The following is a 57,671-nucleotide window of genomic DNA, read 5'->3' as shown; positions in this document are numbered from 1 at the left end:
AGGTCCACGCACAAGGCCGCCTCACTGCCCGGGAGCGCTTGGACTACCTCCTCGATGAAGGTTCTTTCGTGGAGACCGACATGCTCGCCGTTCACCGCACTATGGACTTCGGCATGGGAAAGAAGCGCCCGCTGACCGATGGCATCGTCACCGGCTGGGGAACTATCGACGGCCGCGAAGTCTGCATTTTCTCCCAGGATGGAACCGTCTTCGGCGGTGCTCTCGGCGAAGTCTACGGCGAGAAAATGATCAAAATCATGGAGCTCTCCATCACCACCGGCCGCCCCCTCATCGGCCTGTACGAGGGGGCTGGTGCTCGCATTCAAGATGGCGCCGTGTCCCTGGACTGGATTGCCAAGACCTTTTACCAGAACGTCAAGGCCTCCGGCGTCGTCCCCCAAATCTCCGTCATCATGGGCGCCTGTGCCGGTGGCAATGCCTACTCCCCTGCTCTTACTGACTTCGTAGTGATGGTGGACAAAAAATCTAAGATGTTCGTCACTGGCCCGGACGTCATTAAGACCGTCACCGGCGAAGAAGTCAGCCAGGAAGAACTCGGCGGCGCCGGCGTCCACATGCACAAATCCGGCACCTCGCACTACACCGCGGCCACCGATGAAGAAGCCTTGGACTGGGTCCATGATCTGCTGACCTATCTGCCCTCCAACAACCGGCAGCTAACCCCAGCGGAGCCCTATGATGAGCTCGGCGAAGAAACCGTCGATGACCTCAGGCTGGATGACATCATCCCAGATTCCCCGAACCAGCCCTATGACGTCAAGGAGGTCATCGAGGCGCTCACGGATGACGGCGACTACTTGGAAATTCAAACCGAGCGTGCCGATAACGTGGTCACTGCTTTTGGCCGCATCGAGGGCCACACTGTAGGTTTCGTGGCCAATCAGCCGCAGGTCTTCGCCGGTTGTCTGGATATCGATTCTTCAGAGAAGGCTGCCCGTTTCGTGCGCACTTGTGATGCTTTTAATATCCCCATCGTCATGTTGGTTGACGTCCCTGGTTTCCTTCCCGGTGCTGATCAGGAACACGATGGCATCCTGCGTCGCGGCGCTAAGCTGCTCTACGCCTATGCCGAGGCCACTGTCCCTAAAATCACCGTCACCCTGCGCAAAGCTTATGGCGGCGCCTACTGCGTGATGGGTTCCAAGGGATTGGGAGCAGACGTCAACCTGGCCTGGCCCACCGCCCAGATCGCGGTCATGGGCGCGGCAGGTGCCGTCGGCTTTATCTACCGCAAGGAGATCAAGGCCGCCCACGAGAAAGGCCTCGACGTGGCTGAGCTCACCAAGTCCTTCGAGCGCGAGTACGAGGATCACATGCTCAACCCCTATAAGGCTGCAGAGCGTGGGCTTCTCGACGCCGTCATTCTCCCCTCCGAAACCCGCAGCACCATCGCCAAGAATCTGCGCTTCTTCGCGGATAAGACTGTGCCACGCCCGTCTCGCAAGCATGGCAACATTCCACTGTAAACGGCACGCCTTAAAGCGCACGGCTGCGCTGTATTACACTAGTGTCCCATGACTGACTTGAAGACGACCGCTGGCAAGATCGAGGACTTGGACGCGAAGCTTACCGAGTCCCGCGCGCCGCAGGGAGAGGTTCCCGCTGCCCGCAGCGCCATCGAGGCACTCTTTGATGCCGGCTCCTTCGTGGAGACTGACGCGCTGGCACGCCACCGCTCCACCGACTTCGGCCGTGAGCACATCCGCCCTTACACCGATGGTGTCGTCACTGGTTTCGGCACCGTCGATGGGCGCAAGGTCTGCGCCTACGCCCAGGACGCCTCGCTTTTCGACGGCACCATGGGCGAGGTTTACGGCGAAAAGGTCACCAAGCTCTATGACCTGGCAATTAAAACCGGCGTGCCTATCGTCGCGCTCGTCGCTAGCGATAAGCCGCGCGCTCAGGAAGGCATTGTGTCCTCAGCCATGCAGGCGCGAATTCTTGCTCGTGCCACCACGGCATCCGGCCTCATCCCGCAGGTCACTGCGGTCTACGCGGACACGAAGGATGCCTCACTCATCGCAGCGCTCTCCGATATCGTCATTGCTCCCGACGGCGATCTCCAGGCTGAAGGTGAACACGAGGTGAACGTCGTCAAGCGCGTGCTCTCCTACCTGCCTTCGAATAACCGCGCAGCTGCTCCCCGTACTGAGGCCACCATCGTCTCCGGTTCGGTCGAGGCCAACATTAACGAGGCCGACCGCGCACTCGATACCCTTGTGGCCGACGATGGCGCCATTGACCTAGCTGATGTTGTCACTGCCACCTGTGAGGATGTCTATGAACTCACCTCCCAGGTGCGTGGCATCTTCACTGGTTTCGGCCGCATTGAGGGACGTACGGTGGGCATCATTGCTAACCGTGACACGGTCGATGCTGCTGCCGCCGCCAAGGCCGCGCGTTTTATCCGCCTGTGCGATGCTTTCAACACCCCCATCATCGAGTTCGTCGATTCCCCGGCCCTCGAGGTGGAGAAGGCCGCCCTGGCCAAGCTCGTCCATGCGTACTCAGCTGCCGACGTGGGCAAGATCAGCGTCATCGTGCGCCGCGCTCACGGCACGGGTTACATCGCTTTCGGTTCCAAGGACCTTGGCGCAGACCTTTCGTATGCGTGGCCAACAGCAGAGATTGCCGTGGCCGACGGCCCTGCATTGGCCTCTGAGCTGGAGTTCAGCGAGGAAGATGCAGCCGACTACCTGACCCCCTACCAGGCAGCTGAGCGCGGCCTCGTCGACTCCGTTATTACGCCAGCAGCCACGCGTGGTTCCCTCATCGAAGGACTTCGCCTGCTGGACCGCAAGATTGTCCCAACCCTGCCGAAGAAGCACGGCAACATCGTTTTGTAAAGGTATCCATGTCCGATTCCCTTTTTACTGTCCTGCGCGGCAACCCTACTGACGCCGAGGTCGCGGCACTGTCCACGGTGCTCAGCCAGCTCGACTCCGAGGCACGCGCCAAGGCTGCGGATATCCACTCTGAGCGTAACCTGTGGGGCCAGCCGGGAAATGTGTTCAACCCGACGGCCTTCCGCAACGTCCGCTACTACTAGCCGCCATGCGCATCGTCCTAGCATCCCAATCGCCTTCCCGGGCGTCCATCCTTCGCGGCGCTGGCGTCGAACCCATCATCGCCCCGGCCCACGTGGATGAACGCACCATTGAAGATCGCCTCGCTGGAGAAGACCCCGAGGACATCGTGTGTGCCCTTGCCACGGCTAAGGCCGAGGCCATCGCCCCCAGCTACCCCTCTGATGTGGTGGTGGGTGGCGATTCGATGCTGCTACTCGGCGGCTCCCTCCAGGGCAAACCCCATACCCCTGAGGCCACCGTTGAGCGCTGGCATGCGCAGGCCGGCCGCACCGCTGAGCTCATCACCGGCCACTGCGTGCTCTACGGCGACAAACGCTTCGTCGAGGCCTCGCGCACGACGGTACATTTTGCTCAGGCCACGGATGCCGATATCGAGGCCTATGCCCGCACCGGTGAGCCCCTAGAATGCGCCGGCGCTTTTACGTTGGAGGCCCTCGGCGGCTGGTTCATCGACCGCATTGAGGGCGATCCTTCCAGCGTCATCGGGCTTTCGCTCCCGGTGCTGCGCCGAGCGCTGTACTCCTTTGGGCTCAACGTCGCCGATTTCTGGACCAAGCCCTAGTTTTGGGCCAACCCTTCCAGGTTCGCCCCTCTGGTGACCGTAGCGCCACATGGCTAAAGTGGGGCGGCATGGAAATGAAAGACATGCTCGCCCCCAAACCCATCAAACTGCCGGCCGATCCGGGCGCTGAGAGCACCTCCGATCTCACCGCTGGAATCGTCGCTCACCCCGATTCGCCGCTGCTGTGGGCGCTGCTCGCGGAGCAGGAATTGGATCAACACAAGGACGCCGAGCCCACTGCCTTCATCACGGCCTACGCATATGCCCGCACCGGCTACCACCGCAGCCTCGACCGCCTGCGCGGCAACGGCTGGAAAGGCTGGGGCCCGGTCCCCTACTCCCATGAGCCCAACCAAGGCGTGCTGCGCGCCATCGCCGCGCTGGGCCACGCCGCGAAGGCCATCGGCGAGAACGGAGAGTATGACCGCATCCGCCAAATGCTGTCCGACGCCGACCCTGAATCCGTAGCCACGCTCCTGGACTAACCTGCTGCATAGATCAGTACAATCCCGCAACCTCGTCGAGAAGGTTGCGGGATTCTTAGGTGCTGACGGGCTGAGGAACCTTAGTCGTTATTCGTCGCGTCCCTGTTGGCATCGGCCTGCTCGACCAGCGTGCCGGTGTTCTGTGCAGTGCGGATATTAGCCACGAAGAACTCCAGAATCAGTCGGAACTGGATGATGTAGAACAGGAAGGCAATTCCTCCGATGAGCACTGCCCCTAGGAGGGACATGAGTCCTATAAAGAAACTATCGGCAAAGGAAACCAGGGAGAGCAAAATCGCGCCGACCCAGGCGACACCAGACACACCGACCAGTAGCATGTAAATGAAGGACGAAAACTTCAACGTGACGAATTCGCTGAAAGAGAAGTCAAATAGCGCCTTGAAGAATCCAGAGCCCTTGGAGGCAGTGCCCTGGCCTTGGTTGTTCTGCTGCGGGTACTGCTGCATCGCAGGAGCACCGAAGGGCGAGTTCTGATCGCCGAAGCCCTGGTTTTGTGGGGCAAATCCCTGCTCCTGCTGACCGAAGCCCTGCTCCTGCTGACCGAAGCCTTGGTGCTGCTGAGCGAAGCCCTGCTCCTGCTGACCGAAGCCTTGGTCCTGTTGGCCGAAGCCCGCGTTCTGAGCACCAAATCCCTGGTTCTGCTGGGAGTAGCCGCCGAAGCCAGAGTTCTGATAATTCTGCTCAGGCTGGGAGTACTCTGCGGACTGAGAATTCTGGGAAGCCTGCGCACCGAAGCTTTCCGACTGCTGCTGGCCAAAACCATTGCCCTGATCAGCGGAGCTGCTAAAGCTGGTGTTGTCAGCGCCAAAGCCTGAGGCGGAGTCCTGGGAGGAGCCATGGGATGAGGAGCCATAGGATTCAGAGGCCGGTACAGCAGAGCCAGCCTCAGACGAAGCAGAATCCTGGGTGGACGCAGAGTACGAAGACGAAGACTCAGTGGAGGCAGTTGATTCAGCAGATTGCGCCGGTTCAGTGTGCGGCTCGGAGTAATCGCCGTAGCCCGCCTGGCCACCCCAATCAAAGCCCGAGTTGGACGGCGCGCCCGGGTTACCCCAACCGGTGGAAGCGTTATCGCTGCCGTAACCTCCACCAAATCCCTCGCCGAAGCCTTGCTGGGAAGCACCGCTGTTCGTGCCGTTCTCTGGTGTGGAGGAGTCCTCGCCCGCGTTATTCGGGGTCGAGTTGTTCGGGGTGTAATCAGCGCCAAAGCCGCTGCCGAAGCCGCCACCAAAACCCTGGTTAGAGGAATCGTTGTTGTTGTTGTTGCCGTTCTCGCCGAACTGGTTGGGGTTGGTCATCGCTCGGTAGTCCTTTCACAGTGAAGTTCGCAGAGCAGTACACATTCGTGTAATTTTTACTTCTTCGAACGTACCTGAGATCCGGCTCACTGTCAGCGGTTAGGGGGGCTCTTTGGGGATTGCGCCCCACACAACGAGGCCTCAAACGACAAAATCCCCCGCAAAAGCGAGGGATTCATGGAATAACGCTTAGGCGTGCTTGGCCTCAACGCGCTTGATGGCTTCAGCGGCCACCTTCTCCTGGATACCCATGTCCAGCTCCGAGGTGAAGCCCACGCAGGAGCAGTTGATCTCACCCAGGACGTAGGTATCTTCGCCATTCTCGCCATCAGCAAGCATGAAGTCTGCGGTCCAAATCAGCGGGATGTTGTCGCCGCCGAGCTTCTCGGCGATGACCGGACGGACCTCCGCGAACATGTCAACAAGCTCCTGCCATTCCTCCGGCTTCTGGTAGGTGTACTTCGCACCGGAGAACAGGGTGGCAGAGAAGGCGTCGCCGCCCTCAGCCGGCTTCTTGTGAACAACGAAGACCGGGTCCGGGCCAACGAGGAGGATACGGATCTCGCCCTCAACGATGCGCGGCATGAAGCGCATGTCCACGAGCATGCCGTTGTCACCAACGATGTACTGGTCACAGAAGTCCATGAACTCGCCGAGCTCGCGCTCCTCGGTGTGGTTGTCCACAGCTTCGGTGCACTTGAGCTTGGTATCGAGCGGCAGTGCGCTGCCCGGCTCTACAGACTCGGCCAGCTTCTCATCGGCCAAGCGCACACGCCAAATACCGGAGCCGGTGGATCCACGGTTCTGCTTGAGAACGCGCTCACCGTAGGACAGGGAGGTCGGGAAGGTGTTGTGGAAAGACTCAACGTCGTAGTACGCAGCGGTATCGGACGGCACCAGGTCGGTGTCATTGAGCTTCACCAAGGCATCCTTGGCGCCGTAGGCCATCATCTCGTGCGGGGTGGACATGCCAACCAGACCTGCCTCAGCGAGCTTGGTGAGCAGGTCGAAGTAGCCCTTCTCGCCACCCGGGATGTTGCCCGGATTCACACGAGAGATGTAGGCATCAAAGTTCTCGGAGACGTACTCGAAGAGCTTCTCAGACCACTCGGGGCGGTAGAAAACCACTTCTGCGTGCCAGCCAGCATCCTTAATGCTGTCGACGATGGGCATGGTGTCCTTGCGGTGGCCGTTGAACTGCTTGTCAGATCCGCCCTCGACCTCGAAGACGACGATTGCCTTGTGCACAGCGTTTCCCTTTCGTTGGGTATTTGTGGGTCACCCCCTAAAATAACCCAGCTTTGCCAACCGTGCTGAGCAAGCGCCCCCACCCCAAAAAGGCGTGCTCACCCGCTACGGAGCTACCCTGACCTGCACTCTTGTTATAACCAGTGGCTGTGTTTCAAAAAATACCGCCAGATAAATGTATCCAACACCACAAAAGTTTCTCTTGAGTGACCACGTATCAGCGAAGCGCGCTAAAGTTGAGGCGACCGTCCCCCTCTCAACGAGAAAGGCAGGTGGACCGTGGCCGAATTCGACCCGAATCCCCCTTTCCAAGAGTACGCGCACCCCGAGCGTCTCGTTTCCGCCCCGTGGCTGTCCGCGCGTCTGGGCGTCAATGGCCTACGCGTCGTCGAAGTAGATGAGGATTCCCTCCTCTACGACATTGGCCACATCCCGACTGCTATCCGCATTAATTTCCAGAAGGAGCTGCTCGATAGCACCACACGAGACCTCATTGATGAGGAAGCCTTCGCCGAGCTCCTTCGCTCCAAGGGCATTGAACGCGATGACACCGTGATTCTGTACGGCGACAAGTCCAATTGGTGGGCTGCGTTCGCCCTGTGGGTCTTCGAGCTGTACGGCCACCCAGATGTACGCCTTCTCGACGGCGGCCGCGATGCCTGGATGTCCGAGGAACGCGATACCTCCTTCATGGTCCCCGACCCCACCACCTCCTCCTACCCGGAGGTTAGCCGCGATGAATCAGCCCGCGTTTTCGTCGATGAGCTGCGCTCGTCCACCGCCTCGTTGGTGGACACCCGCAGCCCAGAGGAATTCTGCGGTGAGGCCACTCGCGAATCCGGCAACGGCGAGTCTCCCTACGGCACCACGATGACCTACGGTCACATCCCTAGCGCTGTCAATCTTGAGTGGGACCGCGCAGTCTACCCCAACGGCTGTTTCCGCACGCTCAGCGAGCTCAAAGTCAACTACGGTGAACTCGAGCCAGCGACCGAGACCATCCTTTATTCCCACGTTGGTGCCCAGGCAGCCCACACATGGTTCGTCCTCAAGTACCTGCTTGGCTTCAACAACCCGCGCGTCTACGACGGTTCGTGGGCCGAGTGGGGCAACATGGTGCGCATGCCGGTTGAGCGCTAGCAACACGCCGAAATGAGCCCGCATCCTTGCTGGTGCGGGTTTATTTTTTGACACGAAACCAAGATGTGAGGGTATCCTCATGTTTTTCTGTGCAAGAATAGTATGCAGTCCTATCAGAAATCATGGAGGAGGGTTCCTGCCGTGGCAGTTGAAACCAAGAACATCACCAAGGTCCTCGTGGCCAACCGCGGTGAGATTGCGGTCCGCGTCATCCGGGCGGCCCGCGACGCGGGCATTGCATCTGTAGCGGTCTACGCCGAGCCCGATGCCGACGCCCCATTCGTCACGCTGGCCGATGAAGCCTTTGCGCTCGGCGGCCAGACCTCCGCGGAGTCTTACCTCGACTTCACCAAGCTTCTCGACGCCGCCTCCAAGTCCGGTGCCGACGCCATCCACCCCGGCTACGGCTTCCTCTCTGAGAACGCCGAGTTCGCTCAAGCGGTCCTCGATGCCGGCCTCGTCTGGATCGGCCCGTCCCCACAATCCATTGCGGACCTCGGAGACAAGGTCACCGCGCGCCACATTGCTGAGCGCGCTGACGCCCCCATGGCGCCTGGCACTCCGGATCCAGTCAAGGATGCCGCCGAAGTCGAAGCCTTTGCCGACGAGCACGGCCTACCCATTGCCATCAAGGCCGCTTTTGGCGGCGGCGGCCGCGGCATGAAGGTGGCCCACACCCGCGAGGAAATTGCGGACCTGTACGAGTCCGCCACCCGCGAGGCAACCGCCGCCTTCGGCCGCGGCGAGTGCTTCGTCGAGCGCTACCTCGATAAGGCCCGCCATGTCGAGGCCCAGGTTTTGGCCGACCAGCACGGCAACGTCGTCGTCATGGGCACGCGCGACTGTTCCCTGCAGCGCCGTTTCCAGAAGCTCGTCGAGGAAGCCCCCGCTCCTTTCCTCACCGACGAGCAACGCGCCTCCATCCACGAATCTGCCAAGCGCATCTGCCGCGAGGCCGGTTACTACGGAGCCGGTACGGTGGAGTACCTCGTGGGCGCGGACGGACTCATCTCCTTCCTTGAGGTCAACACCCGCCTCCAGGTGGAGCACCCCGTCACCGAAGAGACCACAGGCTTCGACTTGGTCCGTGAGCAGTTCCGCATCGCCGAGGGCCGCGAGCTCTCCATTTCCGAGGACCCAACCCCACGCGGCCATGCTTTCGAGTTCCGTATTAACGGCGAGGATGCAGCCGCAGGCTTCATCCCGGCTCCGGGCACTATCGTGAGCTACTCCGAGCCATCCGGTCCGGGCGTGCGCATGGATTCCGGCGTACGTGAAGGCACCGTCGTGGGCGGCCAGTTCGATTCCATGCTGGCCAAGCTCATCGTGTGGGGCCCCGACCGCGCCACCGCCATCCAGCGCGCCCGGCGCGCGCTGTCGGAGTACCGCATCGAAGGCCTGCCCACGGTTATCCCCTTCCACCAAGCCATTCTCACTGATCCCGCTTTCGCTGCCGAGGACGGCAACTTCAAGGTCTACACCAAGTGGATCGAGGAAGAGTGGGTCAACGAGCTTCCCGAATACATCGACACCGCCGAAACCCCCGAGGACGAAGAACAAGAGGCAGCTCAGAAGTTCGTCGTCGAGGTGGGCGGCCGCCGCATCGAGGTGGCCCTGCCGGGCAACTTGCTGTTGGGCGGTGGCAACAAGCGCAAAAAGTCGAAGAAGCGTCGCGGAAAGGGGGCGTCGGCAAGCGTGTCCGGCGACACCGTAACCGCGCCGATGCAAGGCAGCGTCATCAAGGTCGCCGTCGAGGAAGGCCAAGAGGTCGAGGAAGGCGAGGTTGTTGTGGTCCTCGAAGCCATGAAGATGGAAAACCCCGTCAAGGCCCACAAGTCCGGCACCATCACCGACCTCAAGGTGTCCACCGGCGCGCAGATTAACAAGGGCGAGCCGATCCTGGAGATCAAGTAGTTCGCTAATACTTCCCTGCCGGCAGAGGTCGGAACGAAACTGTGACAAACCTTGCCTCGATTAGCACTGTTAAGTACTCTGTGACGTGATACCCCGGTGGAGCTCTGCTCCGGGTTACTGACCCGCTGAGTACTACTTGCCGGGGTGCTGACTTGTCACTTTGGGGGATGCAGCAGTGGCGCATCAGGATAGCCAGTGGATTACGCAATGGCTCTCAACACCGCGTTGGGAGCCATTTCTTCGTGCTGCCAATCAAGACGACGAAGCTGCATTAGCTCACGACCTCGCAGGGAGGCCCTTCATGCCTTCCGCTCAATCTTGAAGGTCGAGGCGCTACTGAACCCGCGACTCACACGCCATACCACCGCCACGAGTACCCTTCTCCGCACTATGAAGAATCCACCAGCTCCTCTCGAATCACTCAACGGGTAACTAAATTCAGAGATCAAGTAGCCTCGTAAGGCATGAGCGCTAACGATTCTGAGTTCGGCGTGCGGTTAGCCAAGGAGCACGACCGCACCTACCTCTCCCGTCTCCTCTTCCTCGCTGATGTACTCGGTGACGAGGACGCCCATCTTGGGGATTTCCACACGCCTGATGTAGGGATGTACGTCGACGAATGGTCACCCCACGTCGACGGCGGCGTCATCGCCGTGTCCAGCCACCGCGTCCCCGTCGGTGGTGCGTGGCTGCGCTACTACACCACAGAGGCCAAAGGCGCTGCCTACACCGGTAATCCGGAGGCCGATCCTTTTGATGAGTCCCAGTGGGCCACAGACCTCGACCCGGAGGAGATCCCCGAGCTTTTCCTTGCGGTGGAATCCCGCTACCGAGGCTTGGGCGCTGGGCGACGCCTCCTGCGCAACACTTGCGACCTCGCCGAGGCACAAGAGGCGCCCGCCGTATCGCTGTGGATTGAACCGGAGAACACCAGCGCTCGCAAGCTGTATGAATCCGAAGGTTTCGTCGACATCGATGTCCCTGGCCGCCCGGATGCCCACGTGATGCTCAAGCGTTTTTAGCAGCACAAGCCAACAACCGGTGTCGACTATACTCGACACTTGCTCGTTTTTTCCTAGAAGTGTCGACTATAATCGACACCATGGCTGACCTCATTCCTCGCCCAAACTATCTTGCAAAATTGCACGCGATCGAGGATCGCGACCTTGTGCGTATAGTCACGGGTGTGCGTCGCTGCGGAAAGTCCGCATTGCTTTCCTTATATCGACAGGATCTCCTCAACTCGGGAGTACCTGCTAAAGACATTCTCGTCATCAATTTTGAGGACGCACGTAATGATCGGCTCCGTGAGCCGCATGCCTTTCATGCTTTCGTCGAGGAAGCCCTAGACCAAGGGCTTCGCTATCTCCATGTCGACGAAGTGCAAGAGCTCGAAGACTGGGCAAGAATCATTAACTCGCTAAGGCTTAATGATGATCTCGAAATCACTCTCACTGGTTCGAATGCCTCTATGTTTGCTGGCGAATCCCTTACATATCTTGCCGGCCGCTACATAGAGCTTCGGATGCTCCCCTTGTCATTAAGCGAGTTCACTGCCTTCACCCACCGTGAAAAATCACGGCCAACGATACCGACTGCCGAAGACTTTTCCGCGTGGATGCGAATCGGCGGGTTCCCTGCAAGTGTGTTGGCAAACGATGTCGGAGTTGCCTCAGATTTCAATCGTGCGCTTTTCGATTCAATTTTTACCCGAGACATCGCTCTTCGTGGCCAAATCCGTGATACATCAACGTTCTTGCGGCTTGCTCAATTCATCTTCGATAATTCTGGTTCAGAACTATCCACCCGCCGAATCCGCGGAGTTCTTAAAGCAGATGGATACGCTAGCTCCTCTGAAACCATCGATCGCTACCTCGAGTTGATGGAGGACGCCCACCTGCTATACCGCTGTCGCAGCCGTGATACTAAGGGAAAACAATGGCTGAGAAGCAACGGTAAGTACTACTTCGTAGATCCTGGATTACGTAATGCCGTACTTGGTTCCCGTGATTTCAACCTGGGCCACGACCTTGAGAATATGGTGTTTCTCGAGCTTCTTCGCCGAGACTATGAGGTGTCCACTGGCTCAGTCCCAGACGGGGAAATAGATTTCATCGCAACTCGTGGGGATGACACCTTTTACGTGCAGGTAGCCTACGCCACCTCAGAACCTTCTACACTGGAACGAGAATTAGCCCCGTTCGCGCATACCCCGGCTGGCTCACGCTGCATACTCATCACGCTAGACCGATTTCCACCGCCGACAGGCCACGTCCATTGGGTCGATGGCCTTACGTTCTTGGCCGGACAAGACCTAACCCCTTAAATACAGAAACTAAACCCTCCTGCTTGGATGTTCTATCTCAGCAGGAGGGTTCAGCGGTTTTTCTAGTTGATGACGGCGATGAGGTCGCCGCCCTCAACCTTGGTGGCGGCGCCGATGGCGACGCGCTCGATGGTGCCATCCTTAGTGGCGGAGATGGAGGCTTCCATCTTCATGGCCTCAATGACGGCGATTTGATCGCCGGCCTTGACCTCGTCACCGACCTTGGCGGTCGGGTTAACCACGCCGGCAAACGGTGCGGCCACATGACCCTCGTTGGACGGGTCAGCCTTCTCCACGGTGGCGACGGTGGACTCAACGTTGTTATCGCGTACCTTAAGCGGGCGAATCTGGCCGTTGACGTTCAGCACAACGTTGCGGATGCCCTTCTCGTCCGGCTCACCCACTGCGTCGAGTCGCACGGTGACCGGCGTGAGATCCGCACGATCGGTGGAGCCTTCTGGGAAGTAATGAACGATGTAATCCTTGCCTTCTTCCAAGCCGTAGAAGAACACAGTGTCCGTCAGCGCCTCGGTGTTACCGAACTTGCGGCGGAACTCGTTGAACTCCTCAAACTGCTTCGGGAAGAGCAGGCGGTTGAGGGAGGCACGGCGCTCGTCAGAGTTCTCCGATGAGAGGTGCTCCTTCTCCTCCTCTGGGACGGGTTTGACGGCGACGTCGCCAGGCGTGCGGCCCTCAAGGACCTTGTCACGCAGCGGCGGCCAGCCGCCCGGAGGGGTACCAAGCTCACCGCGGAGGAAGGCAATGACGGAATCTGGGATGTCGTACTTGGTGGGGTTAGCCTCAAAGTCAGCCGGATCCACGCCTGCGCCCACGAGGTGCAGGGCCAGGTCACCGACCACCTTAGAAGACGGAGTGACCTTGGTCGGCCGGCCCAGCATCTCGTTGACGGCCGCGTAGGTGTCCTCGATGATTTCGAAGCGATCCTCCAAGCCCAGTGCGGTTGCCTGCGCACGCAGGTTGGACAGCTGGCCGCCCGGAATTTCGTGGCGGTAGACGCGGCCGGTCGGGCCAGGAATGCCCTTCTCGAACGGGTGGTAGAGCTGACGCACGGCCTCCCAGTAAGGCTCAAGGTCAGAGACGGCCTTGAGGGAAATACCGGTATCACGCGTGGAGTTAGAGAACGCCGCGATGATGGCAGACAGGGACGGCTGCGAGGTCGTACCTGCCAGCGGTGCGGAGGCACCATCGACGATGTCCGCGCCGGACAGAGCCGCGGCGTAGTAGGTCGCCAGCTGGCCACCCGCGGTGTCGTGCGTGTGCACGTGAACCGGCAGGTCAAATTCCTTGCGCAGTGCCATGACTAGCTTGGATGCGGACTCTGGGCGCAGCAAGCCCGCCATGTCTTTGATGGCCAAGACGTGGGCGCCGGTGTTGACGATCTCTTCCGCCAGCTTGAGGTAGTAATCCAGCGTGTAGAGCTTCTCATCTGGGGAGCACATGTCGCCAGAGTAGGCCATGGCAACCTCGGCCACGGTGGTGTTGGTCTCCAGGACAGCGTCGATAGCCGGGCGCATCTGGGTGACGTCGTTCAGCGCGTCAAAGATACGGAAGACATCGACTCCGGACTTGGCTGCTTCCTGGACGAAGCCAGTGCAGACATCGTTGGAGTATGGCGAGTAGCCCACGGTGTTGCGGCCGCGCAGCAGCATCTGGATGTTCTGGTTCGGCATGGCCTCACGCAGCAAGTCGAGGCGCACCCACGGATCCTCCTTGAGGAAGCGCATGGCGACGTCGTACGTTGCTCCGCCCCACGCCTCCACCGAGTACAGTTCCGGGGTCATGCGGGCTACGGCCTCAGCGGCGGTGACCAGCGCGGTACCACGCACGCGAGTGGCCAGCAGGGACTGGTGGGCATCGCGGAAGGTGGTATCGGTGACAGCGAGGGCATCCTGCTTGCGGATCTTCTCTGCCCACTTCTTCGGTCCAAGCTCCAGAAGTTCATCGCGGGAACCGCGCGGCACCTCCGAAGAGAAGTCCAGGTCCGGCAGTTTATCGAAGGGACGCAGGGTGGTCGGGCGCTCGCCATTTGGCTTATTCACGGTAACGTCCGCGATGTAGTCGATAATTCGGCCCGACTCATCCACGGCCGGCGGGGCCTTGAGCAGATCCGGGTGCTCCGCGATGAAGCTCGTGTCAACGCGGGTGTTGACGAAGTCCGGCTCGCGTAGCAAAGCACGCAGGAAGCCGATGTTAGTGGCCACGCCGGCCACAGTAAACTCGTTCAGCGCACGCTGGGCACGAGCAACAGACTGCTCGAACGTCGCGCCGCGGCAGGTCATCTTGACCAGCAAGGAGTCAAAGTTCGGAGAAATCTCCGCACCAACAGCCGTTGCACCGTCAAGACGCACGCCCGCACCACCCGGGGAACGGTACTGAGTCAACGTACCGGTATCCGGGCGGAAGCCGTTGGAAGGATCTTCGGTGGTAATACGGCACTGCAGGGCCGCACCGTTGATGTGAATCTCTTCCTGCTTGAGGCCAAGCTCTTCGAGTGAGAAACCTGCGGCAATCTGCATCTGAGACTTCACAATGTCCACACCCGTGATCTCCTCGGTCACGGTGTGCTCCACCTGCACGCGCGGGTTCATTTCGATGAAGACGTGGTTGCCCTTCTCATCCACGAGGAACTCGACAGTACCGGCGCCTTCGTAGTTGATGTGCTCACAGAACTTCACGGCGTCCGCACAGATGCGGTCACGCAGCTCCGGATCCAACGTCGGCGCCGGAGCTATCTCCACAACCTTTTGGTGGCGACGCTGTACGGAGCAGTCGCGCTCATAGAGGTGCATGACATTGCCCTGCGAGTCACCCAGAATCTGCACCTCGATGTGCTGCGGACGGATGACTGCGGTCTCAAGGTAAACGTGACCGTCACCGAAGGCAGCCTCCGCTTCACGGGAAGCCTCCGCACACTTAGTCTTGAGCTCTGCCTCATTCTCAATGAAGCGCATACCGCGGCCGCCGCCACCAGCAACTGCCTTTACGAAGATGGGGTAGTTAAAGTCCTTCGCGTACTCTGCTAGCTCCTCAACATCCGTTGACGGCTTCGAGTCCTTCAATGTGGGCAGCCCAGCTTCCTCGGCGGCGGTCACTGCTGCGGACTTATCACCGGTCAGGTCGAGGGTTTCCGGGGTTGGGCCGATGAACTTGATGCCATTATCGCGGCAGGCGCGGGCCAAGTCAGCACGCTCCGACAGGAAGCCATAGCCTGGGTAAATTGCATCCGCACCGGACTTCTTAGCGGCACGAATAACCTCATCAATGTCGAGGTATGCCTTGACCGGCTGCCCCTCGGTACCGATGCGCACTGCCTCATTGGCGAACGCACGGTGGAAGGAATTGCGATCCTCTTTGGGATAAATGGCGACCGTCTTGGCACCAACCTCAAAAGCGGCACGGAAGGCACGCACGGCAATTTCACCGCGATTGGCCACCAAGACCTTAGAAAAGGATTTGTGGGCGGTATCAGACACTGGGAGTAATCCTTTCAGATAAGCACGATACAGATCTCAGGGTAGTGCCCTTCGGTCTCACGCGGGTGAAAATCGACAGATAGGTCAACAGAAATTCAGATCCTGTGAATATCCTGGTCAGTGAAATGCGAAAAGACCAGCGCACAGGATTAGCACGCTGGCCTTATTCTCACTTCGCTAGATTTCCTTCGGCGGAACGGAGCGCTGCTCCTTGCCGTTGTAGGCAGACAGCGGGCGGATGAGCGAGTTGTTTTCGTTCTGCTCCACGATGTGTGCGGTCCAGCCGGTGATGCGGGCCATCACGAAGATCGGGGTGAAGAACTCGATGTCGAAGCCCAGGATGTGGTAGGCGGGGCCAGCCGGGAAATCCAGGTTCGGCTGGATCTTGATGGAGGTGTTCTCGTACATGGTCTTGGCCATGACCTCGTACATCTCCACCCACTGCTCCTGGCCGTGGTCCTTGGCCAGCTCGCGGAAGGCAGCCTCCATGGTCGGAACACGGGAGTCACCGTTCTTGTACACGCGGTGACCAAAGCCCATGACGAGCTCCTTGTTCTTGAGCTTGTTCAGCGTCCACTCCTCAACCTTGGCCGGGTCACCGACCTCGAGGAAGTTCTTCATCACGGCCTCATTCGCACCACCGTGCAGCGGGCCCTTCAGCGCACCGATAGCAGCGGTGACAGCAGAGTAGGTATCCGACATCGTCGAGGTCACCACGCGGCCAGCGAAGGTGGACGCGTTGAAGGAGTGCTCAGCGTAGAGGATGAGGGACTTGTCAAAGGCCTCGATGTCGGAGCGGGACGTAGCCGGGGAGCCTTCTTCATCACCGAAGACCATCCACAGGAAGTTCTCCGCAAAGCCCTTCTTACGGGAGGGCTCAATGTAGCCCTCGCCGCGGCGGCGGCGGATATCAAGCGCCACGATGGTCGGCAGCTTGGCCATCAGCTCCAGTGCGGTGCGGCGGATGTGCTCGGAGTCCTTGGTGTACTCCTCCGGATCCTGGGAGCCGATGAAGGAGACTGCGGTGCGCAGAACGTCCATCGGGTGGCAGGACTTCGGCATGGAGGTAATGAGGTCGATGAGGTGGCGGTCCAAGTGGCGTAGTGCCTTCTCACGGGCGGAGAAGCGCACGAGCTCACCCTGGCTCGGCAGCTCACCGTTCCACAGCAGGTAGGCCACTTCCTCGAAAGAGCAGTAGCGGGCCAGCTCCTGGACCGGGTAGCCGCGGTAGGTCAGGGAGTTGGTCTCCGGGACGACCTTGGAAATGGCGGTCTCATCGACGACGACACCGTATAGGCCCTTGCGAATCTCTGGGGTCTCAGACATGGTATTTCTCCTTATGTGGGGGCCTAGCGTGTCGGCTAGGCCGGGGGTATTAGTCAAAAGTGGGCTTGTAGCTGTCCTTGGAGTACGTGAACACGCTCTGGTCGAAGGCGTTGTACTCGTCGTAACGAACAAGCTCGTAAAGGCGGGAGCGGTGTTGCATGCGCTCGAGCCATTCCTCGGATTGCAGGCCGGTTTTCTGCATGTCGCGAAGGAAGTCTTCGGTAGCGCCCATGGCCACGCGCAGGGTGGACACCGGCCAGATGACGGCGTTGTAGCCCAAGTCTTCAATGCGCTTAGCCGACAGCAGCTCGGTCTTGCCGAACTCCGTCATGTTGGCCAGCAGTGGGGTATCCACGGCGGCGCGGAACTTTTCGAAGTCCTCGGGCGAGTACAGAGCCTCGGTGAAGATGAGGTCTGCGCCGGCATCGGCGTAGGCCTTGGCGCGCTCGATGGCGTCATCAATGCCGTGGATGCCGGCGGCATCCGTGCGGGCACAGATGATGAAGTTCTCATCGCGGCGCTCGTTGACGGCGGCGGTGATGCGGCGAACCATGAGATCCGTCGGCACCACTTCCTTGCCATCGAGGTGGCCACAGCGCTTCGGGTTGACTTGGTCTTCGAGGTGGCAGCCGGCCAGGCCGGCGTCCTCCAGCGCGGCGACGGTGCGGGCGGCGGACATGGGTTCGCCGAAGCCGGTGTCGGCGTCGACAAGCACCGGCAAATCCGTGGCGCGGGCGATGTGCCCGGCGCGCTGCGCTACCTCGGTCAACGTGGTCAGTCCAATGTCCGGGAGACCCAGGTCGTTAGCCAGCACCGCTCCGGAGACGTAGACGCCGCCGAAGCTACCGAGATCCTGGATGAGGCGCGCGGTCAGCGGGTTGAAGGCGCCCGGCAGCGTGGTGATTTCTGGTGCGTTCAGCGCGTCGCGGAAGCTCTTGCGCTTGTCTGCATTGCTGATAGTGGAACCAAACAGGCCAGCCATTTAGAACAGTCCCTTCGGGGTCTCGGGTGCGGTGGCGATGGCTTCGTCGGTGAGGCGAACGTTGAGCTCACTGAGGTCCGTGAGGTTCTCCAGGTCCTGCGCAGCCTTGAGGAAGCGCTCCTGCTCCTCCTCCGAGACCTTGCCAGCGGCGAGCTTCTTGAACTTGTTGATGTACTCCTCGCGGCCGAAGGGGCGGGCGCCGAGCGGGTGGGCGTCGGCCACCGCGCGCTCATCCTCCACCACGGTGCCATCCTTGAAGGTGATGACGGCCTTGCCACCGAAAGCCTTCTCCTCCAGGTTGGTGGAGTGGTAGCGGCGGGTCCACTCCGGGTCCTCAACGGTGGAAATCTTGTGCCACAGCTCGATGGTGTCCTGGCGGTGCTTGCGCTCATCAGAGTAGGAGGTCTCGTAATCCCACTCGCCGTCCTGAAGGGCCACGGCGAAGATGTACATGATGGAGTGGTCCAGGGTCTCACGGGAGGCGTTCGGATCCATCTTCTGCGGGTCATTAGCACCGGTGCCGATGACGTAGTGCGTGTGGTGCGAGGTGTGGAGGACGATGGACTCGATATCCTCGGTCTTCAGGCCCTTGTCAGCCAGTGTCTTCTTTAACGCGAAGGCCATATCAATCGGGGCCTGTGCCTGGTACTCCGCAGAGTGCTCCTTGGTATAGGTGTCCAAGATGGCGCGCTTTTCCTCACCCTCCGCCGGAAGCGGAACGGTGTAGGTGTGTTTTGGGGAGTGCAACATCCACGCGATGAAGCCGTCCTCACCTTCCCAGATAGGGGCCGGTGCACCCTCGCCACGCATAGAGCGGTCGACGGCTTCGATGCCCATCTTGCCAGCGAAGGCCGGGGCGTAGGCCTTCCAGGAGGAAATGAGGCCCTTGCGGGACTGGCGGGTAGCAGTGGTGGTGTGCAGCGCCTGGCCGATGGCCTGGTAGATGGTCTCGACGTCGAGATTCAGCATGGTGCCAATACCGGCTGCCACGGACGGGCCCAGGTGCGCCACGTGGTCAATCTTCCATTCGTGGAGGCAGATGCCCTTGACCAGGTTGACCTGAATTTCGTAGCCGGTGGCGATGCCGCGGATGAGGTCCTTGCCGGTCAGGCCCTTGTGCTGAGCCACGGCGAGAATCGGCGGGATGTTATCACCCGGGTGGGAGTAGTCAGCGGCGAGGAAGGTGTCATGGTAATCCAGCTCGCGAACAGCAGTGCCGTTCGCCAGTGCTGCCCACTCGGCGGAGTAGGTACCGTCCACTCCGAAGATGGTGGCGCCGCTTTCCGACGTCTCATGGGCCTGCGCAATCACTCGCGCCGAGGTCACGGGACGGCGCGTAGCTGAGGCCACAGCAACACTGGCGTTGTCGATGATGCGGTTAATGATCATCTCGGTGGTCTCGGCCGGAACCTCGACCGGATCGGCGGCTACCTTAGCAATCTTGTGGGCGAGGTGTTCTTCGATGGGGAAATTCTCAGCGGACTTGCGGGTCCGTACTTCGTGGTTAATCAACGTGTTCTCCTCTTGGGCGACTACTTTGAGTGCGATAGCCATCACATTAATTCGCGTTCCGTGTGGCCCGCCACATGTGTAAACTGCGTATATCTGTTGCACGTATTTGCGTTACGTGCAAATATTGTGGAACGCCGAGTTCAGAACGGGTTCTGGGAGGAATAGGAGCATGACGAAGCACTACGCGGGGGCGAGAATCCACGCACTGCGCAAGGAACGTGACCTCACCCAGGCCGCCATGGCCAAACAACTCGGCCTGTCCACGAGCTATCTCAACCAGCTGGAAAACGACCAGCGCCCACTCACCGTCACCGTCCTCATGCAGCTCACCCAGCGCTTCGACGTGGACCCGACCTATTTCGCAGGAGACCGTGACCTCCGCGCACTTGCCGAGCTGCGCCAGCTTTTCCCCGAAGCCTCCGAAGCCACCCTGACCGATCTCAGCGGCCGCTTCCCTGAACTTCTGCCCCGGCTTGTTGCCGCTGCCGCCCACACCCCCGCCGAAACCAGCTCCTTCGAGTCTGTGCGTGACTTCTTCTACGATGCTCACAACTACGTCCACAGCCTCGATATTGCCGCTGAAGAACTAGCAGAGAGCCTTGGTGACCGCGTCCTACGCCGGGGGCGCCTCGCCTCGCTCCTCCAAGAGGACTTCGGGGTCACCACGCGTTTTTCCTCGCCTTCCCCGCGACGTCGCACCTTCCACAACCGCGAGCTCCACCTTCGGGCCGGCCTTTCCGAGGCCCAACTCGTCTTTGAGATGGCACTCCAGTACTGCCTCCTGGCTTACCCAGAGCACTGCGCTGAGCTCGTAGCTGAGCTCCCTACTGCCGAAGCACGCACCATCGGCACCCTCGGCCTTGCCCAGTACTTTGCTGCCGCCGTGACCATGCCCTACACGCAGTTCCTCACCACTGCGGAAGAAACGCGCTATGACATTGACGTCATCGCCAACGCATTTGGAACTGGCTTCGAAACCACGGCGCAGCGCTTGTCGACGTTACAGCGCCCCGGCCACCGCGGTGTCCCCTTCTCCTTCATCCGAACCGACCGTGCGGGCAACATTTCCAAGCGACACTCCTCTACCGCCTTTCACTTCGCCCGCAGCGGCGGCTCCTGCCCCCTGTGGGTCGTGCACCGAGCCTTCGAAACCCCCAACCGCATCACGCGCCAAGTGGCCTCGATGCCCGATGACCACACCTACCTGTGGATCGCGCGCTTCGTCCAAGGCCAAGCGCAGGCCTGGGGCACTCCGCGCAAGGAATTCGTCGTGGGCCTCGGCTGCGATATTTCTCAGGCCGATCGCGTCGTCTACGCCGACGCGCTTAACCACTCGCCGTCCGAGGCAACCCCCATCGGCCCCGGCTGTGCCGCCTGCCCACGGCCCGCATGCCCACAGCGCGCCTTCCCTCAGGCCGGAAGACCCGTAAGCCTCGACCTCAATACCTCTCCAGAGTCGGCCTACGCCACCAGCTAGAGAGAAGCACCACGGGACACTCGAAGACCTAGTGAAGGTATGGCGCGCTACTCCAAGTCGTCGTGGGCAACGAGGCGGCGGGCCGCTTCCGTGATGGTGCCGGACAGGGACGGGTAAACCGCGAAGGAGTCCGCCAATTGGTTCACCGTGAGCTGGTTGGTCACGGCCACAGCGATGGGCAGGATGAGCTCAGAAGCGGTGGGGGCGACGACAACGCCACCAATGACGCGGCCGGACGTAGCGCGGCAGAAGAGCTTGACAAAGCCGTGCTGCAGGGAGCGCATCTTGGCGCGCGGGTTGGTGCTCAGCGGCATCATGATGGTGCGGGCAGCAACCTCGCCAGCCTCGATCTCTGCCTGGGTAAAGCCCACGGCAGCAATCTCCGGGCGGGTAAACACGGCGGTGGCAACGGTCTTCAGACGCAGCGGAGACACGCCTTCACCCAGCGAGTGGTACATGGCGATACGGCCCTGCATCGCGGCAACGGAGGCCAGCGGGAACAAGTCGGAGCAGTCACCGGCGGCATAGATGCCGGCGACGTTGGTGCGGGAGACGCGGTCGACCTCGATGTGGCCGGACTTGGTGGTGGCCACGCCGACGTGCTCAAGCCCCAGGTCCTTGGTGTTCGGGATGGAACCGATCGACATGATGACGTGGGAGCCGTGAATCTCACGGCCATCCTGGGTCTTGACCACCACATTGCCGTCCTCAGTGCGGGAGACAGTTTCCACGCGGCAGTTCTTCTCCAGCTCAACGCCGCGCTCAGCCAGGACGGTCTCAAGGACGTCAGCAGCATCGGCGTCATCATGCGGCAGGATGCGGTCACGGGAGGCCACCATGGTCACGCGCACGCCCATCTCGGCGAAAGCAGAGACGAACTCGGCACCCGTGACACCAGAACCGACCACAATGAGGTGCTCCGGTTCCTCCTTCAGGTCGTAGACCTGCTGCCACGTGAGGATGCGCTCACCATCAGGCTGCGCACCCGGAAGGATACGCGGAGTGGCACCGGTAGCGACAAGAACGAGATCCGCATCGAGGGTCTCAGTGGTTCCATCGTTGTGTTTCACATCGATGCGGTGAGCAGCACCTTTAACGCCATGCTGGTCCTCAGAGAAAGCTGCACGGCCGTCGATCACCTTGACGCCGATCTTCTCTAGACCCACGCGAACGTCCTGCGACTGGTTGCCCGCCAGTGCCTGCACACGGCCGTTAAGCGCCTGCAGGTTAAGCTGAAGCGAGCTGAGCTGGTTGTTCAGGCCCATGTCATCGGCGCGGCGGAAGTCAGTGCGGAGATTAGCGCCGGCAATAAAGGACTTCGAAGGAACGCAGTCCAAAAGTACGGAGGAGCCACCGGGGCCCTGCTCCTCAACCAACGTAATGTCCGCGCCATACTTAGCGCCGGCGGTCGCAGCCTCGTAGCCTGCGGGGCCACCGCCGATGATTACGATGCGGGGGGCTTCCTGTGACACTGTCGCTCCTTCTATAAAATTTCTGGGAAATCCGTGTCACAGTGTAATGGTTGGGGGCCTAATCCTCCACGTTGGCAAACTGCTCAGCCACGGAACCGAAGAGTTTCACACCGACACCAATAGCGCGCTCATCCGGAGCCAAATCTCCCATGTGGAGATCATGCTGCTCACCTTCACCTGACCAACAACCAAGGCGGGCCATGGAACCTGGAACCTTTTCCAGGTACCACGAGAAATCCTCGCCGCCCGACGACTGCGGGGCCTGGACGACAGCCTGGGGATCAATGGCCTGGGCGGCGCTGGCAAGGAGGGCGGTGGAGACGTCGTCGTTAAGCACAGGCGGAACCCCGCGGTGATAGACCAACTCATGCTCAACCCCGAGCGGCGCAAGGACCTGGTCCACAAGCTCCGCGAAGAGGGTCTGCATTTCACGCCAAATTCCAATATCCGCCGTGCGCATGGTGCCGGATACCGAGCCCGTCTCCGGGATCGCGTTCGGGGCATAGCCGGAATTGACCTGGCCGAACACAAGGACTGTGCCAGTACGAGGGTCAACACGGCGCGAGAGCAGCCCCGGCAGATCTGTAAGAAGCTTGCCCAAGGCGTAGACAACATCCGCCGACAAGTGTGGGCGCGACGTGTGCCCACCCGGACCAGTGACGTTGATTTCTACAACGTCAGTCGCGGACGTAATGGCACCTGCACGCACGCCAATACGGCCGACGCGCAGTTTCGGCTCCACGTGGACGGCAAAGATGGAGTTCACGCCCTCGAGGGCTCCCCACTCAATGACATCGGTGGCACCGCCCACCCATACTTCCTCGGCAGGTTGGAAAATCACGCGAATTCCACAATCGAGGTCGTGCTCACGGTGGAAATCAGCCAACGCACACGCGGTGGCCAACGCGATGGTCGTGTGGATATCGTGCCCGCACGCATGCATGACACCAGGTACCTCAGAGGTGTATTCGAGACCAGTAACTTCAGTGACGGGAAGCGCATCAATGTCAGCACGGAATGCGAGGCGACCAAGCTCCGTGTCAGGCCCGATGTCCACCATGAGGCCCGTTTCGGGAAAAAGTTGCGGCTCAAGGCCGTATTCGCGGAGGGTACGGGCAAGGAAACGAGTAGTTTCCACTTCGTTGTTGGAAGTCTCCGGGTGGCGGTGAATATGACGGCGCCACGCGATGACCTCCGCGCGGTGGTTTGTGAACCACTCACTCACGTATTCCGAGATCACTGCGTCCTCCTCCATGGTTTTCTATGGGGAAGAGTCTACAACTAGACCATGCGGTTCAGTTAGTCGGGCAGGTCAGCTGCCAGATATACTGAGCGGTCTGGAGTTGCCCGGCTCGCTCCTAGAGGTCGATATTGCGCGGGCCATACAGGCGGTCACCGGCATCACCCAACCCCGGAACGATGTACGCGTCATCGTTGAGCGAGGGGTCAATAGCCGCAGTGACAAGGCGCACCGGCAGGCCGGAGTTGGCCAGTGCATCAACACCTGGCTGCGCGGAAACCATGCAGATCGCCGTGATGTCTGTGGCACCGCGGTCCGCCAGCAACTTGAGAGAGTGCAGGAGGGAGCCACCAGTGGCCAGCATGGGGTCCACTACGAAGACGCTGCGGCCGCTGAGATCCTGCGGCAGAGCCTCAAGGTACGGGACTGGTTGGTGCGTGGTTTCATCACGGGCCATACCAATGAAGCCCACCTGGGCATCCGGAATCATAGACAGGGCCGGGTCAACCATGCCCAGGCCAGCGCGGATAATGGGCACAATGATGGGTGGATCCTGCAGGCGGGTGCCGTCTGCAGTGGAGACAGGAGTAGCACAGTCGAAGTGCTCGACGGGCAGGTCTCGGGCCGCCTCGTAGACGAGCATGGCGCCGAGGTCGCGCAGGGCGGCGCGGAATGCTGCGTTGTCGCTGCGGGCATCACGCATGAGCGTGAGGCGGGACGTGGCGAGAGGGTGGTCTACAACGTGGATATCCATGCCCACCACTGTATAAGAGTTGGGAGGGAACCGATCGGCGGGTTCGGCAGTCTAATAGGACATGACTGACTTCACGACCTTTTCCATTGACACAGAACATGCGCGCCGCTTGGCGCACGAGCTTGTCGACGCCTCCCAGGCCTCCCCCACTCCCCCTCCGGAACTGCCGAACGACCCTGCCTTGGAGGGCTTTACCAGTGCTTTAGCTGCCGCCGTGGAGAACCTCTCCGCACGGCTTACCCAGGTCAGGGCCGATGCAGTGGCGGTCGCGGAGTCTAGCTTCCTTATGGCCCGTGAAGCCGAGGACGCCGACCATGCCCTCGCGAGCGCGTGCGGGGGTCTGTGATGTTGGAGTCAGCGATCGCGCAGATCGCGCGCCTGCAGCCCGCGCAGCTTCCCGACGTGAGCTTGCCTACTGTGCCAGATCTCACCGCAGCGGGCCCCTTGGCTGAGATTGCACACGGCGATCCTAGTGCGCTTTTCGCTGTCGCCCGCCAGGCCAGTGAGGACATTTCCACCGTGCACTCAACGCTAGGTTCAGCGCGGAACTTGATTTCAGCAACCATCCGGGATCTCGTGGGGTTGGGTTTCGAGTTAGTGCAGCGAGGCATTCCACTCGCTCTCGGGTTGCTCATTCCGAATCCGGCAGCACAAGCCGCAGCACGTTCTGCCTTGCATGCCCTAGCGATGGAGTACGTGAGCAAAGCCATGCTGCGTGTGAAGCGTCTCGCTGGCGAGTTGCTTCGAGCTGCTGCACCGCTCGTGCCTATTGGTCAACGTGCGGTTCGCCCTTCAGTGCGCGGGCGGAATGATCATGATGCCGGTGAGGTGAGCGTGGCCCGTCACGCGCTGCGCGCACCTGCTGCTGAGGGTGGTTCTGAGCAGGGGCAGGCCGCAGCGCAGGCGGCATTGTCACAGGTAGGAACGCCCTATGGTTGGGGAGGAACCGGTAATGGCAGCTTTGACTGCTCTGGCCTTACACAGTGGGCGTGGCGTCAGGCTGGGGTAGAGCTTCCCCGCACTGCCGAGAGCCAAGCGGTGGGCAGGCAGGTGAGTGCTGAGGACCTTCAGCCCGGCGATCTTGTGGTGTGGGATGGGCATGTGGCCATGTATTCCGGCAATGGCCAGATCGTGGAAGCAGGCAGCCCTGTTCAAACCGGCCCACTGCGCACGAACAATATGGGGATGGCTTTCAAAGGCTTCTGGAGGCCAACAGGGTAGACTGTTTCCCCATGAATACCCGCGCGATTGTCCCCGTCCAGCTCTCCCTGTCTGAGGGCGATTTCTACACCCTGTGGGCGCCGAAGTGGCGTCAGAACGGTTCCGAGTGGCAAGCCTTTCTTGGCGATGATGACTCCGTCCTCCTCTTCCACACCGAAGCCGAAATGCTCTGCTTCCTCGAGTCCGGCAAGAAGCATGACTTGCTCGACCACCCGAAGTGGGATGTGTTTAACTCCCAGCCGGCAGACCGCGTCGTGCCGGAGAAGAAGCACGTCTATGACCTCGTCGGAGTGCCAAAGTTCCTGGCTGGACGCCCCAGCCACGAGAACGTGTCCTCGGTAGCACGCAACCTGGAAATTGCTCGCGCACTGGCGGAGGTTTCCGCCGCAGAGCACACCGTGATCTTCTTCGCTTCCCACTCCATCCTGCGCAATCCGGCCCGCGGCGCAGACCATTACGCCGGCGAACAGGGCATGAGCGAGTGGTCCGGTGTCGGCAGCGTTATTCACGCAAACTGGCGTGGCGTTATTGAGGACCTTGACAAGGTGGTCAAGGTCGTTCCGTCAGCAGACTTTAGCCAGGATGCAACGACGGATGCCGCCACCCGCATTTCCGCGGCGACGGAGGCGGCGGCCGAGGCCCGCAAGAAGGCCGAAGAAGAACGCAAGGCTGCTGCAGCTGCCGCCGATCCGTACGACAGCTCCCCGTGGGCTGCCGCTGGTATTGACCCGGTCAAGATCACCGCTAATCAAAAGTCGGTCTACACGCTGCGTACCTACCTCGATGGCAAGCCTGTGTTCTTGGGCAAGTGGGGCGAGATCTTTACCTTCCCCACCTCCAAGGTGCTCGTGCGCTGGATCATGGAAAACGATGACCACGACCTAGCCAAGGTTTCCACGTGGGAAGAGGTGGTTGCCGCCGCCAACGCTGGCGAGTTGGAGGTCACCGTTCACCCGGATAACCAGTACACCTTCAACGGCATCATCCGTGACATCGAAAAGGGCCCGGAGGCCGTAGACACCGACCAGATGAGCCGCTGCTACGAAATCTGCGCCGATGCCGCCGACTGGTCCGGCGATGATTCCATCAACTCCTACATGCTTCAGAACCCACGCTTCCAGGATTACTTGGGCTACATGCTGGGCTCCACCGAGCACGCAGGTTACGTTCCCTCCAAGCCGTACACCGAGCACGCAGAGTCCTGGAAAGGCTTGGAGGAGATGCTCACAAAGCGCTTCTCGCGCTTCTAGTCAGTCTCCTCGTCACTCTCCGCGTCTTCAGCAAACTCCGGATCCGCGAGCTTCTCATAGGCCGGCAGGATTTCCTGCTCGATGAGGCGCTGGCGGTCCTCCTCGCTGGCGAAGGAGTTTTCAACGGCCTTGATCGTCAGGTCAAAGAACTCTTCGAGGCCGTAGCCGAAGGTTTCGCTGAGTGCGAGGAATACGTCGCTGAGCTTGTCGCCCGCCACAGTGCACGTGAACCCCAGCTGCTGAAGCAACGGCAAGGGGTGGTCCGGAAGCTCCTCGGCAGGGAGCTCCTCAAGCGGGGCAAAAATCAGAGCGATGTGGCGATCACGTACCCACGCCGAAGCCTTACCTGGGCGCACACCGTCGAGGTCGGCGCTGAAATCGTCCACAAGGTCCGTCGCATGGACGAGGCGGGTAGCGCCCGCTTTCACAGCGTCCACGGCATCCTCGTACGAAGTCGCGTCGTATTCCCAAGGGATGAACTCTTCCCGAAGGGCAGCAGCCTTCGTGAGATCGGTGAGAACAACACCGGCAGCCTTGTCGGAGGCATCGCCGTCAACAACAAGACGTGCATCGATGCCCGGCACTGCGAGGCCATCCGAAGCAGCAGCAATCGCATCGGCAGCCGCGAAGGGGAAGGCCTCGGTGATGAGGCGGAGCTCGGCGTAGACCACGTGGTCGTCGGCAAGCGCCTGCACAACAGAGCGGGTCGCCTCGCGCAGCTCCTCCGGGGATGAGGCATCCGTTGGCAGCGGTGCGAGCAGCGTGACCTTGGGCAGGCTGGCGAAAATCTCAGCGCCGGAGTCTTTGTTTTCGGGGCTAATTAAAGGTGCGTCATGCATGGGACTTATCCTAGGGCGGGGTCTAGGATTAAGCACATCATGAAACATGTCCCCACGCTCCTCGCAGTCCTCGCACTCACCGCTGCCCCACCAGCGCTCGCGGAGGAATCCGAAACGGACGCGTCCTCATCAATCACACGCACCACCGCGCCAGACACCGATTCCTGCCCGCACTCCCTCAAACCCGGTGAGCCGAACACGACCTCTGAGGAACTCGCCCCCGGCCAAGCCACTCCCACTCCCCTGCCCGCGGTGGAAGGGGCCGCATGTGGTGTCACCGCACCGCGCGGTTTCAGGGTCAACAAGGACGTCGTTGCCTCGGCGTGGATGGTCAGTGATCTTGACACCGGCGAAGTCATCGCGATGAAAGATCCCAACGGCCGATACCGCCCTGCATCCATTATCAAGGCGCTGCTCGCACTTGTAGTCATTGATGAATTACCGCTTGACCAGCGCATCACGGCCACGGTGGAAGACGCATCCGTTGAAGGCTCTGCCGTGGGCATTGGACCGGATGGTGAATACACCGTGGAGCAGTTGCTGGAGGGCTTGCTCATGGCGTCCGGCAACGATGCCGCGCATGCCTTAGCGCAGGCCGTCGGCGGGGATGTTGCAGCTCTGGACAAGGTGAACGAGAAAGCCCGGGAGATTGGAACGCGCTCAACTGTCGCAGCGAGCTATTCCGGGCTGGATGCCGCGGGAATGTCGACCTCCGCGGCGGACATCTCACTCATCTACCGCGCAGCCTTTGCCAATGACACATTTGCGCGCATCGTCGACACTGAACACGTGGACTTCCCCGGTTGGGGTGACATGCCTGGATACGAGCTCTGGAATGACAACGGGCTTTTTCTCAATGATCCGGATGGCATCGGTGGCAAGACGGGCTACACCGAGGACGCGCACCACACGTTCGTCGGTGCGGTCAATCGCGGCGGGCGGCGCCTGCAAGCGGTCATTCTGGATACCACCGTCGAACATGGCTTCCGGGCGTGGGAGCAGGCGCAGATGCTTCTCGACGAATCCTCCGACGTCGCCCCCGGCGAAGGCGTAGGACAGCTCGAGGAATTTTCAGCTCAAGCGGCGGAGGAAACAACAGAAGTTCCTACCCCTGCTCCTCCGACCCCCGCAGAGGCCCCGGAAACGGCGCAGCCCCGCTCATCCTTCGAGGACTCGCAGGGCTGGATCGGTTGGGTGGTGGCAGGGCTCGTTGCCCTACTGGTCATCGCGGTGGCTACTTTTTCACTACTTCGGCGTGAGCCATGATGTCGTGCTGACCACGCAGCGCATTCTTCGGGCCAATCGTGGTCACCACGTACAGGGCTCCAAAGAACGCAATCAGCGGGCCAAGGAGCGGCACGAGGGAGGCAACGCGCCACCAGTTGCGTTTGATGCTCTGCGACCACGTGAGCTTCTCGTGGGTCGTGATATCACGGACGGTGTAGCCGCCGATGAGCTTTGCCGGCGTCGCACCGGCGTACACCTCGAAGAAAAGATAGTAGGCCACAGTGAAGAGGCTAGAAATGCTGACGATCCACATGCTGTGCGAGTCAGGATCGATAAAGCTGATGCTCACGATAAAGGACACCATCAGAGCAGCGAAGAAGTAATCGATGATCGCCATGAGGACGCGGTTGCCGGGGGTAGCGCGTTGCGCAGTATCGCTGCCTCTCGCGGTTGCACCCATGGGACGAGCAGAGTCGACTTCCGGCTCCATGGCCCAGCGCCCAGTCTCAGCAAACTGTTCCAGCTGGGCCCATGTGGGTTGGTTTCCACGTTCGAGGCCTTGATCGTAGGTCGCGCGGGAAGAAGGTTCCGTCAGAATTCGCGCGGCGACGGCGAGTTCCTGTCGTTCGGGGTCCTCGGGGACGAAGCCGGTGCCTTCGAGGTGGGCGTCGGCAGCCGCGAGTTGCACGCTAAGCTCGCGCGACGTCGCACGCGGGTCCAGGGTGAAGTGAGTGTAGAGGTTCGGAGCGGGCGTTGTGGGAAGCACGGGCCTACTTTCGACGCAGCAGGGCCACGGCACCGGCGGCGGCTGCACCGAGGGCAGCACCAGCACCCAAGGTCACGCCCGTGTTCGGGCCCTTCTTGATTTCGTTGCGGACGTGGATAACCGCCTGATCCGGCACCGGCGGCTCGAGCAGCTCCAGGGATTCTTCGGTCGTTGCGGTCCACGCAGACACGTAGAGGACCACGCGCCAGACCAGGTACATGACCACCATGAGGACGATCACCGGGCCGAAGACGGCACCTGCCGGGTTGCCGGCTGCCGAAGACATAACGACGGTGGAGAGCTGTTTGAGAACCTCAAAGATTACAGCGCCGATGAGCGCACCTTTCAGGCCCGACTTGGTGGGAACCTTGGTGCGCGGCAGGAAGGCAACCATCCACCAGAAAACAAGGAAATTGGCGATGAGACCGATGACGATACCGGCCAGAACAATCACCGCGTCCATCCCGGGGAAGGACTCAATGCCGACCCACTCGAAGACCTTCTGGGTCAGGCCGGAGGAACCGGCCGCCGTCACGCCAAAGGCGATAACTAGGGCGATGAGCAGGCCAATGAGCCCGAGTAGATCGCTGAGCTTCTTCGTCACGAAGTTACCCGGAGCATCATTTGGGTCCTGGTTCCACATCGCGGAAATACCGATGCGCAGGTTGTTCATCCAGCCTAGGCCGGACCACAGCGTGGTCAAACCACCAATGCCGTACATTGCACCGCGCTGGTCAATGGCCGTCTTTAGCAGCTCCGTGATGGAATCTCCGAGGTCACCCGACACGGAATTCGCAATCTGCTCCTCAAGCTGCTGCATAAGGTCCGGGCGGTTAGCCAGCACCGTGGCTGCGCCAGCGACCACGAGCATGAAAATCGGGAAGATGGCCAGAACCGAAAAGTAGGTAATACCCGCGGCAAACTGGTTGCCGCCCTGGCTGCCATAGCGATCCAGCATCTTCATGATGTGGTCGATGAAGCCAGACTTCTCACGGACTTTATCTACCGCACCTGGATCATCAGCATGCGCGCGCTCGATGCCGTATTCATCAGTCTTCTTCTCATCAGTGCGTGTCGTTGGTGCCACAGGCACACCCCTTTTTATGTTGTTAGTTAAACGTCCTTCATATGCTAACCAACTCAGCCGCGGCGCGCGGGGAGGAACCCAACCGCCTCGTAGACCTTGTCCACGAGCGGGGTCGCAATCTCCGTGGCTCGCTCCGCACCCTGAGCAAGGATGCGCTCCAGCTCGCCGCGATCTTCCATGAGTTCGTCATAGCGTGCCTTGAGCGGGGTGGTGAAGGCCTCCAGCGCTTCGGCAGTATCCACCTTGAGGTGACCGTAGCCCTGGCCGGCGTATTTCTCCACGAGGGCGTCGATAGCCTCGCCAGTCAGTGCGGACTGGATGGCCAGCAGGTTGGACACTCCCGGCTGCTTCTCACGGTCAAAGGCCACAACGCCGAGGTCATCGGTCACCGCGGACTTGATGCGCTTCGCGGAGGTTTTGGGGGCGTCGAGAAGATTCACCAAGCCCTTCGGGTTCGTGCCCGACTTCGACATCTTGGAGGTCGGCTCCTGCAGGTCATAAATCTTGGCCGAGCCTTCCGGAATGAAAGGTTCCGGCACGCGGAAGACCTCGCCGTACTTGTTGTTAAAGCGCTCCGCCAGGTTGCGGGTGAGCTCGAGATGCTGGCGCTGATCTTCGCCCACCGGCACATAGTGCGGGGAGTAAAGAAGGATATCCGCGGCCATAAGCATGGGATAAGTAAACAGCCCCACCGTGGTGCGGTCCTGGCCCTGCTTGGCGGACTTGTCCTTGAACTGGGTCATGCGGGAGGCCTCACCGAAACCAGTCAGACACTGCAGCACCCAGGTCAGCTCCGCGTGCGCGGGCACGTGGGACTGGACAAAAAGGGTGGATTTCGCCGGGTCAATACCCAGAGCGATGAGCTGCGCGGCGCCCGCGATGGTGCGGTGGCGCAGCTCCTCCGGGTTCTGCTCCACCGTGATGGCGTGCAGGTCCGGGATGAAATAAAAAGCCTCGTAGCTCTCCTGCAGGTCAATCCACTGCTTGAGAGCTCCGAGGTAATTGCCCAGGTGGTAGGAATCCGCCGTGGGCTGGATTCCCGAAAGGACTCGGGATGCGGAGGACGATGCAGAAGTGGAGTCAGTCATGGTTGACCACTCTACTCTGCCGCCGCCTCCGCGCGGCGTTGCGGCCTTAAATCTTGCGGGAGGTCGGGCTCACAATGTCCATCACGGTAGCAAAGCCAGCCACGATGAACGCGCCACCGATGCCCTGAACGATGATCGGGCCGAGGAACGCGAAGGACGGGCCAACGATGGTCCACCACCAGATACCCAGGGCAAGCAGAATAGCGCCGAGGACGAAGTAGATGAGTGCGCGGGTCATGAGCATCTCCTGCGAAATAGAAAGCTGTCTTAATTCGGAATTATCGTACCACTACTTGTACTCGACCAGGAGCGGGGAATGGTCAGACCAGCGCTGCTCCACGGTTGGCGCCTTCTCCACCCAGGTGCGCTGAGCGCGCTCAAGCATGGCCTTCGTGGCCGCCTGGTAATCGATGCGCCAACCAGCATCGTTATTAAAAGCCTGGCCACGGTACGTCCACCAGGTGTAGGGCCCCTCTGCTTCTGGGTGCAGGCGCCTGGCGACGTCAAACCACTGCGGGTCCGCCGCCGCCTCCCAGGCGGTCTTCGCCTCATAGTCCACCACGCCAAGCCAGTCCCCGAGCCCCTTCTTTTCCTGTGGCTCATCATCTGGGAAGGAGCCGAAGACGCGGTCCATGAAAGCACGTTCCTCCGGAAGGTGCCCGGACTTCTTCTCGTTGGGCTTGTTGTTCTTCAAATCCTGGGCGCGGTGGCAGATATTCCAGTCACCACCAATGACGGCCTCGGCGTGAGCCGCGGCCATCTCATCGAGCACCTCGGAGAACTCATCCAGAAAGAGGTACTTCTCATCCTGCTTCGGGGAATCGGTGTCGCCGGAGGGCAAGTACAGCGACGCCACGCGCACGCCTTCCACAGTCGCGGCGATGAAGCGGCCGGATTCGGCGAAGGAGCCGAAGCCCACGGAGACGTCGCCAAGCGCATGCTTCGATAGGATGCCCACACCCGCACGACCCTTCGCGGCGGATTCGGCCTGCACCAAGTTCCATCCCGCTTCCAAGGCCGGGGCCAGGGCCTTCTGCGTCTGCTCGGGGGTGGCGCGCACTTCCTGCATGAGGACGACATCGGCAGGCGTGGTCTCTAGCCACGCATTCATGCCGGGGTTGTCCTCGTTGCGCTGTTTGCAGGCCGCGCGGATGCCGTTGACGTTGACGGAGGCGATGGTGAAACTCATACCGGTCAGTCTAACTGTGTTCAATAATCTTCACGGAAGGGGCCAGGCGGCGCTTGTCCCACTGGGTAACGAACCAGGTCAGACAACCCGCAACGGCCAGACCAGCACCCGCGAGTGCAGTGGAGTTATAGGAGTATCCCGCGCCGACGACGACGCCTCCAATAGCCGCGCCCGCCGCATTCGCAATGTTGAGGGCGGACTGGTTGAGCGCTGCGGCCAAGGTTTGGGCATCGCCTGCCACGTTGACCAAGCGCAGCTGCAGCGACGGCACGAGAATGGAGCCGAAGAAGGCGAGGATGCCGAAGACAATCGTCCCGGCCCACGCACTGTGCGCCGCGAAGTAGAAGGTCACGGAGACGCCGACCATGCAGATGAGGGCGAAGATGATACCGAATTCTAGGTTGCGGTCCGCCAACCAGCCGCCGGCGACGTTTCCGGTGGTCATGCCGATGCCATAGGCCATAAGCACTATCCACGTGAGGTTCGGATCCATGCCGGCGACCTCCGTCATGGTCCACGTGATGTAGGTGTAGACAGCAAACATGCCACCAAAGCCCACGGTGCCGAGGAAGACGGTCAGCAGGACCTGACTGTTCTTCAGCGCGCCCAGCTCCGTAAACATGTCCGTCTGCGGCATGCGCGTCATGTGGGGGAAGAGGAAGAACAGCAGCACCATCGTCAGCGCCGCGATGGCCACGACAAGGAAGTACGCCGCGTGCCAACCTAACCCCTGGCCTAGTGCTTGGGCTGCGGGCACACCGATCACGGTAGCGACGGAGAGGCCCATGCCCACCATCGACATGGCAAAACCTTGCCGGCCCGGCGGCGCCATCGACACCGCCGCCAGATTTGCCACGGAAAAGTACGCGCCATGCGGCAAACCGGCAATGAAACGGGCCGCGAGGAGCACGCCGTAATTCGGCGCGAGCGCGGTGAGCAGGTTTCCCACGAGAAGGAAGCCGATGAGCAGGATAATCAGGCGACGGCGCGGAAGTTTGCCCGTCAACGCTGCGATGACCGGTGCGCCTACGACGACACCGAGCGCGTAAACGGAGATGACTACCGACGCCCTATCTTCCGTAATCCCGAAATCATCCGCAATGAGCGGCAGCAGGCCCATCGACGTGAACTCCGTCGTACCAATGGCGAAGGCACCCAAAGCCATAGCAATCATGACGATGGTGCGGCGCGAGGACGAGATCTCTGTTTGTCGGGGCACGGGGCGGCGCTGTATACGCGTGGCGGGCTTCATCGGTTTCACGTGGGCAGACCTTAGTCCTTTCCCCGCTGGGGCGGTAAGCCCAGACGGGGTGGCCGTGCAAAGCACACAGCTCTCCCCCACGGGTGGCACGAGTCACAGGGGGGCCGCCACGCGGGGATAACAAGACAGGTATCCTGTGAGGTTGAACAGTTTTCAACTTATAGAGGAGAACCATGGCTAAGATCATTTGGACCCGCACCGACGAGGCGCCACTGCTGGCGACCTACTCTTTCAAGCCGGTCGTGGAGGCCTTCGCCTCCACCGCGGGCATTGAGGTGGAAACCCGCGACATCTCCCTGGCTGGCCGCATCTTGGCCCAGTTCCCGGAGCGCTTGGGCGACAAGAAGGTGTCTGATGCCCTAGCTGAGCTGGGTGACCTGGCCAAGACCCCGGAAGCGAACATCATTAAGCTGCCGAACATCTCCGCTTCCCTCGTGCAGCTGAAGAAGGCCATTGCTGAGCTGCAGGCCGCTGGCTTCGACCTCCCCGAGTACGAGGAGGCGCAGGAGAAGTACGACGCCGTGAAGGGCTCCGCCGTGAACCCGGTTCTGCGTGAGGGTAACTCCGATCGCCGCGCCCCGATTGCGGTCAAGAACTTTGCCAAGAAGAACCCACACAAGATGGGCGCATGGTCCGCTGAGTCCAAGACCAACGTAGCGACCATGGAGGCAGATGACTTCCGCCACAACGAGAAGTCCGTCATTATGCCGGAGGAGGACACCCTCTCTATCGTTCTGAAGACCGCTGAGGGCGAGCAGACCCTGCTGGAGAAGCTGCCGGTCCTTGCCGGCGAGGTCATCGACGGCACCTTCATGTCTGCCAAGGCTCTTGATGAGTTCCTCAAGGCGCAGGTTGCCCGCGCTAAGGAGGAGGGCGTTCTTTTCTCCGCTCACCTCAAGGCCACCATGATGAAGGTCTCCGACCCGATTATCTTCGGCCACGTTGTTCGCGCCTTCTTCGCTGACGTCTTTGAGAAGTACGGCGAGGAGCTCGAGGCTGCTGGCCTCAACGGTGAGAACGGCCTCGGCGCTATTTATGAGGGCCTGGAGAAGCTCGACAACGGTGCTGAGATCAAGGCTGCGTTCGACGCTGCGCTTGCCGACGGCCCCGACCTCGCCATGGTCAACTCCCACAAGGGAATCACCAACCTGCACGTGCCGTCCGACGTCATCATTGACGCCTCCATGCCGGCTATGATCCGCACCTCCGGCCACATGTGGAACAAGAACGATGAGGAGCAGGACACCCTCGCCGTTATCCCGGATTCCTCCTACGCCGGCGTGTACCAGGCTGTTATTGAGGATTGCAAGGCCAACGGCGCTTTTGACCCGACCACCATGGGTACCGTGCCGAACGTCGGCCTCATGGCCCAGAAGGCTGAGGAGTACGGCTCCCACAACAAGACCTTCAAGGTTCCGGCTGCCGGCACCGTTGAGGTCCGCAACTCCAAGGGTGAGGCTCTCATCTCCCACGACGTCGAGGAAGGCGACATCTGGCGCGCCTGCCAGACCAAGGACGCCCCGATCCAGGACTGGGTCAAGCTGGCTGTCAACCGTGCCCGCCTGTCCGGCATGAAGACCATCTTCTGGCTCGACCCGGAGCGCGGCCACGACGCCAACCTCATCGAGCTGGTCAAGAAGTACCTGGCTGACCACGACACCGAGGGCCTGGACATCTCCATCGAGGACCCGGTCACCGCTACCAAGACCTCTATCGAGCGCATCCGCAAGGGCGAGGACACCATCTCCGTCACCGGTAACGTTCTGCGTGACTACAACACCGACCTCTTCCCCATCCTCGAGCTGGGTACCTCTGCCAAGATGCTGTCCGTGGTTCCGCTCATGGCGGGCGGCGGCCTGTTCGAGACCGGTGCCGGCGGCTCCGCCCCGAAGCACGTCCAGCAGGTTCAGGAGGAGAACCACCTGCGCTGGGACTCCCTCGGTGAGTTCCTGGCCCTGGCTGAGTCCTTCCGTCACGAGCACAACACCAACGGCAACGCCAAGGCCGGCGTCCTGGCAGCTGCCTTGGACAAGGCCACCGAGACCCTTCTGGATGAGGGCAAGTCCCCGTCCCGCAAGGTGGGCGAGAACGACAACCGCGGCTCCCACTTCTTCCTGACCCTCAACTGGGCCAAGGAGCTGGCTGCACAGACTGACGACGCCGAGCTGGCCGAGGCCTTCAAGCCGGTCGCTGAGGCCCTGGAGGCCAAGGCCGGCGAGATTGAGCAGGCGCTTCTCGACGTCCAAGGCTCCCCCGTCGACCTCGGCGGCTACTACGCCCCGAACGAGGAGAAGCTGGCCGAGGTCATGCGCCCGGTCGCTGCCTTCAACGAGATCATTGACGGCCTGAAGAAGTAATTCGGCGCTAGGCGCTTAACAAAAGACCGCTTCGTCTCCTCCCTGGAGTTCGAGGCGGTCTTTTCTTGCTTCATTAGCCGCAAACCGGCCCGAAACCACAGATTCGGGCGCTATTTTTACCCGTTGAGCTGCGAGAACTTTTTCTTGACTGTTTCTTGCTTCTCGCGCATACTCTAAGCATGACTCCCATCAATTCTGCGCCCGAGGAACAGCTTGTTGCCCGCATAAAACGGTTTACAGCACTTCCTGCTGAGCTACCGTGGCTCGAATTCAAGGTAAACGGGCTTTCCTCTGGCTCGGAGATTGCAAAGTATGCCTGCGCTTTAGGCAACTCGGCGCGTCTGCACGATGAACCAGCGGGATACCTCATATGGGGAGTAAACGATGACCACGAAGTCGTTGGGACGTCGCTTAACTGGCAACGCGCAAAAGGGAAAGGCAACGAAGACCTACTCCCCTGGCTCAACCGCGTCATTAGTCCAGCACCTGATCTGACCTTCGACGAGGTAACGGTTGATGGGCACCTTGTTGTACTTCTGCGTATACCAGCTGCCTTGTCTTCCCCGTATTCTTTCGACGAAAAGCGTTATTTTCGCAAGGGCAGCTATGTCAAGAATCTCATGGATTTTCCCAATGAAGAACGTCAGCTCTGGCAGAAACTCAACCAGTTCGAATTTGAAAACACTGTAGTTGCTGAGAACCTTGAGCCCGAATCAATCACCGAACTTCTTGATCCCGAAGCCTTCTTCCTCAACCGACCAGAGCTCCCTCGCACGACCGGCGATGCCCTGATCGATACGCTACGAACCGCTAAGGCCATCTCCTACTCACACGAGCAAGGCTGGCATATTCCGGCATGGTCCGCGCTCATGTACGCACGTTCCCTTCAGGACTTTCCAGAGCTGCGCGAGCGTGCTCCCCGCGTCATGCATTTCAAAGGCACCTCGCGCACCGATGTAGAACGTGAATGGGAATTCACTGAAGGATACGCATCTTCCTTCACTCACATAGTCACGCTTTTCAACACCATTCGCCCAGGCGGCGAACATATTGATTCCAGCGGCAAGCGCGTGGCAACTCCACTGCTACCAACGGTAGCCTTCCGCGAGGTCCTAGCAAATGCGCTCATGCACCAGGATCTCGAGCAACGTGGCCGATTCTTGACCGTAGAGATTTTCAGCGATCGAGTCGCAGTAACCAACCCTGGTACCCCTCTCATCGATCCCCAAAGGTTCATTGACTCGGCTTCCACCACCCGCAATACCTATCTTGGCGAGGCTTTGCGCCTGGCACACTTCGTCGAACAGCGAGGAAGCGGCTGGGACAAGATCGTTTCTTCACTCGAAGCGGAGCATTTCCCACCTGCTCTCATCCGCGCCAACGGAAGTACCACAGTGTCCCTCAGCGCCTACCGCCCATTCGCGCTGATGACTATGGAGGAAAAGACCCAAGCCGTATATCAACATGCTTGCCTTCGCTTCCTCGAGAACCTTCCCGTTAACAATTCGTCGATCCGTCAGCGCTTCGGGCTGAGAGACTCGCAAGCGGCTCAGGCCACTCGCCTGCTTGCTGCCACCGTCGAGGAAGGCCTCATCCACCCTTACGATCCCAGCGCAGGCCCGCGGTCATTGCGTTATGTTCCGTTCTGGAGCAATTAGGAACCGCTTTCTTGCTTCATTAGCCACAAACCGGCTCTCGACACCACATGTGGGCGCTATTTTTACCCATTGAGCTGCGAGAACTTTTTCTAGACTGTTTCTTGCTTCTCGCTCCTTACTTCGCGCGTTTTCATCCTTTGAACACCGAGGAACCCAGTTAGTTAAAAAGTTTTTCAATTTTCGGGAACCGAGAAACCATCGCCTCCGACTACTAGTGCAGTTGATATCAGCGCCTGTCCATCGCCCCTACTGAGCGTCCCGCGAACGTTTAGCAGGGGCCCTTTACCCCTAGACCCTGAAAGAGCACTACATATGAGTCGGACGGCTCTGCGATCCTTCATTCAGCGCATTCACTTTTATGGCGGCATGTTCGTCGGCCCCTTCATCCTCATCGCGGCCCTGACCGGTTGTCTTTATGCCGTGGCACCTTCCCTGGAGAAGGTGGTGTACCGCGACGTCATGACCGTTCCGGCGGTCGAGCAACCCGTGAGCTTGGAGGAGCAAATCCAGGCCGCGCAACACGAGCACCCGGATATGCCCGTCTCCCAGGTGTGGCCCGCTACGACCCCCACGGACTCCACCCGCGTGCTGGTTAGTGACCCGGGGATTGATGAAAGCCTCCAGCGAACCGTCTTTATCAACCCCGCCAACGCTGACGTTATCGGGGACTACCCCACTTACTCCGGTCTGGGTGAGATGCCGCTGCGCCGCTGGATTTCTTCCCTGCACGAAAGCTTCCACCTGGGCAAGGTGGGTAAGCTCTACTCCGAGCTGGCTGCCTCCTGGCTGTGGGTCATGGCCTGCGGAGGGCTCTACATGTGGTGGATTCGCCGCCGCCCCAAGAACAAGGCAACCGCGAAGTCCACGCAACAGCAGCCGAAGCGCTCCGCACGTTCGAAGGCTACGCGCCTACACTCCACCATCGGAGCCTGGATATTTATCGGCTTGCTCGGACTGTCTGCTACTGGCATCACCTGGTCGGGCTTGGCGGGCGAGAATGTCAACTCCCTCGTGGAACGTATGCACTGGAAAGCCACGCCCATCGAGACCACCGTGCCCGGTGCAACCCCCGAAGCACATGAGCACACCGGACACGAAGGTCATGAGGGACATGGTGGGCACATGAGCGGGGCGTCGGAAAGCGCTGGCGTGGCTGCTGAAGCTGAGCGAGTCCTCCGCACCGGCCGTGCCGAAGGGCTGACCGGCCCCCTGCGCCTGTACCCGCCGGAAGACGCCCACTCCGCCTGGCAGGTCAGCGAACGCTGGGTAGAGTGGCGCACGACCTCTGACGAGGTGTCCGTCGACGGCTCCACCGGCGAGGTCATCGACCGCCAGCCCTTCTCCAGCCTGCCGTTGTTTAGCAAGCTCAGCAGCTGGGGCATCTACCTGCACATGGGCATCATGTTCGGCCTGCCGCTGCAGATTGCATTGTTCGCGCTGGGGCTGGCTATCGCCGCCCTCGTGATCTTGGGCTATTACATGTGGTTCAAGCGCCGCCCATGCTTTGTTCCAACGTCACGCTTCTCCTGGGCCACCACGGCACTAGGTGCGCTGTTCGCAGCCACCGTCGGTGTCTTCCTGCCGCTGCTGGGTATCACGTTGGCCGCGTTCCTCGTTCTTGATGTCATCCTTATGCATCGCAAGCCAGCGTCACGACACAGCGATTTAGTGAAAACCGTCACACGAGTGGGGTAGATTGGTCACTTATGACTAACCCACTTTTGAGCCCTTCCCCGCTGCCCTACCAACTGCCGCCCTTCGCGGACATCACCGTCGAGCACTACCGCCCGGCCTTCGACGAGGCGCTAGCGCGTCACCGCGCGGAAATCGCCGCCATCACCGACAACCCCGCCGACCCCACATGGGAGAATACCGTCGAGGCCCTCGAGCGCTCCGGCCAGGACTTGGACCGCGTCATGGCTGTCTTCGGCAACCTCTCCGGCACAGACGTCACGGAGGAGATGGAGGATATCGCTGCCGAGCTCTACCCGCGCCTCGCCGCGCACTATGACGCGATGTACCAGAACGAGGTGCTCTACGCGCGCATCAAGGAGGCAACGCCGCTTGCCGACGACCCCGAGGGCCACCGTCTCCACGACCACCTCCTGCGCACCTTCAAACGCAAGGGAGCCGACCTCGACGCTGCCGGCAAGGCCCGCCTGTCCGAGATCAACCAGCGCCTGTCCGCGCTCTCGGAGGAATTCGGCCGCAACCTCATGGCGTCCACGCGCGAGCGCGCGGTGTCCTTCACCGAAGATGAACTCGAGGGCCTGCCCGCCGAGCGCATCGCCTCCGCCAAGGCCGATGCCGAAGCACTCGGACGCGACGGCTTTGTCATCCCACTGGAGCTGCCCACCGTGCAGTCGGAGCTCAGCCGCTTGGTGCGGGAGGATGCGAGGGGGAGGTTGTATGGGGCGTCGGCAAGCAGGGGCTCTGAGAACAACATCCCGGGCCTCATTGAGGCCGTGCAGCTGCGCGCCGAGCGCGCCGAGCTGCTGGGATACGCCACACATGCCGACTACGTCATCGCCGAGGAAACCGCCGCGACTGCCGACGCCGCCCGTTCCATGCTCCACGACCTCGCCCCCGCCGCCGCAGCCAACGCCGCCGGTGAACAGAAACTCCTCGCCGAAGAAGCCGAGCTCAACGGCCAAGGCTTCACCGCCGCCGACTGGCCCTATTGGGAATCCAAGGTCCGCGCCCGCGACTTCTCCCTCGATGAAGAGGAACTGCGCACGTACTTCCCCCTCGACCAGGTCCTGGAAAAAGGCGTCTTCGCCGCCGCCGAGCGCCTCTACGGCATCACCGCGACCCCGCGCGATGACCTCGACGGCTACGCGGAGGGCGTCCGCGTGTGGGAGGTGATTGACGGAAACGTCAATCACGGGGAAACGGGGATTGGCCTCCTCCTCACCGACTACTTTGGGCGTCCCACCAAGCGCGGTGGCGCCTGGATGAGCGAGTTCGTAGGCCAGTCCGGGCTGCTGGAGCGCAAGCCGGTCATTGTTAACGTCATGGGCATCACCAAGCCTGCCGACGGTTCGCAGCCGCTGCTCAGCATGGACGAGGTGCGCACCGTCTTCCACGAGTTCGGTCACGCTCTGCATGGCCTGCTTTCCGACGTCCGCTACCCCACCTTCGCCGGCACCAACGTCCCCCGTGACTGGGTGGAGTTCCCCTCGCAGATCAACGAGAACTGGGCCCTCGATCCTCAGTTGGTCAAGGAGTACGCACGCCACGTCGAGACCGGTGAGCCCATCCCCGACGAACTTCTCGCTGCTGTCAGCGCGGCCTCCGAATTCGGCCAGGGTTTCGCAACGTCGGAGTACTTGGGGGCCTCCATTATCGACTTGGCGTGGCATTCGCTGAGCGCCGCCGAGGCCGCCAAGCTGGAGGCGACCCCGGAGGCTGTCGCCGAGTTCGAGGCTGAGGCTCTGCGCGCGGCCGGTTTGGACAACCCGCTCATCGCTCCGCGCTACCGGTCGACGTACTTTAATCACATCTTTGCGGGTGGTTATTCCGCGGGCTACTACTCCTATCTCTGGGCCGAGGCTCTCGACGCCGACGGTTTCGAATGGTTCAAGGAGCAGTCGGATATGCGCGCGGCAGGCCAGAAGTTCCGCGAGGTCATCCTGTCAAAGGGAGCCTCCCGCGACTTCACCGAGGCTTACCGCGAGTTCCGCGGCCGCGACAAGGATGTCACACCGCTGCTCAAGCGCCGCGGTCTGGCGGGCGCTTAGTCGGGACTAGTTATCCACAGTTTTCGCCACCGGCGGTAACTAGCCCTTGTTGGCTCGGTGGGGCGCTTTTAGGCTGAGGTTCATGAGAGTTCAGACCTTCTTCGCCGCACTCGGCCGGGCCATTGACTTGGTGGCCGAGTGCGCGGGCCTGTCTGAATCCGACCTGGTTTCCTTCGGCGCCGCGCCTGCCGACGCCTCCCTTCTCCTCTCCCTCCACCACACCTACTTCGGTCACACTAACTCCACCCGCAAGCAGCGCATTGCCGCCGACGCCGCCCGCCGCCGCGGCCATGGCCTAGTGACCTTGCAACGCATCGAGTCTTTCGTGGCCAAAGTCCGGGACCACAATAAGGCTTGGGACCTGCGCGTGGAGCTGTGCCAGACCAGTGCGGAGCTGGTGGACAACGTTGCCCGCAAGCGCCTGCGCGAGATGCGCAAGCCCCGCACGTATGCTGAGCGCGCGAAGATTACCCAGCACGATAATGGCCTTGCCACGCTGACCGTGACGGCAGATTCACGCGAGCTTACGGACGTGTTTAAGGGCATCGACCAAGAGCGCCCCGGCGCGAGCTTCTTAGAACAACTCGAAGGCGGCGGCGTGAAAACTGAGGTGACTGCTATGGCGGTCATGCAGCTTGATGACTACGCCGAGCTGCTCAAGGGCAACACCGAGAAGGATGGCGAGGAATTTATCGTCCGCACCACCGATGGTGCGACGATGACCGGTTCGCAGTTAATCGAGCAAGTCATGCTGGATAAAGGCATCATTGTGGCGGTCAGCCGCGAACACGGCCCGCTCGATGTCTTCCGTTCGCAGCGTTTCGCCACCGAGAAACAGCGCCTTGCGCTAGCCGCGGAGAATCCCTGCTGCGCGTGGAAGGGTTGTAAGGTGCCTTTCGAGAAGTGCCAGATTCACCATATTGTGGCCTGGGCCCGCGGCGGGCCCACCAACATCCTCAACCTGGTGCCGCTGTGCCCGTATCACAACGGGGTCAACGACGATGACCCCGATGCCCCGCCTACGCGCGGCCGGATGGACCGCATCGGTGGGCGCACCGCGTGGCTGCCGCCTTACGACGCCTCCCCCGTCTTCACCAGCCCCTTCAACTAACCCTCCCACCGCTCAACGCCGACGCCCCCGCAGGAACCTTCTCCTGACGGGGACATCGGCGCGCGTGATGAAAGCGGACGCGTTTGACCTGAGCACGCCTACTCCAGGCTTGATCAAGTAGAACTAAGTCAAGTTGGGCTGGGTCAAGTTGGGCTTGGTTAGCCGGCGTTGCGCAGCGCGGTGGCGAGGCCATTCATCGTGACCTGAATGGTCTTGGACACGAGGAATTGGTCATCGCCGCGGCGGTAGCGGCGCAGCAGCTCGAGCTGGACGGCGTTAAGCGGCAGCAGGTACGGGTAGCGGCGCTTGAGCGAACGCGCCTGGCGCTGGTTCTCACTAACCAGGTCCGCGTTGCCGGTGACCGTGAGATAAACCTCGCGGGTGCGCTCGAATTCCTCGGAGATGAGACCGAAGATGCGGTCGGCGGTGGCTTTATCATCGACGAGGTTGGCATACAGGCGCGCCAGCTGCATCTCTGCCTTCGCCATGACCTGGGCCATGTTGGAGAACACGGAGCGGAAGAAGGGCCACGTGCGGTAGAGCTCGCGCAGTTCCTCCCAGCGTGCATCCTCGCCCTCGCTCGCCGCGTTGCCGGCCGCATTGCCCGCTGCACCGCTTCCGCCTTGAGCCACCCAGGAGGTCACCGCGCTGCCCACGCCGAACCAGCCCGGAATGTTGGTACGGGATTGCGACCACGACAGCACCCACGGAATGGCGCGCAAGTCCGAAATCGCGGTGGTCTGTTTGCGGGAAGTGGGGCGCGAGCCGAGGTTGAGCTCGCCAATCTCGTGCAGGGGCGTGGATTGGGTGAAGTAGGAGATAAAGCCGGGGTCGTCGACAAGCTGGCGGTACGCCGCACCGCTCAGGCTCGCGAGCTCGCGCATGATCTCGTAGGCGCGCTCCGGGTCTGCGATAGGTTCGGTGTCCAAAAGCGAGGCTTCCAGCGCACCGGAAACGAAAGCCTCAAGGTGGCGGCGCGCCGTCTCCGGCGCACCATACTTAGCCGAGATAACCTCGCCCTGCTCGGTGATGCGCACCGAGCCGCTCACCGCACCTTTGGGCTGCGCCAGAATCGCATCATAGGTTGGGCCACCACCACGGCCGACAGCACCACCGCGGCCATGCGCAAGACGCAGCTCCACGCCGTGGCGCGCGCACAGGTCAACGAGTTCCAGTTCGGCGTCGTATAGCGCCCAGTTCGCCTGCAAGTAGCCGCCGTCCTTGTTGGAATCGGAGTAGCCCAGCATGACCTCCTGCACATCGCCCCGCGAGCGCAGATGTTCGCGGTACACCGGCACCGCCCACAACTTCTCCAGGATGCCGGCGCCGGCCTTGAGGTCATCGATGGTCTCAAACAGCGGCACCACATCGACCTGCTTCAGCCCCACTTCCTTGAGCAGCACCATCGGTTCCAGAATGTCGGAGACCGTCCCCGTCATAGAGATGATGCAGTGCGACACCGACTCCGGCCCCAGGTCGCGCACAGCACGTGCGGCCGCACGGAAAAAGCCGAGCTCTTTAGCGGTGTCCGCGCTAAATTCCGCATCCGGGAAGAGCAGCGGGCGATTGGTCTGCAGCTCCTTGACCAACAGCGCAACCTTCTCTTCCTCTCCCAGCGCGCGGTACTCATCGACGATCCTCGCTTCAGCGAAAATCTCCGTGAGCACGTTCTCAAAGGACTCCGAGTTCTGGCGCATGTCCAGCGAATACAGGTGGAAGCCGAACGTCGTTACCGCGGAGCGCAGGCGCGCGAGGCGGTCGTCGGCGATGATGTCATCGTTGAATTGGCGCAGCGAGCGGTCAATGACGTCGAGGTCACGTGTGAGCTCGTCCGGTGAGGCATACGCGCTTGCCGACGTCTCCCCCTTCACCACCTTGAGCGTCTCCTTCACGCGGTGCCGGATGCCGTAGATGGCGCGGCGGTAGGGTTCGTCGACGCGGGATTGGTCGTTGTTATTCGCGGCGTCGGCAAGCGCGCCGAGCTCCTTCGAGCTCGAGGAATAGCGATCAGAGAGGGACAGCTCGCGCTCCAGCTCCCCAAGCTGATCCTCGTAGTAACGGAGGATGGTCTTCGCAGCCTTGCGGGTGGCGTAGGTGAGGGTGTGCTCGGTGACATAGGGGTTGCCGTCATGGTCTCCACCAATCCAGGAACCGGGGCGCACGACCGGGGAATCCGGCAGCTGCTGGCCGAAGGTCTCACGCATGGCATGACGGATGGCGCGGTTAAGCGCAGGGACCTGGTCTAGGAGAGAAAGCTTGTAGTAGCGCAGGCCGACATCCACCTCGTCTTCCAAGGTCGGGCGCGCGATACGGATGAGCGCGGTCTGCCACAGCAGCGTCATGCGCAGGTACATCTCTTTTTCAATCGCCGCCATGTCCCCGCCGCGGTGGGATTCTTTGAGCAGGTCTTTAATGCGGGTCTGGGTATCAAAGACGGTGCGGCGGCGGGTTTCGGTGGGGTGCGCGGTGAGGACGGGTGCGACGTGAGCGCCGCGGACGGTGGCGGCGGCGTCGGCAGGCGCGACACCTTCGGCCTTGAGCTTGGCAAAGGTCTTGCGCAGCGAGACGGGCGCATCGACGGATTCGTCATCCAAGTCCTCCGCCAGGTTCGCGATGAGCGCAAAGTAGCTAAACGCACGGGCCACGAGGTTGACCTTGGTGATGTCGAGGTCGTGAAAGATGGCGACGAGGTCCTCGGGCTTGGCATCGCCGTGAGCGACGTCGAAGGCCATGCGGCGAGTCGATTCGACAAGATCAAAGACATCCTCGCCTTCCTGCTGGGCGATGACCCGGCCGAGCACCCGGCCGAGGAATCGGATATCTTCGCGGACGACTTCTGGGGCGGGTGTGCTCACGGCGAGCCTTTCTGGGCGTGATGTGTTCAGCGTTCAGCCTTCAATGTAGCCCAGTTCACTTTTCCACGATAGTTAAATTGCGAAATCAGCCAGCCATGCGGCGTGAAGGCGAGAATCGCCGTTTTCCTCCGGATGGAAACTCAGCGCGGTAACGTTGCCCTGCTGTACGCCCACCACTGCCTCGCCATCTTCCCGCGGCACGGTGGCAATAACCTCCACCCCCTCGCCCACGCGCGTAACGATGGGCGCGCGGATGAAGCTCGCCTCAACGTCGAGCGTCTGGCCACCCAGCGTCACGGGAACGGTGCGCTCCTCGGAGAAACGTTGGTTGCCGAAGGCGTTGCGGCGCACGGTGACGTCGATAAGCGCAAGCGTCTGCTGCCCCGGTGCAGGGTTCTCCAGTTCGCGGGCACTGTAGATGAGCCCCGCACACGTAGCGAGCACCGGCAGCTCAGTCTGGCGCAGTGGCTCCGCCACGCCGAAGGAGCGCGCCAGCTTGTCGATCGCGCTGGACTCGCCACCTGGAAGAATAAGCCCATCCAACCCGTCGAGGTCCTGGGGCAGGCGCACCCGGCGCGTGGCCACGCCGAGCTCGTCGAGGATACGCAGGTGTTCCTCGACTCCTCCCTGCAGCGCCAGGACGCCGATTGTTTTTACCATCCGCGCTCAGCCAGGCGGTGCGGTGCCGGCACGTCGTTGACGTTGATGCCCACCATGGCCTCACCCAGGCCACGGGAAATCTTGGCCAGCTCAGCCGGCTGATCGTAGAGGGTCGCTGCCTTCACAATGGCCTCCGCGCGCGCTGCCGGATTACCGGACTTGAAGATGCCGGAACCGACGAAGACGCCTTCGGCGCCCATCTGGCGGACGAGGGCGGCGTCGGCAGGCGTGGCCACGCCACCGGCGACAAAGAGGACGACCGGCAGCTTGCCGGTCTCCGCAACCTCAGCAACGAGGTCGTACGGCGCCTGCAGCTCCTTGGCTGCAACGTAGAGCTCATCGCGGTCGAGGTTCTTCAGGCGCGCGATCTCGGCCTTGATGGTGCGCAGGTGCTTGACGGCCTCGGAGACGTCGCCAGTACCGGCCTCACCCTTGGAACGAATCATGGCGGCACCCTCAGTGATGCGGCGCAGAGCCTCGCCCAGGTTGGTGGCACCGCACACGAACGGCACGTCGAAGTCCCACTTGTTGATGTGGTTGACGTAGTCGGCCGGGCTGAGCACCTCGGACTCGTCGATGAAGTCCACGCCGAGCTCGCCGAGAATCTGCGCCTCCACGAAGTGGCCGATGCGAGCCTTGGCCATGACCGGGATGTCGACGGCCTCGACGATGCCCTCGATAAGCTCCGGATCGGACATACGAGCCACACCACCTTGGGCGCGGATATCGGCCGGCACGCGCTCGAGCGCCATAACGGCGGACGCACCCGCGTCCTCCGCAATTCGTGCCTGCTCCGGGGTGACAACGTCCATGATGACGCCACCCTTGAGCATGTCAGCCAGTCCACGCTTGACGCGCGTGGTGGCGCGTCCCTGTTCATTCTTCTGTTCAGTCATAGCTCACATCATGGCCCCAAAAATTGGTCCAAGACAAGAGCCATTTTCCGAGTGTTGCATTAGACCACTTATGATGGGCGGGTGTCCCTACGCCTCGACCCGTCTGATACGCGCGCGCTCCCAGTGCAGATTGCGGAGGCCCTCCGCACCCAAGTCGCCGCCGGAATTCTGCTGCCCGGTGAGCAGGTTCCGTCGACGCGTTCCTTGGCCCGGGATTTGGGGATTTCCCGAGGCAGCGTAGTCACCGCCTATGACCAGCTCACCGCGGAGGGCTACCTGACCGCGGAGGTTGGATCGGGCACTATTATCAACCCGCACCTGCCTCATGCCCGCGCGCCGCAACCTCATCCTGCACCCGCACCGCGGCCGACGCCGCCGCGCGTCGAGCTCACGCCGGGGCTTCCCGATACCGCCGGAATACTCACCCCCGAATGGAGGGCGGCCTGGCGCAAGGCCGCAGTGGACCCCTCCGGCGATCTCCCCCGCGAAGTGGCCGCGCACCTGCGCCACATGCGCGGGCTCACCGTCGATCCGGCCTACGTGGTGGTGACCGCCGGCGCCCGCGACGGCCTGTCGCTGCTGCTGCGTGCGTTGGGCGCGGGCCTCCGCGTGGGCGTGGAGTCGCCGGGTTATCCCAGCTTGCGCCGCGTCCCCCAGGCCCTGGGGCATACGCTTGTCGACGTCCCCACCGACGCGCACGGCGTCACCGTCCCGACCGTTGACCTCGACGTTCTCATCGTTACGCCTTCCCACCAGCACCCCTACGGCGGTTCCCTGCCGGCCGCACGCCGCGGTGAGCTCGTGGAATGGGCGCGAGCCAATGACGTGCTCATTATCGAGGATGACTTCGACTCTGAGCTGCGGTATGTGGGCCAGCCGCTTCCCGCGCTGGCGGCGATGGCACCGGAGCACACCGTCTTGCTAGGTACGTTTTCTTCGGTGATTTCGCCGTCTATTGCCTGCGGCTACCTCGTCGTACCACCGAGCTTGCGCTCGGCAGTTGAGAGGGTGCGGGAGGTTTTCGGCCAGCCCGTCGGCGCCATTCCGCAGGCGGCGCTGGCGAATTACCTGGCCAGTGGCGCTTTGCGGCGCCATACCGGACGAATGCGCCGCGCGTACAAGCGCCGCCGCGACCTCGTACAAGCGGCGCTTGCTGATTCCCCCGCCACGCTACTGCCCATCCACGGCGGTCTCCATGCCGTCCTGCTGTGCGATAACGCAGTAGTCGACCGCGCCGCCAAGCTGGGACTCACGCTCACCCCGCTCAGTGATTACTGGGGCGGAACCACCGCCGAAGAGGGCGTGGTCTTGGGTTTCGGCCACTTAAGCGACGTCGAACTCGCCGCCGCACTCGAGTTGGTGAACAAAGCGCTAGCGTGGGAGTCATGAAGCTTTCTCTGCATGGACAGTCCACAGTCGCCGTCGAAGCACCCAAGGGCCGCATTGTCATCGACCCGGGCCCCTTCTCCGATTTGAGCTGCCTCGAGGGCACCGGCGCGGTGCTGCTCACTCACGCACACGGCGACCACCTCGACGCCGATGCCGTGCGCGCCACGGGCCTGCCGGTGTGGGGAACGCAGGAGGCTATCGACGCCCTCGGCGCCGGCACCGCGGTGCATGTTGGCGAGAAATTCACGGTCTTGGGCCTCGAGATTCAGGCACTCGGCGGCCTCCACGAGGAGATCCACCCGAATATCCCACGTCCTGAAAACCTAAGCTACTTCTTCGGCGGGGTGCTCCACCCCGGAGACCAGTGGATTGATGCCGACGACGTCGACGTCCTCCTCCTTCCCATCGCCGGACCGTGGGTGCGTGGCGCGGACGCTGCGGACTATGCCATGCGCATCGGCGCGCGGCTGACGGTGCCCATTCATGATGCGGTGTTGTCGGACGTCGGCAAGCACGTGACCGATGGGATGCTGCAACGCGCAGGTGTGACCGGCTACCAGCGCCCCGCGCTGGGCGAGCTTATTCTGGTGTAATCGCGATTAGTCTCGCCTACGGCTGGCAAGCCCTCCGAGAAGGGTACCGACCAAGGTGCCTGGTAGGTAAATAGCAAACCAATAAAGAACAAAGGCCACCGCGTCCAATCCGGTTCCATCACCTTTGTCAGCCAGCGAATAAATGACGAGCCCTGCTACAACCACGGCCGAAGCCACGCAGGTCTCGACCATCGAATGCGCAAAAGAAGGACGACGTACTGCGCCCACCAAAGCTGCAATCATCACAAGGAAAAGCGGCACCAGGTATTCCCACCAAGAACCACTCACGGATTCGGGAGCAAATACAATCCACAAGGCAATCCCTAGTCCTACTAAGACTCCAATCCAGGGGAGTCGGAGCACAAAGTCCTTTGAATTAGCCACAACGAACCATGTCAGCCCGATTACAGCGCATAGTGGCAAAACTCCAAAAAGCAGACCTAACATTGTCGCACTCCTTCGTATTCAGAATTGGACTCGTACCCATTGCCATTAATCTGCAGCAGCTGCTCAACGGAAACTTCGTGAGGTCGCTCCTGCGCAACTGCGACTAACTGCTGCATGGCGATCACCCCACTAAACACGACAGCGCCCAAGGCAAGCTTCTTCATTTCAGGATTCCCTTCTTTCGATAACTGACAGGCGCAGTATCTGTGGCGCCATTAACTCCCTGCAAGAGTTTTCGTCCTTTCACCGACGAAAGTAGGCAATTCGGCAGAAGGTCTTGATTACCTCCGCCGGAGGAAGAAAAATAGGAAAAGGCCCTGAATCAGAACAAGGGTCCCACCCACTGCCGCTTCGGGACCACGAGTCTCCCCCCTCTCAGCGCAATAGTCCAAGAGGGACGCCTTGGAGACGGGCAATAAGTTTCGTTCTCGAGGTCACACCAAAGTGATCGAACAGCAAGCGCACCTTTTGTTTAATCGTTGATTCCGCGTAGTGGAGCTGATGAGCAATTTCGGAGTTTGAGTGCCCCTCTACCAGCAGGCGTAGAACCCTCTGATCTTCGGTTTTTAATCGTCGAACCATTTTTTGAGTATGTTGCACTCTCGGTGAGCCAAAACTGTTCGCGAGAATCCGCTGTGCCACATCGGCCTCGATGGTCTTTTTACCCACAGCCGCATTGACAACGCTAGAAACGAAAGCTTCGGGGCCAGCCGTCTTGGGAACATATCCCATTGCCCCAAGTGAATAGCTCTCAAGCAGCGCTTCATCGGTGTCAAAGGAGGTCATTACGACGAACGGAGGCGCCTTCTCGCCCCCGTCTTGAGAGCACATCAATTCAAAGCCATCAGCCCCTGGAAGGCGAAAATCTGTAAGCACAACGTCGTAGGTTGACTCCCTCAGCTTTTCGGCGGCAGTCTCGGCATCATGGACAGTCTCTACATGTGAAATATCGGGGTGGTTCCCAAAAATCGACTGGAGAAGCGCAGCGAACTTCTTTTCATCCTCCACGATAAGCAGTGATATTCCCATACCCGATTTCACCGCTTTCTTCATGTTCAAGCCGGATCTCACTGACCCATTGATGTGCTTCCCTCTTCACTACCATTGTTCCGCCGTGCGCGCGTACAACCTTCTCGAGATTGTCTAAGCCAATTCCCATCCCACTGACACCCGCAGGGTGCCCCAATGATGAAAGCTCGTTAGAGACAGTTAAAGCATGGGTCGACCGATTCGATTCAAGCCTGAGTGAAACTACGGCTCCCTTTTCGGAATTCCTTATCACGTTAGAGCACAGCTCATCCATTGCTCTGAGAAGAACTGCTTTGTGCACTTCAGAAATTCCCGCGCTACTCTCCACCGACACTGACGGGGACAATCCACATGCTTGCATCTTGTCAGCCCATTCCATCGCCGCGCCTCGAACAGTGCGTCTACGGCCTTTCCCCGCTTGGCTTGCGACATGTGATAATGCCTCAGCAGCCCGTTGAACTTCCTGCATAACAAGATTTAACTGCCCCGAATCACCATGCTGAGCTGCCGCCAAATGCGCACCCAACGTGGCAATGCTTAATGGATTACCCACATTGTCATGCAAGTACTCCCGCAGTGATTCCTCTTGTTCACGCCGGACATCGGTGCTTCGTTTCACCGTTGCGTGCAAGCCAAATCCTAGTACCCATAAGAGCCCAGCAATTCCCATCACTGTTGTTGACGCCGCAAAAAGGGACGTAGAAAATGGTTCTCCTGGTTCTGCCCAGGAAGGAAAAAGAACAAACACCAGCGGAACATATCCAACGAGAAAGATTCCTACAAGCCCCGTTCGCACAAAACCGAGAACAGCTAAGCAACAAATGAACAATGTACTGACCGCGTTCAACGCGTATCCATTGAGTCCTTGAGCGTTAAGGATAAGAAACAGAGCAAAAACAATCGCTATGGAAACTCGTGGACGAATACTAGAGATAGCCATCCCCAAGGCCAGCAGCAGCCAAAGAAGACTCATGGCACTCCACTCGGCAAGCGCCGCCCCGCAGGACACTATGACTGCCAAGCCGACCACGAACCTATGTATCAGCAACACTCCGCGATCAACAGTAGACACCATAAAGACGCTCCTCCGGTTTTCTAGATTTTATCGCCTACGTGCTTATCCGACCACGAAACTGGAAAAGATCTATAAACTCCGTTGGGGAGCTTCGAACACGATGAGACGATCATCAACCAACCGCTCGGTCTATTTTTATTCCGCCGCTCGCCTGCATTTTCCGGTAGGCCACTTACAGTTCTGAACCGCTTGGTCTACCGTTGCCAAGCATGAGCACTAAGTACGATAATTCCGCAGTAAGCGAGTGGTCTTTTGCCACGCGCGCCCTCCACGCTGGCCAGAACCTGGACGGCTCCACCAACGCACGCAACGTGCCGATTTACCAGACCACGTCGTACGTCTTCAACGATGCCGAGCACGCCGCCAACCGCTTCAACCTCTCGGATGCCGGACCGATTTATACCCGCCTGACCAACCCCACGCAGGATGCCTTGGAGGCCCGCCTGGCATCGCTGGAGGGCGGTGTTGCCGCCGTAGCTTTTGCTTCCGGCCAGGCCGCCGAGACCGCCGCCATTTTTAATCTGGCCTCCGCGGGCGACCACATTGTTACCTCCCCGCGCCTCTACGGCGGAACCTCTACCCTACTCACCGTCACTCTCAAGCGCCTCGGCATCGACGTCACCCTTGTGGAGAACCCGGATGACCCGGCCTCGTGGCTGGACGCCGTCCAGCCGAACACCAAAGCCTTCTACGGCGAGACCTTTGGCAACCCGGTCGCTGACGTCCTCGATATCCCGGCCATCGCCGAGGTCGCCCACGCAAACCAGATTCCGCTCATCGTGGACAACACCATCGCCACCGGCGCCCTGGCCCGCCCGCTGGAGCTGGGCGCGGACATCGTCGTGGTCTCCACCACGAAGTTCTACACCGGCAATGGTTCCGCCATCGGCGGCGCGATTATTGACGGCGGCTCCTTCGACTGGACCGTCGAACGCGACGGCGAACCCATCTTCCCCTACTTCGTCACCCCGGACGAGGCCTACCACGGCCTCAAGTACGCCGACCTCGGCGCACCGGCCTTCGCCGTCAAGGCGCGCGCGGGTCTGCTGCGCGATACGGGTGCCGCTATTTCCCCGTTTAATGCCTGGCTGACGTTGAATGGTATTGAGACGTTGCAGTTGCGCGTCGATAAGCACAATGCCAACGCCCAGGCCGTGGCTGAGTACCTGGAGGGCCACGCCAAAGTCACGAAGGTCAACTACGCGGGCCTGGATTCCTCGCCGTACAAGGCCACCAAGGAGAAGCTGGGTTATGCCTACACCGGTTCCGTACTCTCCTTCGACATCGACGGCGGCCGTGAGGAGGCCTGGGCGTTTATCGACGCCCTGAAGCTGCACTCCAACCTGGCCAACATCGGTGACACGCGTTCCCTCGTGGTGCACCCGGCCACCACGACGCACTCCCAGTCCGACGAGGCAGCGCTGAAGGCTGCGGGCATTACCCAGGCCACGGTGCGTTTGTCCGTGGGCATCGAGGATGTCCAGGACATCATTGCTGACCTCGAGCGCGGGTTCCAGGCCATTGGCTAGCACCGTTCCCGAACTCGCGCCCGAGGGCGAGCTGGCCCAGGTCCCCATCGGAGATTTCACCACCGAGGCGGGCGCCGTGCTTGCCGACGCCTCCCTGGCCTACCAACGCTGGGGCGCCTTCGCCGGCGACCCCGACGGGGTTAACAACGTGCTGCTGGTGGAACATGCCCTCACCGGAGACTCCAACGTGGCGGAGTGGTGGTCTGACCTGGTCGGCCCCGGCAAGGCCCTGGACACCACGCGGTGGTGCGTTATCGCTACCAACGCCCTGGGCGGTTGCAATGGCTCCACGGGTCCAAGCAGCCTGCACCCGGATGGCGAGCCGTGGGGCGGACGCTTCCCCGCGTTGTCCATCAGGGATTTGGTTGAGGCGGAACACGCCTGCTTGAAGGAGCTGGGCATCTCGCGCGTCCATGCCGTGCTAGGCGGCTCGATGGGAGGGGCTCGCACGCTGGAGTGGAGCCTCATGCACCCGGAGAGCGTGTCAGCGGTGTGCGTGATTGCGGTCTCAGCCCGAGCGTCGGGCTGGCAGATCGGCATTCAGACCGCCCAGATTTCCGCGATTGAGCGCGATCCGTTCTGGCACGGCGGCAATTACTACCGCACGGATAAGACCCCACGCGATGGGCTGGCCGCTGCGCGCCGCATCGCGCACCTGACGTACCGCGGCGAGCAGGAAATCGACGAACGTTTTGGTGCCTCACCGCAGCAGGGCGAAAACCCCTTGGGTCCGTACCGCCGACTCAACCAGCGCTTCGCGGTGAACTCCTACCTGGACTACCAGGGCGGCAGGCTTACTGATCGTTTCGATGCCGGTTCCTACGTCGTGCTTACCGAGGCCCTCAACCGTCACGACGTCGGCCGCGGACGTGGCGGGCTTATCAAGGCGCTGGCCGCCTCGCAGGTGCCGACAATGGTCGTGGGCGTGGACACGGACATCCTGTATCCCTATCACCAGCAGGAGCACATCTCCCGCAACGTCAATCAGTTACTGGCCATGGCCAAGATTGTCTCCCCCGTCGGCCACGATGCCTTCCTCACCGAGACCCGGCAGATGAACCGCATCCTCCGCAACTTCCTCTTGCTCTCGGCGCCGGACGGCCTCGACGTCGGCCCCGCATACGTGGGAGATGAGTACTACATCTAGGAGCCGAGCGCGTCGATGGAAAAGGCCATAAACGCCATCGCCGCGCCGAGGATGCCGGTGAAACAGGCGTCGAAGCGCCGCGAGCGCACCGCCAGCACGCCGACCCGCGAGGAATCACAGGTCAGGCGCACCACGGTGAGCCACATCAGTGCCCCTCCCAGCAGCATGGTGGCGCGCCGCCAGTGCTCGGAAATCGCATAAACACCCGATACCGCCACCGCCGCCACGAACAGCCCGATGGCTACCCACTGCACCGCCGGCGGCAGCGGCGAGGGCTTCAGGTGCGCGTCATGTGGGTTCGCCAACGACACCGGCGGCTTAGCCGGTGCTGCTGGCGCTATCTGCGGACGCTCCCGGGGGCTCTGCGTGGGCATGGAACTGCTGCTAGCTACTGAGCTGCCAGCTTCTCGGCGCGCTCAACGATGTTGCTCACCAGGAACGCGCGCGTCAACGGGCCTACACCACCCGGGTTCGGGGAGACGAAGCCGGCCTTCTCCCACACGTCCTCAGCCACGTCACCGGCGAGCTTGCCGTCGACGCGGGAGACGCCGACGTCGAGAACCGCGGCGCCTTCCTTAACCATATCGGCGGTGAGCATGTATGCCTTGCCGGCGGCAGCGATGATGACGTCGGCCGCACGGGTCTCCGAAACAAGGTCCTTGGTGCCGGTGTGACACAGCGTCACCGTGGAATTCTCGCTGCGGCGGGTGAGCATGAGGCCAATCGGGCGGCCCACGGTCACACCGCGGCCGATAACCACGACTTTCGCTCCATCCAGCTCCACACCGAAGCGACGCAGAAGGTGGATGCAACCGTTCGGGGTGCACGGCAGCGGGGCGTCCTCGTTGAGCACCAGCTTGCCCAGGTTAATCGGGTGCAGGCCGTCGGCGTCCTTAGCTGGGTCGATAAGCTCCAGCACGCGGTTTTCATCCAAGTGCTTCGGCAGCGGCAACTGAACGATGTAGCCAGTGCAGGCGTCGTCATTATTGAGTTCCTTGATGACGCGCTCGAGTTCCTCCTGGGTAACGTCGGCAGGCAAGTCCTTGCGAATCGAGTTGATGCCGAGCTTCTCACAGTCGCGGTGCTTCATCTTCACGTAAGAATGCGAGCCCGGGTCATCACCCACCAGGACCGTAGCCAGGCCCGGGGTGATCCCCTTCTCCTTGAGGGCGGCCACGCGCTGGGCCAGGTCCTCAAAAATCTCGTCGCGGTACAGGTTGCCATCTAGTTTGGTAGCGCTCATGCCCACCATCCTAGACTGATGCCTATGAGCAGCCTGCACATCGTCTTCGACAACCCCGTGATCCCCACCAACACCGGCAACGCCATCCGCACCGCCGCCGTCACGGGCGCGAGCCTGCACCTCATCGAGCCACTCGGCTTCAACTTCGAGGACAAGCACCTCAAGCGCGCCGGCCTGGACTACCACGACCTGGCAGATCTCAAGATCCACAAAGATTTCGACACCTGCATGGAGGCCCTCCCCGGCGCGCGGGTCTTCGCCTTCACCACCCACACGGATAAGTGGTTCACGGACGTCGAATACCAGGAGGGTGACGTCCTCCTCTTCGGCACCGAACCGACCGGACTGCCGGAGGAACACGCCTTCCACCCGCGCGTGACTGAACGGGTGCGCATTCCCATGATGCCGGCGCGGCGCTCGATGAATTTGTCCAACGCGGCGTCGACAGCCGTGTACGAGGCCTGGCGGCAGCTCGGCTTCCGTGGCGCGATCTAAACGGTCGCAAGGAACATGGAGCGTGCCGTACACTGCCATTAGCTGTGAACAGCCTGCTTGTATCCTGTCCTCGCTACCGAAAGTGTCTGTATGGCTCTCCACACCACCACTGCTTCTCTGGGCCGCAACCGTCTTCTCGCGGCCCTCAGCGCCGCGGTACTGCTTACTAGTTGTTCTAACACCGATGCCGGGTCCGCATCTGACTCCCAAACCACCACTGAAAACTCGGTTGGGGCCGAAATTTCGGAGATTCTCGCTGCCCCCACAACGCCTACTGCGACGTTGAAAAATATAACTTCGGCCAGCACTTCAACGAATCGCCAGCAGCAAAACTCAGCTGAGCCGCCAGTGAGGCGGTCCGTAATCGACCCAGGAAACGATGCTTCCGGCCAAAGGGGGCGCGACGACAACCGAGGCATCTACTATCACAACTCTGTTGACTGGGAATGGCTAAAACAGCCAGGTGGAATCGTCCCTGGCGGAAGAATTGTCAACGAGACCAGAAATGGCACGTGCTCAACAGGTTTTCTCGCTTCCAAGGGAGAGCGCTTATTCATCATTACCGCAGGCCATTGCGGTGATCTCGGGGACCAGTTTTATGTGAGCGATGCACAGAACAATTGGTCTTACGTGGGAGAGATGGTCGAGTCTTACCTTCAAGAGTCTGCCGACGGAGGCATCTACGGCACTGATATCGGCCTCATCGAAATTACGGGCGACGCCCGCTATAGATCTACCCTCCCGCTCGATCTGCCCATGCAGGGATGGATCACACCGCAGGAAGCACAGCAAAGAAACATGATCATTTGTCGGCTCGGTGCAACGACCGGGTACTCGTGCGGTGAGTTTGAAAGTATTGGCAACGGCGGCCTTTTCTACTTTCGAAATATCTCTGATCGCGGCGATTCGGGCGGCGCGATCTTTGCGGTGGATGACTCCGGAGTGTGGGCGCTAGGAGTCAGTTCCAACGTCTCCGATAGCAACAAGACTCTTCTCGGTGCCATGGAGATCGGCAGCGCCATTAATCACTGGGGGCTGACCATCCACGGATAGCTCTAGCGCTTCCGTGGCGCGATCTAGTAAGTAGCGGCACAATAAGGGTGATATCCACCAGGAAGGAGCCCACCATGTCGAGTTTGCGCCCGCGTCTTGATGCCC

51 protein-coding genes (2 of these 51 cut by a window edge) are annotated in these 57,671 nt (G+C 61.1%); 26 read left to right on the top strand and 25 right to left on the bottom strand.

The annotated features are described in order from the left end of the window. The 5 genes from CSING_RS02955 to CSING_RS02935 all read left to right on the top strand — a co-directional run. A protein-coding gene (locus CSING_RS02955; RefSeq protein WP_042529568.1) for an acyl-CoA carboxylase subunit beta crosses the window boundary here: on the top strand, positions 1-1,487 show its 3' portion. The gene continues 127 nt to the left of window position 1, outside the view; only the last 1,487 of its 1,614 coding nucleotides appear in the window; the start codon falls outside the window, past its left edge; its stop codon occupies positions 1,485-1,487. 48 nt (positions 1,488-1,535) lie between these two features. Further along, a complete protein-coding gene (locus CSING_RS02950) occupies positions 1,536-2,867 on the top strand; it encodes a carboxyl transferase domain-containing protein (RefSeq protein ID WP_042529567.1) in 1,332 nt (443 codons plus the stop codon). 8 nt (positions 2,868-2,875) lie between these two features. Then, complete coding sequence (locus tag CSING_RS02945; protein WP_042529565.1) at positions 2,876-3,070, top strand: acyl-CoA carboxylase subunit epsilon; 195 nt, start codon at positions 2,876-2,878, stop codon at positions 3,068-3,070. Between the two features lie 5 nt (positions 3,071-3,075). After that, positions 3,076-3,672: a Maf family protein gene (locus tag CSING_RS02940; protein WP_042529563.1), complete on the top strand. Its 597-nt coding sequence runs from the start codon at positions 3,076-3,078 to the stop codon at positions 3,670-3,672. Between the two features lie 68 nt (positions 3,673-3,740). Beyond that, entirely contained in the window at positions 3,741-4,157 is a 417-nt protein-coding gene (locus tag CSING_RS02935) for a DUF3151 domain-containing protein (protein ID WP_042529561.1), read from the top strand. A gap of 80 nt (positions 4,158-4,237) precedes the next feature. Here the strand turns inward: CSING_RS02935 and CSING_RS02930 are convergent, their stop codons facing one another. Next, positions 4,238-5,476, bottom strand: a complete 1,239-nt coding sequence (locus CSING_RS02930) for a DUF4282 domain-containing protein (RefSeq protein ID WP_052471366.1) — start codon at positions 5,474-5,476, stop codon at positions 4,238-4,240. Positions 5,477-5,665: 189 nt separating this feature from the next. After that, positions 5,666-6,724 (bottom strand): Cj0069 family protein, encoded by a 1,059-nt coding sequence (locus CSING_RS02925; protein ID WP_042529559.1) that lies wholly within the window; start codon positions 6,722-6,724, stop codon positions 5,666-5,668. Positions 6,725-7,003: 279 nt separating this feature from the next. On the opposite strand from CSING_RS02925, the gene CSING_RS02920 reads away from it, so the two are divergent. The 4 genes from CSING_RS02920 (at position 7,004) to CSING_RS02905 (ending at position 12,104) form a co-directional block, all read left to right on the top strand. After that, on the top strand, positions 7,004-7,864 hold the full coding sequence (locus tag CSING_RS02920) for a sulfurtransferase (protein ID WP_042529557.1): 861 nt from the start codon (positions 7,004-7,006) through the stop codon (positions 7,862-7,864). Between the two features lie 141 nt (positions 7,865-8,005). After that, positions 8,006-9,778: an ATP-binding protein gene (locus tag CSING_RS02915; RefSeq protein ID WP_042529555.1), complete on the top strand. Its 1,773-nt coding sequence runs from the start codon at positions 8,006-8,008 to the stop codon at positions 9,776-9,778. A 464-nt stretch (positions 9,779-10,242) separates the two neighbouring features. Next, positions 10,243-10,800, top strand: a complete 558-nt coding sequence (locus tag CSING_RS02910; protein ID WP_042529554.1) for a GNAT family N-acetyltransferase — start codon at positions 10,243-10,245, stop codon at positions 10,798-10,800. 80 nt (positions 10,801-10,880) lie between these two features. Next, positions 10,881-12,104, top strand: a complete 1,224-nt coding sequence (locus tag CSING_RS02905) for an ATP-binding protein (protein ID WP_052471365.1) — start codon at positions 10,881-10,883, stop codon at positions 12,102-12,104. A 62-nt stretch (positions 12,105-12,166) separates the two neighbouring features. Here the strand turns inward: CSING_RS02905 and CSING_RS02900 are convergent, their stop codons facing one another. From CSING_RS02900 to prpD, 4 genes are all read right to left on the bottom strand, one after another. Then, a complete protein-coding gene (locus tag CSING_RS02900) occupies positions 12,167-15,598 on the bottom strand; it encodes a pyruvate carboxylase (RefSeq protein WP_042529552.1) in 3,432 nt (1,143 codons plus the stop codon). A gap of 177 nt (positions 15,599-15,775) precedes the next feature. Then, positions 15,776-16,924 carry a bifunctional 2-methylcitrate synthase/citrate synthase gene (locus tag CSING_RS02895; protein WP_042529550.1) on the bottom strand — a complete coding sequence of 383 codons (1,149 nt, stop codon included), beginning with the start codon at positions 16,922-16,924 and terminating at the stop codon, positions 15,776-15,778. Positions 16,925-16,973: 49 nt separating this feature from the next. Continuing rightward, positions 16,974-17,906, bottom strand: coding sequence for a methylisocitrate lyase (gene prpB, locus CSING_RS02890; protein ID WP_042529548.1), 933 nt, complete (start codon positions 17,904-17,906; stop codon positions 16,974-16,976). Next, entirely contained in the window at positions 17,907-19,418 is a 1,512-nt protein-coding gene (prpD, locus tag CSING_RS02885) for a 2-methylcitrate dehydratase PrpD (protein ID WP_042533058.1), read from the bottom strand. 169 nt (positions 19,419-19,587) lie between these two features. Here prpD and CSING_RS02880 point away from each other — a divergent pair, with 169 nt between their 5' ends. Continuing rightward, entirely contained in the window at positions 19,588-20,895 is a 1,308-nt protein-coding gene (locus tag CSING_RS02880) for a short-chain fatty acyl-CoA regulator family protein (RefSeq protein WP_042529546.1), read from the top strand. A 47-nt stretch (positions 20,896-20,942) separates the two neighbouring features. On the opposite strand, the gene CSING_RS02875 is transcribed toward CSING_RS02880, so the two are convergent. The 3 genes from CSING_RS02875 to upp form a co-directional block, all read right to left on the bottom strand. Next, entirely contained in the window at positions 20,943-22,367 is a 1,425-nt protein-coding gene (locus tag CSING_RS02875; RefSeq protein ID WP_042529544.1) for an NAD(P)H-quinone dehydrogenase, read from the bottom strand. A 58-nt stretch (positions 22,368-22,425) separates the two neighbouring features. Further along, entirely contained in the window at positions 22,426-23,607 is a 1,182-nt protein-coding gene (locus CSING_RS02870; protein ID WP_042533057.1) for an amidohydrolase, read from the bottom strand. Between the two features lie 118 nt (positions 23,608-23,725). Then, positions 23,726-24,361: a uracil phosphoribosyltransferase gene (gene upp / locus CSING_RS02865; protein ID WP_042529542.1), complete on the bottom strand. Its 636-nt coding sequence runs from the start codon at positions 24,359-24,361 to the stop codon at positions 23,726-23,728. A 61-nt stretch (positions 24,362-24,422) separates the two neighbouring features. Between upp and CSING_RS02860 the strand changes: the two genes are divergently transcribed. From CSING_RS02860 to CSING_RS02850, 3 genes are read left to right on the top strand one after another with little or no spacing between them, the layout of a single operon-like run. Continuing rightward, entirely contained in the window at positions 24,423-24,707 is a 285-nt protein-coding gene (locus CSING_RS02860; protein ID WP_042529540.1) for a hypothetical protein, read from the top strand. Then, the gene (locus tag CSING_RS02855) at positions 24,707-25,582 is read left to right on the top strand and encodes a C40 family peptidase (protein WP_042529538.1); all 876 of its coding nucleotides are present in this window, start codon (positions 24,707-24,709) and stop codon (positions 25,580-25,582) included. The genes CSING_RS02860 and CSING_RS02855 overlap by 1 nt, the downstream gene beginning before the upstream one ends. 11 nt (positions 25,583-25,593) lie before the next feature. After that, on the top strand, positions 25,594-26,832 hold the full coding sequence (locus CSING_RS02850; RefSeq protein WP_042529537.1) for a hypothetical protein: 1,239 nt from the start codon (positions 25,594-25,596) through the stop codon (positions 26,830-26,832). Here CSING_RS02850 and CSING_RS02845 read toward each other — a convergent pair. Further along, a complete protein-coding gene (locus CSING_RS02845) occupies positions 26,829-27,671 on the bottom strand; it encodes an amidohydrolase family protein (RefSeq protein WP_042529535.1) in 843 nt (280 codons plus the stop codon). The genes CSING_RS02850 and CSING_RS02845 overlap by 4 nt on opposite strands. Positions 27,672-27,710: 39 nt before the next feature. On the opposite strand from CSING_RS02845, the gene CSING_RS02840 reads away from it, so the two are divergent. Then, positions 27,711-28,937 carry a D-alanyl-D-alanine carboxypeptidase family protein gene (locus CSING_RS02840; RefSeq protein ID WP_042529534.1) on the top strand — a complete coding sequence of 409 codons (1,227 nt, stop codon included), beginning with the start codon at positions 27,711-27,713 and terminating at the stop codon, positions 28,935-28,937. Here CSING_RS02840 and CSING_RS02835 read toward each other — a convergent pair. The 6 genes from CSING_RS02835 to CSING_RS02810 are packed head-to-tail and all read right to left on the bottom strand — an operon-like array spanning position 28,906 to position 34,280. Then, positions 28,906-29,664 (bottom strand): RDD family protein, encoded by a 759-nt coding sequence (locus CSING_RS02835; protein WP_042529532.1) that lies wholly within the window; start codon positions 29,662-29,664, stop codon positions 28,906-28,908. The two genes, CSING_RS02840 and CSING_RS02835, sit on opposite strands and share 32 nt — an antisense overlap. A gap of 4 nt (positions 29,665-29,668) precedes the next feature. Beyond that, entirely contained in the window at positions 29,669-30,751 is a 1,083-nt protein-coding gene (locus CSING_RS02830; protein WP_042529530.1) for a YhjD/YihY/BrkB family envelope integrity protein, read from the bottom strand. Between the two features lie 53 nt (positions 30,752-30,804). Continuing rightward, entirely contained in the window at positions 30,805-31,839 is a 1,035-nt protein-coding gene (trpS, locus tag CSING_RS02825; RefSeq protein ID WP_042529528.1) for a tryptophan--tRNA ligase, read from the bottom strand. 46 nt (positions 31,840-31,885) lie between these two features. After that, positions 31,886-32,077 carry a hypothetical protein gene (locus tag CSING_RS02820; RefSeq protein WP_042529526.1) on the bottom strand — a complete coding sequence of 64 codons (192 nt, stop codon included), beginning with the start codon at positions 32,075-32,077 and terminating at the stop codon, positions 31,886-31,888. Between the two features lie 51 nt (positions 32,078-32,128). Continuing rightward, a complete protein-coding gene (locus tag CSING_RS02815) occupies positions 32,129-33,028 on the bottom strand; it encodes an exodeoxyribonuclease III (RefSeq protein WP_042529524.1) in 900 nt (299 codons plus the stop codon). A 10-nt stretch (positions 33,029-33,038) separates the two neighbouring features. After that, the gene (locus CSING_RS02810) at positions 33,039-34,280 is read right to left on the bottom strand and encodes an MFS transporter (protein ID WP_042529523.1); all 1,242 of its coding nucleotides are present in this window, start codon (positions 34,278-34,280) and stop codon (positions 33,039-33,041) included. A gap of 182 nt (positions 34,281-34,462) precedes the next feature. Between CSING_RS02810 and CSING_RS02805 the strand changes: the two genes are divergently transcribed. The 5 genes from CSING_RS02805 (at position 34,463) to CSING_RS02785 (ending at position 43,155) form a co-directional block, all read left to right on the top strand. After that, complete coding sequence (locus tag CSING_RS02805) at positions 34,463-36,646, top strand: NADP-dependent isocitrate dehydrogenase (RefSeq protein ID WP_042529521.1); 2,184 nt, start codon at positions 34,463-34,465, stop codon at positions 36,644-36,646. Between the two features lie 179 nt (positions 36,647-36,825). Next, positions 36,826-38,304: an RNA-binding domain-containing protein gene (locus CSING_RS02800; protein WP_042529519.1), complete on the top strand. Its 1,479-nt coding sequence runs from the start codon at positions 36,826-36,828 to the stop codon at positions 38,302-38,304. A gap of 312 nt (positions 38,305-38,616) precedes the next feature. Beyond that, on the top strand, positions 38,617-39,999 hold the full coding sequence (locus CSING_RS02795; protein ID WP_042529517.1) for a PepSY-associated TM helix domain-containing protein: 1,383 nt from the start codon (positions 38,617-38,619) through the stop codon (positions 39,997-39,999). A gap of 11 nt (positions 40,000-40,010) precedes the next feature. Continuing rightward, positions 40,011-42,044, top strand: coding sequence for a M3 family metallopeptidase (locus tag CSING_RS02790; protein WP_042529515.1), 2,034 nt, complete (start codon positions 40,011-40,013; stop codon positions 42,042-42,044). A gap of 82 nt (positions 42,045-42,126) precedes the next feature. Beyond that, positions 42,127-43,155 carry an HNH endonuclease signature motif containing protein gene (locus CSING_RS02785; protein WP_052471364.1) on the top strand — a complete coding sequence of 343 codons (1,029 nt, stop codon included), beginning with the start codon at positions 42,127-42,129 and terminating at the stop codon, positions 43,153-43,155. Positions 43,156-43,313: 158 nt separating this feature from the next. Here the strand turns inward: CSING_RS02785 and ppc are convergent, their stop codons facing one another. From ppc to pdxS, 3 genes are all read right to left on the bottom strand, one after another. Continuing rightward, positions 43,314-46,010, bottom strand: a complete 2,697-nt coding sequence (ppc, locus tag CSING_RS02780; RefSeq protein WP_042529513.1) for a phosphoenolpyruvate carboxylase — start codon at positions 46,008-46,010, stop codon at positions 43,314-43,316. A gap of 72 nt (positions 46,011-46,082) precedes the next feature. After that, positions 46,083-46,670 carry a pyridoxal 5'-phosphate synthase glutaminase subunit PdxT gene (pdxT, locus tag CSING_RS02775; RefSeq protein WP_042529511.1) on the bottom strand — a complete coding sequence of 196 codons (588 nt, stop codon included), beginning with the start codon at positions 46,668-46,670 and terminating at the stop codon, positions 46,083-46,085. Beyond that, a complete protein-coding gene (pdxS, locus tag CSING_RS02770) occupies positions 46,664-47,566 on the bottom strand; it encodes a pyridoxal 5'-phosphate synthase lyase subunit PdxS (RefSeq protein WP_042529509.1) in 903 nt (300 codons plus the stop codon). Before pdxS ends, pdxT begins: the two co-directional genes overlap by 7 nt. A gap of 81 nt (positions 47,567-47,647) precedes the next feature. Here pdxS and pdxR point away from each other — a divergent pair, with 81 nt between their 5' ends. Next, the gene (gene pdxR / locus CSING_RS02765) at positions 47,648-48,955 is read left to right on the top strand and encodes a MocR-like pyridoxine biosynthesis transcription factor PdxR (protein ID WP_042529507.1); all 1,308 of its coding nucleotides are present in this window, start codon (positions 47,648-47,650) and stop codon (positions 48,953-48,955) included. Beyond that, positions 48,952-49,548, top strand: a complete 597-nt coding sequence (locus tag CSING_RS02760; RefSeq protein ID WP_042529505.1) for an MBL fold metallo-hydrolase — start codon at positions 48,952-48,954, stop codon at positions 49,546-49,548. Before pdxR ends, CSING_RS02760 begins: the two co-directional genes overlap by 4 nt. 6 nt (positions 49,549-49,554) lie before the next feature. On the opposite strand, the gene CSING_RS02755 is transcribed toward CSING_RS02760, so the two are convergent. From CSING_RS02755 to CSING_RS13555, 4 genes are all read right to left on the bottom strand, one after another. Continuing rightward, positions 49,555-49,995 carry a hypothetical protein gene (locus tag CSING_RS02755; protein WP_042529503.1) on the bottom strand — a complete coding sequence of 147 codons (441 nt, stop codon included), beginning with the start codon at positions 49,993-49,995 and terminating at the stop codon, positions 49,555-49,557. Next, positions 49,989-50,159, bottom strand: coding sequence for a hypothetical protein (locus tag CSING_RS13720; RefSeq protein ID WP_158407794.1), 171 nt, complete (start codon positions 50,157-50,159; stop codon positions 49,989-49,991). Before CSING_RS13720 ends, CSING_RS02755 begins: the two co-directional genes overlap by 7 nt. 211 nt (positions 50,160-50,370) lie before the next feature. Then, positions 50,371-51,048 carry a response regulator transcription factor gene (locus tag CSING_RS02750; protein WP_042529501.1) on the bottom strand — a complete coding sequence of 226 codons (678 nt, stop codon included), beginning with the start codon at positions 51,046-51,048 and terminating at the stop codon, positions 50,371-50,373. Next, complete coding sequence (locus CSING_RS13555; protein WP_144403102.1) at positions 50,993-51,997, bottom strand: sensor histidine kinase; 1,005 nt, start codon at positions 51,995-51,997, stop codon at positions 50,993-50,995. The genes CSING_RS02750 and CSING_RS13555 overlap by 56 nt, the downstream gene beginning before the upstream one ends. 311 nt (positions 51,998-52,308) lie before the next feature. Between CSING_RS13555 and CSING_RS02745 the strand changes: the two genes are divergently transcribed. Continuing rightward, positions 52,309-53,628 carry an O-acetylhomoserine/O-acetylserine sulfhydrylase gene (locus CSING_RS02745; protein ID WP_042529499.1) on the top strand — a complete coding sequence of 440 codons (1,320 nt, stop codon included), beginning with the start codon at positions 52,309-52,311 and terminating at the stop codon, positions 53,626-53,628. Further along, the gene (gene metX, locus CSING_RS02740; protein WP_407637941.1) at positions 53,576-54,775 is read left to right on the top strand and encodes a homoserine O-acetyltransferase MetX; all 1,200 of its coding nucleotides are present in this window, start codon (positions 53,576-53,578) and stop codon (positions 54,773-54,775) included. Before CSING_RS02745 ends, metX begins: the two co-directional genes overlap by 53 nt. Here metX and CSING_RS02735 read toward each other — a convergent pair. Both CSING_RS02735 and CSING_RS02730 read right to left on the bottom strand, forming a co-directional pair. Continuing rightward, positions 54,772-55,086 (bottom strand): DUF3017 domain-containing protein, encoded by a 315-nt coding sequence (locus CSING_RS02735; protein ID WP_042529497.1) that lies wholly within the window; start codon positions 55,084-55,086, stop codon positions 54,772-54,774. The two genes, metX and CSING_RS02735, sit on opposite strands and share 4 nt — an antisense overlap. A gap of 77 nt (positions 55,087-55,163) precedes the next feature. Next, positions 55,164-56,018 carry a bifunctional methylenetetrahydrofolate dehydrogenase/methenyltetrahydrofolate cyclohydrolase gene (locus CSING_RS02730; RefSeq protein WP_042529495.1) on the bottom strand — a complete coding sequence of 285 codons (855 nt, stop codon included), beginning with the start codon at positions 56,016-56,018 and terminating at the stop codon, positions 55,164-55,166. A gap of 24 nt (positions 56,019-56,042) precedes the next feature. On the opposite strand from CSING_RS02730, the gene CSING_RS02725 reads away from it, so the two are divergent. The 3 genes from CSING_RS02725 to CSING_RS02715 form a co-directional block, all read left to right on the top strand. Beyond that, positions 56,043-56,513: a tRNA (cytidine(34)-2'-O)-methyltransferase gene (locus CSING_RS02725; protein WP_042529493.1), complete on the top strand. Its 471-nt coding sequence runs from the start codon at positions 56,043-56,045 to the stop codon at positions 56,511-56,513. A 90-nt stretch (positions 56,514-56,603) separates the two neighbouring features. Beyond that, positions 56,604-57,566 carry a chymotrypsin family serine protease gene (locus CSING_RS13990; RefSeq protein ID WP_042529491.1) on the top strand — a complete coding sequence of 321 codons (963 nt, stop codon included), beginning with the start codon at positions 56,604-56,606 and terminating at the stop codon, positions 57,564-57,566. 74 nt (positions 57,567-57,640) lie between these two features. Then, a protein-coding gene (locus CSING_RS02715; protein WP_042529489.1) for a pyruvate kinase crosses the window boundary here: on the top strand, positions 57,641-57,671 show its 5' portion. It continues 1,841 nt past the right edge of the window; only the first 31 of its 1,872 coding nucleotides appear in the window; its start codon is at positions 57,641-57,643; the stop codon falls past the right edge of the window.

This window comes from Corynebacterium singulare, from assembly GCF_000833575.1.
Classification (GTDB): Bacteria; Actinomycetota; Actinomycetes; order Mycobacteriales; family Mycobacteriaceae; genus Corynebacterium; species Corynebacterium singulare.
Note: the sequence above shows the minus strand (reverse complement) of the source record. Positions and strands in the feature narration are given on the sequence as shown.

What these genes read in the sequence shown, in the direction of transcription:
- CSING_RS02950 (WP_042529567.1), top strand. Translation starts at nt 1,536, where the DNA reads ATGACTGACTTGAAGACGACCGCTGGCAAGATCGAGGACTTGGACGCG.
- CSING_RS02945 (WP_042529565.1), top strand. Translation starts at nt 2,876, where the DNA reads ATGTCCGATTCCCTTTTTACTGTCCTGCGCGGCAACCCTACTGACGCC.
- CSING_RS02940 (WP_042529563.1), top strand. Translation starts at nt 3,076, where the DNA reads ATGCGCATCGTCCTAGCATCCCAATCGCCTTCCCGGGCGTCCATCCTT.
- CSING_RS02935 (WP_042529561.1), top strand. Translation starts at nt 3,741, where the DNA reads ATGGAAATGAAAGACATGCTCGCCCCCAAACCCATCAAACTGCCGGCC.
- CSING_RS02930 (WP_052471366.1), bottom strand. Translation starts at nt 5,476, where the DNA reads ATGACCAACCCCAACCAGTTCGGCGAGAACGGCAACAACAACAACAAC.
- CSING_RS02910 (WP_042529554.1), top strand. Translation starts at nt 10,243, where the DNA reads ATGAGCGCTAACGATTCTGAGTTCGGCGTGCGGTTAGCCAAGGAGCAC.
- CSING_RS02905 (WP_052471365.1), top strand. Translation starts at nt 10,881, where the DNA reads ATGGCTGACCTCATTCCTCGCCCAAACTATCTTGCAAAATTGCACGCG.
- CSING_RS02895 (WP_042529550.1), bottom strand. Translation starts at nt 16,924, where the DNA reads ATGTCTGAGACCCCAGAGATTCGCAAGGGCCTATACGGTGTCGTCGTC.
- prpB (WP_042529548.1), bottom strand. Translation starts at nt 17,906, where the DNA reads ATGGCTGGCCTGTTTGGTTCCACTATCAGCAATGCAGACAAGCGCAAG.
- CSING_RS02880 (WP_042529546.1), top strand. Translation starts at nt 19,588, where the DNA reads ATGACGAAGCACTACGCGGGGGCGAGAATCCACGCACTGCGCAAGGAA.
- upp (WP_042529542.1), bottom strand. Translation starts at nt 24,361, where the DNA reads ATGGATATCCACGTTGTAGACCACCCTCTCGCCACGTCCCGCCTCACG.
- CSING_RS02860 (WP_042529540.1), top strand. Translation starts at nt 24,423, where the DNA reads ATGACTGACTTCACGACCTTTTCCATTGACACAGAACATGCGCGCCGC.
- CSING_RS02855 (WP_042529538.1), top strand. Translation starts at nt 24,707, where the DNA reads ATGTTGGAGTCAGCGATCGCGCAGATCGCGCGCCTGCAGCCCGCGCAG.
- CSING_RS02850 (WP_042529537.1), top strand. Translation starts at nt 25,594, where the DNA reads ATGAATACCCGCGCGATTGTCCCCGTCCAGCTCTCCCTGTCTGAGGGC.
- CSING_RS02845 (WP_042529535.1), bottom strand. Translation starts at nt 27,671, where the DNA reads ATGCATGACGCACCTTTAATTAGCCCCGAAAACAAAGACTCCGGCGCT.
- CSING_RS02840 (WP_042529534.1), top strand. Translation starts at nt 27,711, where the DNA reads ATGAAACATGTCCCCACGCTCCTCGCAGTCCTCGCACTCACCGCTGCC.
- trpS (WP_042529528.1), bottom strand. Translation starts at nt 31,839, where the DNA reads ATGACTGACTCCACTTCTGCATCGTCCTCCGCATCCCGAGTCCTTTCG.
- CSING_RS02820 (WP_042529526.1), bottom strand. Translation starts at nt 32,077, where the DNA reads ATGACCCGCGCACTCATCTACTTCGTCCTCGGCGCTATTCTGCTTGCC.
- CSING_RS02815 (WP_042529524.1), bottom strand. Translation starts at nt 33,028, where the DNA reads ATGAGTTTCACCATCGCCTCCGTCAACGTCAACGGCATCCGCGCGGCC.
- CSING_RS02810 (WP_042529523.1), bottom strand. Translation starts at nt 34,280, where the DNA reads ATGAAGCCCGCCACGCGTATACAGCGCCGCCCCGTGCCCCGACAAACA.
- CSING_RS02805 (WP_042529521.1), top strand. Translation starts at nt 34,463, where the DNA reads ATGGCTAAGATCATTTGGACCCGCACCGACGAGGCGCCACTGCTGGCG.
- CSING_RS02800 (WP_042529519.1), top strand. Translation starts at nt 36,826, where the DNA reads ATGACTCCCATCAATTCTGCGCCCGAGGAACAGCTTGTTGCCCGCATA.
- CSING_RS02795 (WP_042529517.1), top strand. Translation starts at nt 38,617, where the DNA reads ATGAGTCGGACGGCTCTGCGATCCTTCATTCAGCGCATTCACTTTTAT.
- CSING_RS02790 (WP_042529515.1), top strand. Translation starts at nt 40,011, where the DNA reads ATGACTAACCCACTTTTGAGCCCTTCCCCGCTGCCCTACCAACTGCCG.
- CSING_RS02785 (WP_052471364.1), top strand. Translation starts at nt 42,127, where the DNA reads ATGAGAGTTCAGACCTTCTTCGCCGCACTCGGCCGGGCCATTGACTTG.
- pdxT (WP_042529511.1), bottom strand. Translation starts at nt 46,670, where the DNA reads ATGGTAAAAACAATCGGCGTCCTGGCGCTGCAGGGAGGAGTCGAGGAA.
- pdxS (WP_042529509.1), bottom strand. Translation starts at nt 47,566, where the DNA reads ATGACTGAACAGAAGAATGAACAGGGACGCGCCACCACGCGCGTCAAG.
- CSING_RS02760 (WP_042529505.1), top strand. Translation starts at nt 48,952, where the DNA reads ATGAAGCTTTCTCTGCATGGACAGTCCACAGTCGCCGTCGAAGCACCC.
- CSING_RS02755 (WP_042529503.1), bottom strand. Translation starts at nt 49,995, where the DNA reads ATGTTAGGTCTGCTTTTTGGAGTTTTGCCACTATGCGCTGTAATCGGG.
- CSING_RS13720 (WP_158407794.1), bottom strand. Translation starts at nt 50,159, where the DNA reads ATGAAGAAGCTTGCCTTGGGCGCTGTCGTGTTTAGTGGGGTGATCGCC.
- CSING_RS02750 (WP_042529501.1), bottom strand. Translation starts at nt 51,048, where the DNA reads ATGAAGAAAGCGGTGAAATCGGGTATGGGAATATCACTGCTTATCGTG.
- CSING_RS13555 (WP_144403102.1), bottom strand. Translation starts at nt 51,997, where the DNA reads ATGAGTCTTCTTTGGCTGCTGCTGGCCTTGGGGATGGCTATCTCTAGT.
- CSING_RS02745 (WP_042529499.1), top strand. Translation starts at nt 52,309, where the DNA reads ATGAGCACTAAGTACGATAATTCCGCAGTAAGCGAGTGGTCTTTTGCC.
- metX (WP_407637941.1), top strand. Translation starts at nt 53,576, where the DNA reads ATGTCCAGGACATCATTGCTGACCTCGAGCGCGGGTTCCAGGCCATTG.
- CSING_RS02730 (WP_042529495.1), bottom strand. Translation starts at nt 56,018, where the DNA reads ATGAGCGCTACCAAACTAGATGGCAACCTGTACCGCGACGAGATTTTT.
- CSING_RS02725 (WP_042529493.1), top strand. Translation starts at nt 56,043, where the DNA reads ATGAGCAGCCTGCACATCGTCTTCGACAACCCCGTGATCCCCACCAAC.
- CSING_RS13990 (WP_042529491.1), top strand. Translation starts at nt 56,604, where the DNA reads ATGGCTCTCCACACCACCACTGCTTCTCTGGGCCGCAACCGTCTTCTC.